Here is a 41,090-nt window from a genome sequence, read left to right as displayed (position 1 = left end):
ATCGTGCCCCCGGTGAGACTCGAACTCACACTGGACGGGTTTTGAATCCGTTGCCTCTGCCAATTGGGCTACAGGGGCGCAAAGCCGTCGATAAGCGAAAATGCTCTATCGAAGCGACTTTGACTAGTTTAGTCCATCGACCCCGAATTAGAAAAACGGCGCTGCGCATAAGCGACGACGCTGACGATTGCGGCGCCGAGAATGAACAGTCCGAGGGCGAGTCCCCAGTCGGAGCCGATGCCCTGGAGCTCGTTGTTTTCGGTCTGCCACGGCCAGAGAGCGCGCAGTGAACCGAGCATGAGGCCGGACATGGCGACCAACGTGAGCGCCTGGTGCGTACTCAGCAGCCATTCGAGGAGGCGGATGAACAGGACGATGCCGATCAGCGCGCCGACGAAGAACGTGCCGATGTAGGCGAAGTCACGGTCGTGAATTGCGCCCATGGTCGGTGCGTAGAGTCCGATGACCAGCAGGAAGAAAGAGCCCGAAACGCCCGGCAGAACCAGTGCGCACACGGCAATCGAGGCGGCGATGAGTACAAGCCAGAGAGGCGGCTGCGTCGGCGCGGCCTGTGGCAGGGAAGTAAGCGCGAACAGGGCGATGCTGAAGAACAGGAAGACGGCGATGGCCTTGCCGCGCATGCCCGGCTGACGCAGAGCACCCGGCTGTAGCTCGTTCAGCGGCATGGTGATCGAGGCGGCGATCATGCCCATGAACAGTGCTCGGGAAGCGACTGGTTGGTTGGTGACGAAGTTCTCCATGACGCCTGCCATGGAGAAGACCACGGCAACCATGCCGATAGCCACCGGGATGAGCAGCCACCAGTCGATTCTGCGAAGGTCCTCCTTGAAGGTGCCCTTCGACATTGCCCGCGGCAGGTCGGTGATGCGCTTTGCCGATTCAATCAGGCGTCCGTAGATGCCCGTGATCAGCGCAAGGGTGCCGCCGGAGACCCCCGGAATCGTCTCGGCGAGACCAATGAGGCCACCGCGAACTGCGTTGGCGATGACACCCAGCGGGGTCGGCTTCGGGATTTCAGAGTAGGGGCTCGTGGTCGGCAGCGTGGTCGACTCTGCGCCAGGAGCGCTCGTATTTTCAGTAGACATCGCAGGCCATTGTATGTCTTCCACCTGAGAAGAAGCGTATTTCCGTGTGTGTATTAGTAGCTTCGGGGTGCGATTAAAGACACAAAACAAAAAAGCAGCGCCTGGGGTGGCGCTGCTGATTCAGTGAGTTACGCAGGAGTAGTCGGTGGCAGTGGGGGCAGTAGGCGGTGGGCAGTGGAGCTGCTTCCTTGGCCGTGCTCAGTTCTTAGCCGTGTTCGATGATTTGCTGCAGGCAGCTGCCCAGGGCCTCCACCGAAATCCTCGGCGCGTTGGCCTCATCAATCAGACCAGTATCAGAAAGAACTAGGTACCCGACGCAGAGGGAAATAGCCATCTGGCTGCGGTGCACAGCAGCATCGTGGCTAACGTCTTCCGGTCCGTCCTCTTCGACGCGGCGAATCAAGTCATCTGCAACAGCTTCATTGAACCGCTCGGCAATGACTTTTGCGGTTTCCTCGGAGTCGAGGGATCCGACAATCAGCGGAATCATGGACTGTCCGGCCATTCCTTGACCAGTCAAAATAGCGCTGGCCATCCGCTGGCCAAGTTCATTGAAGGGAGCTCGGCTGAGTGTGCCTTTGAACTGGCTGAAGTCAATCAGTTCGGCCATGAGACCTTCTTTGGAGCCGAAGTACTTGATGATGAGCGGCGCGCTAACGCCCGCATCGCTGGCAATTTCCTTCAGCGGCACGCTTCGCAAAGGCTTGCGCGCGAAGTGCCGAGCTGCAGCCGCGATGATGCGCTCGCGGGTGGACTGGGCGCTCCGTTGGAAATCGGTCGAATCGAACTCACTCATGCTGAAGAGTCTAAAGCCATGAAAGCGTAACTACGCCAATTGATTTCAGAGGCATGCGCAGGACGTGGTGATATGTTTTCGCGGCCACCTCAAAGAGGGGGTAATTTCTAGGTGCCTCATTTGGGGCAGGTTCCGTGCATGCTGTTGAACAATCGCTGGAAAATATGGAAAAACTCCAGGAAAATAAGGCGAATATTAAAGTTGGATTACAGCATTTCGGAAACTGAAACCAGGTGCCAAGCGACGCTCGAGAGGCTCACTCTTGCGAATCACTGTTCAGGTGGACTAAAGGGCTGCTGAATCCGTTTCAAAATGCAGCCTGATTACCGTAATTATTGTTCACTGAAGCTGACCGGCCAACAGCTCATCCTCCGCAGCTCGCGATTCCTCAGCGCGCATCTCAGTTTTCCTACGCTGTTCAATGTTTTCCTACACTGGGATGTCATGAAGAAGACCCTCATGCTTATCGACGGTCATTCCATGGCCTTCCGCGCGTTCTTTGCCCTTCCGGTGGATAATTTCTCAACCACCGGTGGTCAGACAACGAACGCGGTGTACGGCTTCCTTTCTATGCTGTCCAATATCCTCAGCGAGGAAAAGCCCACGCACGTGGCGGTCGCCTTCGATGTCGCCCGCGAGACCTTCCGCAACGAGATCTTCCCGGAGTATAAGGCTCAGCGTGAGAAGACTCCTGAGGAATTCCGTGGTCAGGTGCCGCTTATTCAGCAGGTGCTGAAAGAGATGGGCATCGTCACGCTGGAAAAGGACAACTACGAGGCCGACGACATTATCGCGACGTTGGCTACCCAAGCCAAGCCTGAGGGCTTCGAAACGCTCATCGTCACTGGTGACCGTGACTCGTTCCAGTTGGTCAACGACACCACGACGGTGCTTTATCCAATGCGCGGCGTCACCACGCTGCATCGCTTCACGCCTGCTGCTATCGAGAAGAAGTACGGTCTGACGCCGACTCAGTACCCGGATTTCGCGGCTCTCCGCGGCGACCCCTCCGACAATCTCCCGGGCATTCCGGGGGTCGGCGAGAAGACCGCGACGAAGTGGATCGTTCAGTTCGGCACGCTGGCAAACCTCATCAACCACGCTGACGAAATCCGCGGCAAAGTCGGCGATAACTTCCGCGAGCGCGTCGCAAACGTCCAGCTGAACCGCGACATCACCGAAATGGTCAAGGACCTGCCCTTGCCGTATGGTCCGAACGAGCTCGAGCTCCGTCCCGCCGACGCCCAGGGCATCATCGACTTCTTCGACCGCCTTGAATTCGGCGACAACCTTCGCGAACGCGTCTTCCGCACCCTTTCCATCGAAGGCGCGGGCGTCACCGCCTCCACCAGCGACAGCGCGACAAAGCTTGAGGCTGTTTCGCTTGACGACGGCGCCCTGGCTGCTTGGCTCGATGATCTGCACGAGCCGGCCGCGTTGCAGGTCGGGGAGCACACTCTGATGATTGGCTCCGCCGATGAGAAAGGCAAGACCTCCGGCCAGGCTGTTTCTCTCGACTTGGGCGGGCTTTCCACTGAAGATGCTGACGCACTGCGCGAGTGGCTCGCTGGCGACCATCCGAAGTTGGTGCATGACTCTAAATCGGCCATGCATGCACTCTGGAATTACGACTTCGAGCTGGCAGGGGTCATCCACGACACCTTCCTGGCTGCGTATCTGCTGCGCCCAAGCCAGCGCAGCTACAGCTTGGACAATGTCGTCCAGCGTCACCTGGGCCAGACTCTTTCGCAGGCCGATGGCCAGATGACCCTGCTCGATGGCCCGGCCGAAGACGCTTCCCATGTCGCCGCCGTCATCGACCTGGCTGAGCGATTGACTGTCGAACTCGACGAGGCCGGGCTCTACAGTGTGTACGCCGACCTGGAAGTCCCGCTCGCTCCAGTGTTGGGCCGGATGGAACGTGCCGGTATCGCTGTCGATGTTGATGCGCTCGAGGAGCTCCGCAAGCAGGCGCAGGCGGCTACCGATGAGGCGGAGAGTGAGGCTCGCAACCTCGTCGATAAGCCTGAGCTGAATCTCGGATCGCCGAAGCAGTTGCAAGAGGTCCTGTTTGACCAGCTGGGAATGCCCAGGACAAAGAAGACGAAGACGGGCTATTCCACGGCGGCGAAGGAGATTGAGGGGCTGGCGAAGGTCAACCCGCATCCGTTCCTGGATTACCTGCTGAAATTCCGCGAGTCGCAGAAGATGAAGTCGACCGTGGAGGGACTGATTAGGGCTGTCGCTGATGATGGCCGTATTCATACGACTTTTAATCAGACGGTTGCGGCGACGGGGCGTCTGTCGTCGACGGAGCCGAATCTGCAGAACATCCCGGTGCGCACGGAGTTCGGGCGACGGATTCGTGAGGCGTTTGTGGTGGGCGATGGCTATGCGAAGCTAATCACCGCGGACTACTCGCAGATTGAGATGCGCGTGATGGCGCACCTGTCGCAGGATCCGGGGTTGATTGAGGCCTACCGCCAGGGCGAGGACCTGCACAATTACGTCGGCTCGAAGGTCTTCGGCGTCGGCATTGATGAGGTCACGCCCGAGCTGCGTCGTCGTGTGAAGGCGATGAGCTACGGACTGGCTTATGGTCTGAGTGCTTTTGGTCTGGCGCAGCAGCTCGACATTCCGCAGCGCGAGGCGAAGAAGCTCATGGAGGACTACTTCGAGCGCTTCGGCGGCGTGCGCGATTATCTGCACAAGGTTGTTGAGCAGGCGCGTAAGGACGGCTTTACGGCCACGATGTTCGATCGTCGTCGCTACCTGCCGGAACTCAACGCCGACAACCGCATCGCTCGCGATAACGCGGAACGTGCGGCTTTGAACTCGCCGATCCAGGGCTCGGCGGCAGACATTATTAAGATTGCGATGCTCCGGGTCGACGATGCTTTACGACGGGGCGGGCTGCGCTCGCGTGTCCTCCTGCAGGTTCATGACGAACTGGTTGTGGAAGTTGCAGATGGGGAAGAGGGAGCCATCAAGGAGCTGTTGCATCGCGAGATGGACTCGGCAGCTGAATTGTTGGTGCCGTTGGATGTTTCGATCGGTGCTGGTGTGAATTGGGATACTGCTGCACATTAGTGGTGCGAAGGTCGGGCCGTAGTGCTGGTAGGTGGACTTGTCGCGGGCTTGCCGTGGATGTGTTGCGGACTTGAATGTCGCAGCTCAAATCGGTATTGTTCGCTAGGTATGCATTAGCGTGCCGACTTTGCAGCCTCGAGCTCCAGGGACATCGGGTTAACTAATTGCCAATGGCGAGATTCGCCGAAAGCGGATTTGGCCCGGTTGTCCAGGTGTTTCTTTGAGGGGCAAGGCCGAAATTGTCCGTTTTTCGATTTCTATCCGCTTCGGAGCACATCTTATATGTCCACTTCTAACGTCCCTCAGGTTGCCATCAACGACATTGGCACCGCTGAGGATTTCCTGGCCGCTGTCGACTCGACGATGAAGTACTTCAACGATGGTGACATCGTTGAAGGCACCGTCGTTAAGGTTGACCGCGACGAGGTTCTTCTCGACATCGGCTACAAGACTGAAGGTGTCATTCCTTCCCGCGAACTGTCCATCAAGCACGATGTCGACCCTGACGAAGTGGTCGAAGTTGGCGATGAGATCGACGCGCTGGTCCTGACCAAGGAAGACAAGGAAGGCCGCCTCATCCTGTCCAAGAAGCGCGCTCAGTACGAGCGTGCTTGGGGCACCATCGAGCAGCTCAAGGAGAACGACGAACCGGTTACCGGTACCGTCATCGAGGTCGTCAAGGGCGGCCTGATCCTCGACATCGGCCTGCGCGGCTTCCTGCCGGCTTCCCTCGTCGAGATGCGTCGTGTCCGCGACCTCCAGCCGTACATCGGCCAGGAGATCGAGGCCAAGATCATCGAGCTCGACAAGAACCGCAACAACGTCGTTCTGTCCCGCCGTGCATGGCTCGAGCAGACCCAGTCTGAGGTCCGCTCTGAGTTCCTGCACCAGCTGCAGAAGGGCCAGGTCCGCAAGGGTGTCGTTTCCTCCATCGTCAACTTCGGCGCATTCGTCGATCTCGGCGGTGTTGACGGCCTGGTTCACGTTTCCGAGCTGTCCTGGAAGCACATCGACCACCCGTCCGAGGTTGTCCAGGTTGGCGACGAGGTCACCGTCGAGGTTCTCGAGGTCGACCTGAACCGCGAGCGCGTTTCCCTGTCCCTGAAGGCTACTCAGGAAGATCCGTGGCGCGTCTTCGCCCGCACTCACGCAATCGGCCAGATTGTTCCGGGCAAGGTCACCAAGCTGGTTCCGTTCGGTGCGTTCGTCCGCGTCGAGGAGGGCATCGAGGGCCTGGTTCACATCTCCGAGCTGGCTTCCCGCCACATCGACGTTCCGGACCAGATTGTCTCCGTCGACGAACAGGTCATGGTCAAGGTCATCGACATCGACCTCGAGCGTCGTCGTATCTCCCTGTCCCTCAAGCAGGCTGACGAGGACTTCACCGAAGAGTTCGACCCGACCAAGTACGGCATGGGCGACTCCTACGACGAGCAGGGCAACTACATCTTCCCGGAGGGCTTCGATCCGGAGACCAACGAGTGGATGGAGGGCTTCGAGACCCAGCGCGCAGAGTGGGAGGCTCGCTACGCAGAGGCAGAGCGTCACCACCAGCTGCACGCTGCCCAGATCGAGCGTCACCGCGCTGCAGCTGCCGAGGCTGCAGAGACCGCTTCGAACTACTCTTCCGAGTCCGGCGAGGCAGCCCCGGCTGCTCCGGCCGCACCGGCTGCAGACAACGCAGGCGGCACCCTGGCTTCCGACGAGCAGCTCGCTGCTCTGCGCGAGAAGCTGGCTGGCAACTAAGCTAGACCGCTAAGGGCTTACACGTCCCTTTGAGAAATTGCCCCGGCGAGGTTTTCCTCGCTGGGGCTTTTTCGTGCCTTCTTTGCTTTACGACGGGCACCTGCTCGGCCTTGTTCTTATAGCGGCGGCTTGGGGGCTTGCTGCATTTTTGGTCCTGGTGTTGGGGCTTTGGGCCATAAAGGTGGCGCCGCTGTTGCCTAAAGCGGGCTTGCGCTTCACCAGAAGTGGCTTGCTGCACAGTAACGGGCTGCTGGCGAAGCGCAAGCCGTCCTATTGGCCCTAAGGGCCCTAATGTCCTGGTGGCCTTGTCGATTTTGGTGGCTCTGGCGGTCTTTACTGCCGTTGACAGCCTATCTTTCTACCCATATGATTGGTGACATGACAACAAAGGACGAAGCCAAGCAGGTAGATAACGCTAACCAGGTAGAGGATTCCTCCCACTCCACCGGTGGTGTGTACTCCCAGGAGGGCAAGGACTTTAACCGCGACACCCGCTATATCAACGACCGCATTGTTAAGAACGGTCGCGAGGTAGGCGACGGAATTAAGACGTGGCCCGTTGAAGCCGGTCGCTACCGCCTTGTTGCAGCTCGCGCCTGCCCGTGGGCGCATCGCACGCTTATCGTTCGCAGGCTGCTCGGCCTGGAAGATGCAATTTCAGTCGGAATTCCAGGGCCAGTTCACGATGCCCGCTCCTGGACATTCGACAAGGGACCAGGTGGCCGTGACGAAGTACTAGGCTACGAGCGCCTGCAGGAGGCATTCCTCAAGCGTTTCCCGGACTACCAGCGTGGCATTACTGTTCCGGCCATCGTCGAGATCGAGTCGGGCGAGGTCGTGACCAATGACTTCCCCTGGATTACCTTGGACTTCATTACCGAGTGGACCGAGTTCCACCGCGAAGGCGCCCCGAATCTTTACCCGGTGGAGATGCGCGAGGAAATGGATGAGCTTATGCAGTTCATCTACACCGAGATCAACAACGGCGTCTACCGCTGTGGTTTCGCAGGCTCGCAGGACTCCTACGACAAGGCTTACGACCGGCTGTTCGATGCCCTAGACAAGGTTTCTGAGCGCTTAGAGACCCGCCGTTACCTCATGGGCGACCACATCACTGAGGCCGACATTCGCCTTTACACGACCCTGATCCGCTTCGATGCCGTCTACCACGGCCACTTCAAGTGCAACCGGAGCAAGATTTCCGAGATGCCGGTTCTATACAACTACCTGCGTGATCTCTTCCAGACTCCGGGCTTCGGCGACACCACTGACCTCGTCGATATCAAGCGCCATTACTACGAGGTCCATCGCGACCTCAATCCTTTAGGGATTGTCCCGAAGGGGCCGGAGCTCTCTGACCTGCTCCAGCCGCACGGCCGTGAGGCCCTTGGTAGCAGCCCATTCGGTAACGGCACCGCCCCGGTCCCAGTCAACCCAGATCCCGTTGAAGAGGGTCACCGCATCGAGGATCTCGTCGTAAAGCACTAACGTGCGGGGGCGTGTCCACGTACCCTTAGAGACATGCTCAAAGTAGGATTAACCGGCGGCATGGGCAGTGGGAAATCTACGGTCGCCCGTAGGTTTGCCGAGCTCGGTGCCGTCATCATCGACGCTGATCAGATCGCTCGCGACGTCGTCGAACCCGGGGAACCGACGCTTGCCGAACTCGCCGAAGCTTTCGGCGAGGGCATTTTGCTTGACGACGGCTCCCTCAACCGCGGCGAGCTTGCGAAGCGCGCCTTCGTATCCGCGGAGAAGACGGAGCTGCTGAACTCCATCACCCATCCGCGTATTGAGCAGCGCACCGAAGAGCAGTTCAACGCGGCAGGTGACGCCATCATTGTTTTTGACTCTCCGCTGTTGATTGAAATGGGGCAGTCGGAAGCACAGGACCTCGTCGTAGTTGTGCATACCCCGGTGGAGGTCCGTCTCGACCGTCTGGTGGAAAGCCGCGGTGTAGACCGAGAGGATGCGAAGCAGCGCATCGCTAAGCAAATCAGCGATGATAAGCGCCTGCAGTTCGCCGACGTAGTTCTGGAAAACTCAGGCACCGAGGAGGACCTCGTGCGCCAGGTCGACCGGATTTGGGAGCGGATTATTCAGCCGCTGAATCAGATTCGTCAGCTGCAGGCCGGGCAGCAAGATAATTCCGCAGCCGGGTGATAGCCTTCTCAATCACCTCGGCGCGCTTGCAGAAAGCGAACCGCACCAGGTAGCGGTACTTTTCTGACTCTGGGTCATCCACAAAAGCGGTGACGGGGATGGCTGCGACGCGGCATTCCTTGACCAGGCGGGTGCAGGTCTCCAGGGCGTCGCCAAGCCCCCAGCTCGAGACATCGGCGACGACAAAATACCCTGCCTGCGGCGTGAAGACGTCAGCGCCCAGGCCTTCCAACCCATCGGCGAGGAGCCGCATGTTGCCCTCGAGCTGACCTGCCAGCTCGTCCACCCATGGGGCACATTCCTGCAGGCCACGGGCGACTGCGGGCTGAAGGGGAGTGGCGCCGACATAGCTCAAGAACTGCTTGGCCTTGACGACACCATCGAGTAGCTCAGTCGGGGCGAGCGCCCAGCCAATCTTCCAGCCAGTGACGTTGAAGGTTTTTGCGGCGCTGGACACGACAATGGTTCGCTCGCGCATGCCGGGCAGAGCGCTGATGGAAGAGTGTGACAATCCGTTGAAGTACAGGCGTTCGTAGACTTCGTCGGCAAGCACGAGTAGATTGTTTGCGATGGCGACATCGGCGATGGCCTGCAAGTCCTCGTCCGTGAGGACGGTGCCGGTGGGGTTGTGCGGAGAATTGATGATAATCATGGCCGTTTTAGCGGTGACGGCATCGGCAAGCGCGCTGCGGTCGAGTGACCAGGAGCGTGCCGTGCCGGAAGCTGCGGGGATGAGCGGCACCGCGGTATATGTGCAGTTAGCCAGTGCGATGGCGGCTTTGTACGAGTCGTAGTACGGCTCGATGATGATGACGTGGCTGCCGGGTTCGAGATGCCCCAAGGTGGTGGCGGCAATCGCCTCCGTGGCACCGACCGTGACGAGGCATTCGGTGTCGGCATCGTAGACCTGCCCCGTGCGGCGGGCGCGATCGGCGACGATAGCCTCGCGGAGCACCTTCATGCCGCGGCCGGGGCCGTACTGGTTGTTTCCTCCAGCTATCTGATGTCGCGCCTCCGCGAGCACCTCCTCCGGCCCATCCCAGTCGGGGAAGCCCTGTCCAAGATTGATCGCCTCGTGCTCGGTAGCGAGGCGGGACATGGTGGCGAAGATGGTCTCGCCGAAGGGGCGCAAGCGGGAAACGGTCATGGTTTCACTGTAGGCGGGAGTTTTGCGGGCTTGTTGCGATTCCCCATCGGCGAATCGCGGCTGGCGGCCAGCAGTTGCACCGACTGCCGACCGCCACCTGGTGCGCTAGTACATGTAAATCTTCGCGTTGTTGCCGCCGGTGCACACGACAACGTCGTCTTGCGTGCTGCAGCTGAGGTCGTAGGTCTTCCCGGTCGCGGGACTCTTGGCCTTGATGTTTGGCTGCAGGTGGTCGCGGATATTGTCCTCCGAGGCGTTAAGCCCCTCGGTCTGCTGGTTGAATACGGCCTTCGCAAAGTCGCAGCTGGTGTTTGGCCCCGCCGCGATGAGGTTGAGGCCGTACCCATCGCCGTAGATGCAGGTGGTTGCCTGTTCGCCGGCCGCCATGAAGGTAGATCCCGGCGAGGGGTTGTTGTAGATCTCAGCGGTCATATCCTGACGAAGCCGGCTCCCGTCGCCGTTGTCATCGCTCTCGCTTGACGACGTCGACGTGCCACCAGTCTCCGCCGTCGTTGTGTCGCCTCCCTGGTCCGGTGCGGAACCGGTTGGGTTAGGCGTGTTGCCCGGACCCTTGTCAGATACGCCATCCTCGGTCTGAGTAACGGTGGTGGTTTCAACCGGAGTAGCAGATTCGGGCGCTGCTTCGGTTTCCTGTGTTGAGCAGGCGGTGAAAGCTAATGCGGTGGTGGCGAGGATACCGGCCACAAGGGCTCGGTGTGAGGTTGCTTTTCGAGTGGTGGAACCTGGGCGAGTCGTAGCGTGCGTGTGGACTGGTGTGCGGCGCGAAGTGTTCATAGGCGCCAGGCTAGTTGCTGTGCGGGCAGTTTTCATTACAAAATAAATAACAATTGGGCAAGTGGATGGCTGTTTATCTCGCGATATCGGCTGTTTATCGCTGCTTATTGGCGTAGCCAACCGTTGGATTCCACTCCCAAACTTTCTGGCAGGCAGGCCATCCTGGTTTATAGTCCACGCGGGGACGGCGCTTTTGTACCCATCGGATTGCCTGCTCGATCTCGTCGAGGACGCTGTCGAGATTCCAATTGATGCATGAGTCCGTGAACCGCAGGACTATCCAGCCGTGCAGCGTGCCGGAGTTGGTCTTCCAGCGATCTGTGATGAACGAGTCCTCGTTGGCGTGGTACTTCTCTGAGTCAACTTCGATGGCTATTTTCCACTGGTCAAGCAGGATGTCGAAGCAGTAGGGGCCGAGGAGTTGGTTCATTCGTATGCGGTACCCACGCTTGATTAGTGGGCGGGCCAGCTTGCGTTCGAGTTCGCTGCATGAGCCAATCGGCGTGGTGGCGATGGTTTCACGCAGCCAGGCGGGAACTTTCCGCATCCGGCTGAGGTCGTGGTTGAGTCGCTTCTCGCCGCCCCGGCCGGCGTAGTGTGTTTCCAGGATTCTGCGTGCGAAGTCTTTTGAAGCTCGTGCTGCCCAGAGTGCTTCGACAACTGGTATGCCATCGATTCTGGTGCAGGCCGGCAGGCGGCTGTGCCTAATGGAGAAGGTCTCGGCCTGAACTGATCCCGCGCCCTCTGCCTGGATAGGAAGTGTCAGGGGAAGTCTCAAGTGGATTTGAGCTGCGCTTTTACCGCTTAGCGCAATGCTTTTGTAATGCCCCGTGATTGCTCGGGCGACTGAGGCGGGAGAGTGGTCGTCAATGTAGAGGCCCCGTACCAATTTAGTTAGCCTGCCTTGTTGTAGGAGGGCTCTGGTCTTTTTCTCTCCGATGCCGAGTGCACGCAACTCGGCCGTGGTGAAACTTCCCATGGTCGGGACTCTAAGCTTTTTCGGCCCAGGGACTTCGCTGCGAGAGAGGCTCCACGTCCAATCTGTGGACAACTTTCAGGGTGTGGATAACCCAGGCCTCCCGCAGCCTTGCAGCCTCGCAGCCTCGCAGCCGCAGCCGCGGACCATCGATAAGACGGCTTGCGCTTCACCAGGAGTCAGTCCATGCGCACTAAGAGCCAGCTGGTGAAGCGGAACCCGCCTTTGCTGGCCTGGCAGCGACTTTATGCCAGCCTTGTCCAAATCTGTACCGATTTTAATGTTGGTCCGGAACTCGACAGCCGCTCCTAGGCTCTGGACCCTAGCCCTGGACAGCCCAAAGCCCCAGGAAGTAACGTAACCAGCCGCTTTCAAGACAGCCTTCGCTACGCTGGGAACTATGGCATTTGCAGCAGAGCAACCCGTCCTCGCACACTCGGAGTTCCGGCCCGTCGGTGAAGTCGAGCGCGCTGAGGGAAACTTCGAGGTCATCAGCGAGTTCGAGCCCTCGGGCGACCAGCCGCAGGCAATCGCGGAACTGTCGGAGCGCCTAGATAGAGGCGAGCGCGAGGTAGTCCTGATGGGTGCCACGGGCACCGGTAAGTCAGCCACCGCAGCGTGGTTGATCGAAAAGGTGCAGCGGCCAACCCTCGTCATGGCACCGAACAAGACGCTTGCGGCCCAGCTGGTCAATGAGCTCCGCAGCCTGCTGCCAAACAACGCGGTCGAGTACTTCGTTTCGTACTACGACTACTACCAACCCGAGGCCTACATCGCGCAGACCGATACCTATATTGAAAAGGATTCCTCCATCAACGAGGACGTGGAGCGCCTGCGCCACTCGGCTACTTCAGCGCTGCTGTCGCGTCGCGACGTAGTCGTCGTCAGCTCTGTTTCTTGCATCTATGGCCTGGGTACCCCGCAGTCATACCTCGACCGTTCGGTGTGGCTGAAGGAGGGCGAGGAAGTCGACCGCGACCAGTTCCTGCGCCTTTTGGTGGACATTCAGTACGCCCGCAATGACATTGCCTTTACCCGCGGCACCTTCCGAGTAAAAGGTGACGTGGTCGACATCATCCCGGCCTACGAAGAAAAGGCCGTGCGGGTGGAGTTCTTCGGCGACGAGATTGATTCGCTGTACTACCTCAATCCAGTCACGGGCGACGTCATCGACCAAGTCCCTGAGCTGCGCATCTTCCCAGCTACGCACTACGTCGCAGGCCCGGAGCGGATGGAACGGGCCGTCGCGGACATCAAGGCCGAACTCGCCGAACGCCTGGCGGATCTGGAAAACCGGGGCAAGTTGCTGGAAGCACAGCGTCTGCGCATGCGCACGGAGTACGACCTCGAAATGATTGAACAGGTCGGCTTCTGCTCCGGCATTGAGAACTACTCGCGCCACATCGATGGTCGCGCGCCGGGCTCGGCCCCCGCGACGCTCATTGACTATTTCCCGGAGGACTTCCTCACCATCATCGATGAGTCGCACGTCACCGTGCCGCAGATTGGCGGCATGTTCGAGGGCGATGCCTCCCGTAAGCGCAACCTCGTCGACTTCGGTTTCCGCCTCCCATCGGCGCTGGATAACCGCCCGCTGACGTTCGACGAATTCGATGCCAGAGTGGGCCAGGTCGTGTTCATGTCCGCAACGCCGGGTGACTATGAGCTCGAAAAGACCGGTGGCGAGTATGTGGAGCAGGTTATTCGTCCGACTGGGCTGGTGGACCCCAAGATCGTCGTTAAGCCTACTGAGGGGCAGATCGATGATTTGATCGGCGAGATCCGAAAGCGCACCGAGCGTGACGAGCGCGTTCTCGTCACAACCCTGACGAAGAAGATGGCGGAGGATCTGACCGACTACCTGCTCGAAAATGGCGTGCAGGTGCGGTACATGCATTCGGATGTGGATACGCTCAAACGCGTTGAGCTGCTGCGGCAGTTGCGTCTCGGCGAGTACGACGTGCTGGTCGGTATTAACCTGCTGCGCGAGGGGCTGGACTTGCCCGAGGTTTCGCTGGTGGCAATCCTCGACGCCGACAAGGAGGGGTTCCTGCGTTCGGAGCGCTCGTTGATTCAGACGATTGGTCGTGCCGCGCGAAACGTCTCCGGCGAGGTGCACATGTACGCCGACAAGATCACCGATTCCATGCGGTTCGCCATCGACGAGACGGAGCGCCGCCGCGAAAAGCAGATTGCTTACAACACTGAGCATGGCATCGATCCGCAGCCGCTGCGCAAGAAGATCGCGGACATTCTGGATCAGGTCTACGACAACGCTGACACCGATTACGAAGGCAAGACCGGTGCGGCCGCTGATGCGCTGCTCTCGCGTGCCGACGGCTCGGGCGCGGCCGATGGTGCTAGCGGTAAGCAGATGCCGAGGGCGGAGCTCGAGGCGCTTATCGCGGACCTGTCGGAGCAGATGGCCGCGGCTGCGCGAGAGTTGAAGTTCGAGCTCGCGGGGCGCTTGCGCGATGAGATTTTCGACCTCAAGAAGGAACTTAAGGGGATGATTGAGGCCGGTGTCGAGTAGTTTTTTGCTACTGTTGTGGGAAGTAAAACAGTGTATTCGCGAAAGTGGCTCTGGCCAGTGGGTTCGGGGCAACGACGGCGTTACGCACGATGAACTGTTTTAATGCAACTTCCACAGTGAGGGATAGTTTTCATGAGTGATTACAAGACCATTGTTGTCGGCACGGATGGTTCTAAGTCGTCGCTGCTCGCAGTAGAGCGCGCTGCCTCGATTGCCGCGGCTTTCGATGCCACCCTGGTTATCGGCTGCGCTTACTACGAGACTGCAGAGGATGCGTCCAAGACCCTGCGCCAGGATTCGGTTCAGGTCCTCGGTGATGACCCGGCTCAGAAGAACCTGGCTGCTGCTAAGGAGGCCGCAGAGGCCGTCGGCGCTACCAAGGTTGAGACCGAGGTTCGTTCCGGCTCCCCGGTTGAGGCTCTGATGTCTCTGGTCACTGACCGTCGCGCTGACCTGCTGGTGGTTGGCAACCGCGGTATTAACTCGCTGACTGGTCGTCTGCTGGGCTCCGTGCCGGCTGATGTTGCTCGTCAGTCGGACTGTGACGTCATGATTGTTCACACTGTGAGCTAACAAAACGGTGAGCTAGTAAGACCGTCAGCTAACAATTTAGCTTTCGTTTTAAACCGGCATCTCTTAGTTGAGGTGCCGGTTTTTCTATTGTCGGCCGGTGATAACCCCTTCTTCAACTACAAAAGGCCAGCTAATTCCGTTTCTGGTTAAGACCTGGTTGCGAAGGGATTCAGGAAGAACTTCGGTACGGCTGCCATAGCCCATGAGGTACTCGTCAAAAGCGGGCAGTCGAAGCGTCAGTGAAAGCGCGGCTTCAAGCTCGGCCTCAGCTACGTTCTGCTGCCATGCCGGCATGAAGTACTCATTTTGTGCGAGTCCTTCGCCGGTGAATTCTGTGTCAGTTGGCGTGTGCGGAGAGGCAGAGGAATCGAGGGAGAAAGGAGCTATTAAGTGGTCGATAAGCTTAAAGGCCTTTTTCGCTTGAGTTTTCGTCAGCCCCAGCCACCACGCGAAGTCAGCTACACAGATAGGTCCGCGGGAATTAACATAGCGCCAGGCAATGTCGGCCAGCGTGGATTCAGCTGAGTGTTCTGTGCTGGAGCCCTCCGTGGTATTTGCTGAGAGGCCGCCTTTGAAAGTTACGTCGGCAAGCAGGACGAAGGTATCTTCGGATCCTTTTCGTGGCCCTTGGACGACAGCGCCTTCGCCGCCGAATGTGCGCAGTAGGTGAGGACCTCTTTGTTCCGTGGGGTCTATTCCATGATCTGCGAAAACCTCATAGGCTTCAGTCCGAGTCAGCGGGTCGGACAGGCCACGTGAGCGCAATTCGGAATGAAATGCTGCCCTTGCGGTCTGCACATCATCTTGAGAAAGCCCGAGTGTCGTACGACGTCTTGCTGCTGCCTTTTCGATGCGCGGATTCGTCAACCTCATAATTGCTCCCGCGTCTTGCGCTGAAACAAAGTGCAGGGTGCCTCGTTGAGACCAACAGCGAACGATGTCGTAAGAAGAAATGGCTGCTAAAACATCGTCGGTGGTGCTGCCACTGCGTAGGGCGATGGCATTAACACCGTTCGAATAATTCTGCCCTTGTAGAGCGACCATGCCATGCGTTGCTGATAATGCAGGCGAGTTGAGGTTTGTATTCCAATCGCTGCGTGCTTGACTTGCAGCTAACCCCTGGGCAATGAGACGGCGTGCGCGAAGTTCAGCTAGCTGAGGTAGATAGTTTTGGGACATAATGTCTCACTCATTCTGTACGGCACTATCCTCGTCATTCTAACCATTGCAGCTCCGGCAAAACGCCCGACTGCTGAGGCGCCACAACAATTAGCCCCTGGGTCGCACGAGTCAGTGCAACGTACAGGTCCTGTAGCCCCTGTGGGGATTGCGCCACAATCTGGTCGGGCGCAACGACGATGACCTCGTCGAATTCCAGGCCTTTTGAGGTCGTGATGTCGTAGACCGCGCAGTTGGTGAGTTTGCTGGGGCGAGTAGCAGGTGCGTCATCGGCGGCACTAGCCCCGCCAGCACCATCAGGGTCACCATCTCCATCAGCTCCACCACCGAGAAAATCCCGCACCTCCGCGCGCGTGGCTTCGAGCAACTCGGCGGGCGCGATTACAGCGACCAGGCGGTCCGGCTGCGCAACCTGCTCCACATGCGTCAGAGCCTCCGCGACGGTGTGGGCCTGAACAGGCTTGCGGCCGGTCGCGCGGATCGACTGCGGCGCCTCCAGCTCCGGGTCAATCTCAGCCAGGACGCTGGCGGCAACCTCCATCACCTCAGCTGGGGTGCGGTAGTTGACGGTTAGCTCGTGGAGATGCCACCTCGATCCGATGATGGGTTCCAGCACATCGTCCCAGGTCGCGGCACCTGCGGGGGAGCCCGTCTGAGCCACATCACCGACGAGAGTCATCCAGCCGTTGGGGCTGCGGCGGCGCAGCATTCGCCAGGCCATCGCGGAGAGTTCCTGAGCCTCGTCGACGATGACATGGCCGTAGGCCCACAGACGATCCGCCGCCGCCCGCTCGGCGGTGGATCGCAGGTCGCGCTCACGGTGGCGTTCGGCCAGTGCCTCGGCATCGATGACGTCATACGCTGACAAAATCTCGGCCTCGAAGCCGTCGTCAAGATCCTGGGATGCAGAACTGGACAGGGTATCCAACGCGCCCTGCGCCTCCTCGACGCGGGCCTGCCAATCCTCTTCATCGGCCTCCGATTCACCAACCGGGCCGAGGAGTTCCGCCAGCTCGTCGAGAAGCGGGGCGTCGGAAGGCATCCAGTCGGTGCCTTCCGGCCGGTAGAGAGCCTCGCGCGTCAGCTCGTCGTAATCGCTGGCGGCGTAGTCGATGGCCTCGCGAGAGCTCAGCAGTTCCGACAGCACCCGCTCGGGCGTAAGCGCAGGCCACAGCTCGTCGAGGATGTCGGCGACTGCTCCCGATTCGTCAATTTCGTCACGTAAGTCGGCAACGTCGGTCACGGACAGCAGGTTCTCGCCGCCCAGCGGGTCGGCGCCGATGACCTCGGCCATCTGCGCGGCCAGGAGCTCCACCACGTGATCGCGGAAAATCGGCCGGGCCAGATTGTGGGGTTTCCGAGTCCGCCGCGCACGCGTGCGTGCAGTTTTCACCATGTCAGGTGTGATCGTCAGGGTGATGTTGTCGTTCCGGACTTCAAGAGGTTCCGCGGGGAGCTCCTGGTAGGCCCGCACGGCTTCGCGCAGGATAGTGAGCATCTCAATCGAGCCCTTAACTTCCTGCGCAACCAGGGGTTCGGGGTTGTGTCCGTCGATAAGCGCGTTGGAACCGCGCACGCCGGGGTAGAGATCGGCAATGGTGGTCAGTACCACGCCCGTTTCGCCGAGGCTCGGCAGCACGCGCGAGATGTAGTCGAGGAAGGTTGTGTTCGGGCCGATGATGAGGACACCGGTTTTCGCCAGTTGATCGCGGTAGGTATAGAGAAGCCATGCGACGCGATGCAGCGCCACTGCCGTCTTGCCTGTGCCGGGACCGCCCTGGACGACCAGGGTGCCGCGGGTGGAGTCGCGGATGATGAGGTCCTGCTCGCGCTGAATGGTCTCCACAATGCCGCGCATATGGCCGGTGCGCGCTTGATTCATGACCTCCCGCAGGACCGATTCGCCACCGACGCCCGCTTCAACTTCGGTCTCGTGTGCGCTGTCGGCTTCCTCGCCGGAGAGCCATTCGTCGTCAATGCTGCGGACCTTCCGGCCGTGAGTGCGCAGGTGTCGGCGCAGACTGACTCCCTCGGGATGCGCGGTCGTGGCCAGGTAAAACGGGCGCGCACCGTCGGCACGCCAATCCATGATGACCGTGCGGTAGTCGTCGTTTTCATCGGACAGGCCGATTCGCCCGATGTATCGCTTATCGACGGTCGCCCCCGGCCCTTCCTCTGCCAAAGGATTGTCGGGGTCTGTGTCATCGATATCGATTCGACCAAAGACCAGGCCAATCTCGGCTGAGCGGTAGCGGTCCAGATTAGCCTGTAGTCGGTGGTATTCCACCTCGCGTTCAACGCGGGCTTGCGGGTCTGGGTCGTCGATGAGCATGACCTGGCGCAGGTACTCTTGGTCGCGCTCGCGTGCCCGGTCGAGGAAGCTGAACGCACGATCGACGTAGGCCTGTTCGGCAGCGAGGGTACTCTCTTCTTCTCGCTGTGGTGCTGAACTTGCCTGGTCCGGCAGACCTGCCTGGCCAGTGCGGCCAATGCGGCCTGTCTGGTCCTGCCCGGGCTCGGATGCGCGCGACGCCAACCTGGTCTCCTCAACGAATCGCAAAATTAGTGCTAACTGATGTGCTGAATGAATATAAAAATATGAAAACGCTCCCGCACGCGTAGTGGCGTGGGGAGCGTTTAAGTATACCGCTTTAACTGCGGCAGCAAACTTACTGCAGGCGCTTCTGCGCCTTCTTTGCGGACTTCTTGGCCTCCTTGGAAGCCTTGGCTGCGCGCTTGCGCAGTTCCTTGCGCTGCTTGCGAGTGTCCTTCTTGAGATCCTTGCCCAGGTCCTCGGCATAGTCGCGCGCGTCCTCAGCGAGCTCGGTGGCCTTGGCAATCCAGTCGTCCTTGTTGTCCTCGACGTAGCTCTTAGCGGTGTCGAAGGCGTCGGTGAGCTGCTCGCGCCAGCCGTCCTTGTTGTCCTCGACGTATTCACGAGCGCCATCGGTGGCCTCAGAAGCGCGGTCGCGGAGCAGGCCGGCCTTTTCGCGGACGTTCTCGCCGGCGGAAGCGAAGGCTGCGCTGATTTCCTCAGTGCGCTGCTCGGTTTCAGACTTGGTCGGCAGGGCAGCCTGAACCTTCTTGTTCAGCTGCTTGCCTGCCTTCTCAGCGCGCCAAGCGACACCCGGCTTGCCGTCGGTGTCAGCAGTAGCCAGGAAGAGGCCGCCCAGCAAACCGATGTCGGTCAGGAAACCAGTGCGGCGAGCCGCCTTCTCCTTCGAATCCTGGGTTTCCCAGAATGCGTGGCGAGCGAGCATCGTCGGAACTTGTGCAGCGACCAGAGCGGTGGCGGACAGGCGTGGGGCCTTACCCAGAGCGTAGAGGGAACCCGCAGCAACCTTGGTGCCAGCGACGACCTGGACAACCAGCTTCTCGCTATTTGGCACGTACTTGTTGTACTGGTTCGGGGTTACGGAGCGGACGCGGGCAATCAGGTCGCGTGCGCCCTCTTCATGATCCTTCTGGTTCATCAGCGTGTCGACACCGTCGGCAACGAAAACCGAGGCCAGCATTGGTCGGGCAAACTTGCGAATCATCTAAATTCCATCTCCTTTGTCGTCCAGGTGAAACCGTGTTTTTGGCCATCTGGTCGCTGTAATTCACTATTAATCCTACGCAGCCCGGCCTATTTATGTCGCGGGAATGACAAGTTTTTCAGAAGCTGCGGCACCATCCAGCACTACCGACCACGCTCATCCAGCGCTACCAACCACGCTGGCGCCAGTTCTCGACCTCGGGGCTCTCGACACCAACTGTGGTGTCTTTGCCGTGGCCGGGGTGAATCACCGAGTCGGCGGGGTAGACGCGGAAGACACGGCTCTCGACATCGTCGATAAGCTGCGTGAAATCCTCGGGCGAGTACGTTTTGCCGACACCGCCTGGGAAGATGCTGTCACCGACGAAGAGGTGGTGTGACGGGGTGTCGTCGGAAAGCGCGCCGGCTTCCTTGGCGGACAGGTCGAGGCAGAGGCCGCCCTTGGTGTGTCCGCGAAGGATGAACGTGGGCAGCGTGATGTCCTCGCCGAACGTGATGGTCTCGCCGCCGTCGAGCTGCTGGTCGGCGGGCTCGGGAATGTCGGCAGCGTCGAGGCTGGACGTGATGTGGCGGGCCGGGAATGACTGCAGGAGCTCGCCGAGCGCCTGAACGTGATCGCCGTGGGAGTGCGTGGTGACAATCGTGCGGACCTGCGCGCCGACGTGCTCAACCAGGCGGATTAGATGGTCGGCGTCGGTGGCGGCGTCGATAAGTAGGGAATTGTCGGGCTCGCGGGAGTCGACCAAAAGGTAGACGTTGTTGTCCATCGATCCGACGGAGGTCTTATAAATAGTGACATTGCCGTAGTCAATGCGCTCAACGCCGCGCGTTCTCGGCGAGTTGGAGTAAGGGCTGATTGTAATGTCGTCGTTCATGCGCCCCAGGGTAATGAGGTGTCTGTCGGCGCGCTAGGAGCGCAACGTAACCACGAGTCTCTGAACACATGTGCGAAAAATTGGTTATGGACTGTAGACTAGTCGGCAGTGAATCGTCGACGAATTGAGGTTTCCCACTGTGGCTGAACGTCTAGTGGTCAGAGGCGCCCGCGAGCATAACCTGCAGGGTGTTGACATCGATTTGCCCAGAGACAAGATGGTGGTTTTCACAGGTCTGTCGGGGTCGGGTAAATCGTCACTGGCATTTGACACAATTTTCGCCGAGGGCCAGCGCCGTTACGTGGAGTCGCTGAGCTCCTATGCGCGCATGTTCCTGGGGCAGATGGAAAAGCCCGATGTAGAGATGATTGAGGGGCTCTCGCCGGCGGTGTCGATCGACCAGAAGTCGACGAACCGCAACCCGCGCTCGACCGTCGGAACCATCACTGAAGTGTATGACTACCTGCGTCTTCTCTACGCGCGCACCGGTACTCCGCACTGTCCGACCTGTGGGGAAGTAATCTCCTCACAGACTCCACAGCAGATCGTCGATCAGGTCATGGAAATGCCGGAGGGCACCAAATTCCAGGTCCTCGCACCCGTCGTGCGCACGCGCAAGGGTGAATTCGTCGACCTGTTTGAACGCCTCGCATCCGAGGGCTACGCGCGTGTCATCGTCGATGGTGAAATGCACCGTCTAACGGATCCGCCGAAGCTGAAGAAGCAGGTCAAGCATGACATTGACGTGGTCATTGACCGTCTCCAGGTGAAGGAGTCGCAGCAGCGCAGGCTCACCGATTCCGTCGAAACGGCGCTTCTGCTTGCCGACGGCGTCGTGGTCATCGACGCCGTCGGGCTAGAGGCGGACGACCCGCGTCGAACCCAGCGGTTCTCGGAGAAGATGGCCTGCCCGAATGGGCACCGTATTGCTATCGATGAGTTGGAGCCACGGTCGTTTTCCTTTAACTCGCCGTATGGTGCGTGCCCGGAGTGTGACGGTATCGGTACCAAGCTGGAGGTGGACACGGACCTGGTGATTCCAGATCCGTCGCTGCCGACGATTGAGGCGATTGCGCCGTGGCGGCAGACGCTGAACAAGAAGTACTTTGAAAAGCTGGTTGAAGGCCTCGCCACCGAGATGAGCTTCGACCCGACCACGCCTTTCGAAGACCTCACAGCGCCGCAGCGCAAGGCCCTGCTGCATGGTTCCAGCCACAAGGTCACGGTGCGTTACCGCAATCGCTACGGCCGTACTCGCCAGTACACCGCACCTTTCGAAGGCGTGATGCCGTACCTGCACCGCAAGCTGTCACAGGCGGAGAGCGACTCTCAGAAGGAGCGTTTCCAGGGGTACATGCGTGAGGTGCCGTGCCCGGCATGTAGCGGTACTCGTTTGCGTCCGGAGATTCTTTCGGTGACGTTGGATTCGGCGGAGTTCGGGCAGAAGAATATTGCCGAGCTGACAGAGCTATCGGTTCACGATGGCTCGGCATTCCTGAATTCGCTGACTCTGGGCAAGCGCGAGGAAATGATTGCCGGGCGTGTTCTGCGTGAGGTGCAGGCTCGTCTGAAATTCCTGCTTGACGTTGGCCTGGATTATCTGTCCCTGTCTCGTTCGGCAGGCACGCTGTCCGGTGGTGAAGCGCAGCGAATTCGTCTGGCCACACAGATTGGTTCGGGGCTCGCTGGCGTGCTCTACGTCTTGGATGAGCCCTCGATTGGTCTTCACCAGCGTGATAACAACCGTCTAATCAAGACTCTGAAAAACCTGCGCGACCTGGGCAATACCCTGATTGTGGTCGAGCATGATGAGGACACGATTCGCGAGGCCGATTGGCTGGTCGACATTGGGCCAAAGGCCGGTGAATACGGTGGACAAATCGTCTACCAGGGTGAACCGTCTGGCATCGTTGACTGCGAGGAATCACTGACAGGTGCGTATCTCTCGGGTCGTCGGGTATTGGCGGTGCCGGAGAACCGTCGTGCGATTGATAAGTCGCGCATGGTGACGGTCAAGGGCGCTCGCGAAAACAACCTGAAGAAGATTGACGTGAAGTTCCCCCTCGGCGTGTTGACCTGCGTTACGGGTGTTTCCGGGTCCGGCAAGTCCACCTTGGTCAACGAAATCCTGGCCAAGGTGATGAGCAACGAGCTCAACGGTGCTCGTCAGGTGCCGGGTCGACACAGCCGCGTGGAGGGGTTGGATCAGCTGGACAAGCTGGTGCAAGTTGATCAGTCGCCGATTGGTCGCACCCCGCGTTCCAACCCAGCGACGTACACCGGTGTGTTCGACAAGATCCGCAACCTCTTCGCCGAGACGCAAGAGGCCAAGGTTCGTGGCTATAAGCCCGGTCGATTCAGCTTCAACGTCAAGGGCGGCCGCTGTGAGGCGTGTAAGGGCGACGGCACCATCAAGATTGAGATGAACTTCCTGCCGGACGTCTATGTGCCTTGCGAGGTTTGCCACGGCGCGCGCTACAACCGCGAAACGCTGGAGGTTCGTTACAAGGGCAAGACCATCGCTGAGGTTCTGGACATGCCCATCTCCGAGGCAGCGGAGTTCTTCGAGCCGATTCAGTCGATTGCGCGTTATCTCAATACGCTTGTCGACGTCGGCCTGGGCTATGTCCGTCTCGGGCAGGCGGCAACCACGCTCTCGGGTGGTGAGGCTCAGCGCGTGAAGTTGGCCAGTGAGCTGCAGAAGCGCTCCAATGGCCGGACGGTCTACATCTTGGATGAGCCGACCACGGGGCTGCATTTTGAGGACATCCGCAAGCTCATGTTGGTGTTGCAGGGCCTGGTGGACAAGGGCAACACCGTCATTGTCATTGAGCACAATTTGGATGTCATCAAGTCTGCGGATTGGATCATCGACATGGGGCCGGAAGGCGGCTCCGGCGGTGGCACCGTGGTTGTAGAGGGCACGCCGGAGGATGTCGCGAACTGTTCCGGCTCCCACACCGGGCAGTACCTGAAGCCGCTGCTTAAGTAGCTTAGGTAGTCGGCTCGTTTCCGTCGGAAATTCCAGGACCGTCGGTGCGGGTGATGCCTTCCATTCTGTCAGCAGCGGGGTCGGCATCTGCTGCGCCGCTCGCACCGGCAGCGTCAGTATCGCTGGCGGTGCCGTCACAGTCCGGTGCCGCCGGCTCCTCGGCACTCTTCTGCTTCGCCCCGGAGACCGCCATGGCCAGCAGAATCAGACCACAGCCGAGGAACGCCAAGGCGCGGATAACGCCATCGAGCGTTGCCATGTCGTAGAAGATCAGCTTGACGATAGACAGCGCCGCAATCGTCAAACCCGCTGCCAGTCGCGCCGGAATGTGGTGGAACCTCTTCGATAGCACCAGCATGCCGGCAATCGTGGCCCAGAAAATACTCAGCAACATGTGTGCGGCGTTGAAGCTCACGCCAATAGTCGTGAGCAGCACGATAAATGGCATACCCAGTGCAGCCAGGCCAATCAGTGCAAAAGCTGGCGGTAGCTGCGACCTCGCTGCCGTCACGGCCAGGCCGACATCGGCGCACAGCAGGAACAACAGCGAAAGCGTTTCTGCCCACGTTGCCGAGTAATCAGCTGCGGCACCGGCATTCAACGCTGCGGGCAGGATGTAGAGGTGTACTACCGTTGCGCCGAGCAGCCAGGTCAGTGCCGCAATCTTTGTATATGGTGCCACGGCATCCTGGGTTGGTTCAGGAGCCTGTAGTCGTGCGCCAATCGCGCCGTGCTTCGGTGCTGTGGCCAGCGCCCAGACAAAGAGCGCGGCACCGATGGAGATTGGGATGAGACCCCAAGTGTGGGTTCCAGTATCGGCTCCTGAGCTCCTTTCCGGGCCTGCCACCGCGAGCGCTAGCCAGGGCAGAATTGCCGTGGCCAAGGCCATTGGGGCGAGATAGCGGAAGATGGCACGGTTCCAAAGGAATACTGCAGCAATTGCGATGAACAGCACGAATCCGCCGTAGAACAGCAGCCAGAGGCTGGAGGCGGACTGTGTGGCGTTGACCATTGGGACTGCAGCTACAACCGGAGTCGAGAAGGCAACTACTGACGTGATGGTGACCAGATCGTCTTCCCAGGTGCTGGTTTCCGAAGGCTCGTCGTCAAGCTCGGGAGTGAGTTGGCGAGCCATCGCCAGCGGGCCGAACTGGGCAAACACGAAAAGGGCAATGGTGAGTGCGGCGATTGCGGGCATCACCAGTGCATTGTTGGTCGTGATTACGCCGATGAGAACGTTTGCGCCGAGCAGGAATGCGACTACGTACTTCCGGAAGGGGACGTTCAGGAGGCAGACGATAGCGGCGATGACCATCAGTTGAAGGGTGATTTGCGCGAGCGAGGAGCTCCGCGGGCGGGCGTGGAAGTCGAGGCCGATCGTCGCCCACAGCATTAATCCGGTGTTGATTGTGATTGTCCACGCCGCGGTTGCACTCGACTTCGTCCACCGCGCGCCGTATAGACCGACTGCAGCGAAAGGCAACATGATGACCAGCGTCGCCGCCACCGGAATCCAGTCGAGGAGGTAGGACATCGACATCGTTGTCAGGTGCGCAGCGGCTAGTGATGTCGCAATCAACGCCGTCACGCCAGCAGGCGGTGCTTGACGACGGTGCGCTCGCACAGCTGCGACCGCGAGCACGGCGGCCAACAAGTAAGCCAGGACCACACGACCGGCCGGTCCGATCAGGCCGGATTGGATTGCAACCGCGACGAAGAACGCGATACCGGCAGCGGTAATGAGACCACCGAAGATGGCAATAATCTTGATGATCGCCTTCTCGTTGCGCCACCAGGGTTCGCGGGGCTCGCGAGGTTCACGCGGTGCCTCCGGCAGCTTCGGCGGCGGGGCCGAGCCGGTTGGGGAAGACTGTGGCGAGGGGGAAGACTGCGGCAAGGGAGAAGACTGCGGCGACTTCGAATCCCGCCGCCACTGGTGGGCAGAGGGGAAGCCGAACATCGGCTGCGCAGTTGCGCCGCTCTGTGGCAGGGGAGCTGGTTGATTCCGCCAGTCCGCTTGTGTTGGCGGTGGCTGCGGATTGTGTTGAGGTGCCCCTTGGGGTGCAACATGGGGCGGCGCTTGAGGTGTCCGCTCAGGCGCCGATTTAGGTACCGCTTTAGGTACCGACGCAAACTCCGTTCCCGTAGTTTGAGGCGCGCTCGGTGCAGTCGGCGCTTGCCCGCTTGCCTGCGAAAGGCGCACCTGCCAGGTACGGGTGAGCTGAGCCAGTCGAAGCGAGCTGGCCTCCAAATCTGCCAGAGCATGGGAAAGCTCTGAGACGGAGTCGCCGGTCAGGACAAAATCGCCGGTCGGAGGCTTGTCGTATCGGGCGGAGTGCTGATTAGGATTGGTGTTCTCGGCTTTAGGGCCAAAGCCGTTGGAGCCAGTATTCATGGTGACGACTTTAATCGTGTTTGGCCTAAAAACTATGGAGAGAATCTACCAATCTGATTACAATTCGGATTGCAATTTTTTTGACGCTTGGTATCGCGTCGGGTGCCGATGGTGAATAACCCGGAGTGAGAGCCGGTTTTGGTATGCGAGAACAGCTGTGTTAACATCTCGTCTACGACCGCCAGAATGCGATGCTTGCTGCCTTCGGGGAGCATTTAGTTGCATTCGGCAGCGAAGAGGATTTAAGTCCCACCCTAGGTGCGCCAAAGAATTACGGTAGCGCCGGGGTCCACCCTAATCGGTGATGTCACATCGCACGATTGGAAGGCGTCCTTATACAGTGTGTAGTAATCCGCTGTAGACGCGTGGCTTTTCTTCCTTTCCCGCTTGCTATCGCGGTTTGAAACGAAGATTGTTCAGGTTCAACCTAGGAGGCCACATCAGCGCTGAAGCTCGTATTAACGAGGATATTCGAGTACCGGAAGTCCGCCTTGTAGGACCGAATGGTGAGCAGGTGGGCGTTGTCCGCACCGGTGACGCACTCAAGCTCGCTTACGAAGCAGACCTTGACCTGGTTGAGGTTGCTCCGCGAGCAAAGCCGCCGGTCGCCAAGATTATGGACTACGGCAAGTTCAAGTACGAACAAGCCCAGAAGGCACGCGAGGCTCGAAAGAACCAGCAGCAGACTGTGGTCAAGGAGCAGAAGTTCCGTCCGAAGATTGATGACCACGACTACGAAACCAAGAAGAACAACGTTGTTCGTTTCTTGGAGAAGGGTTCGAAGGTCAAGGTCACGATTATGTTCCGTGGCCGTGAACAGTCTCGTCCAGAACTGGGATTCCGCCTGTTGGAGCGTCTGGCCGCCGATGTCGAAGAGTACGGCACCGTCGAGTCTCGCCCGAAGCAGGACGGTCGCAACATGACTATGGTCCTGGGGCCGGTTCGGAATAAGGGTAAGAAGTAACCGACCTGACCAGAAATGGTTGTAAACGAGATTTTTGCGCCACGAGCGTCAAAGATCGGTAGGGGAGAGTTTTAACATGAAGCAGAAGACCCACAAGGGCACCGCAAAGCGCATCAAGGTTACCGGTTCCGGCAAGCTGCGCCGCGAGCAGGCTAATCGCCGCCACCTCCTGGAGGGCAAGCCGTCCACTCGTACCCGTCGCCTGAAGGGCACCACGGACGTTGCTAAGTCGGACGTCAAGCGCGTCAAGCGTCTGCTGGGCAAGGCTTAGTTTTTCAAGCCTCGTCCCAGGGCAATCGCCCTCTTAATTTCACTAGTTCTTAAAGACAACGAAAAGGAAGTATCACCGTGGCACGTGTGAAGCGGTCTGTTAACGCTAAGAAGAAGCGTCGCGAAGTTCTCGATTCCGCAAAGGGCTACCGTGGTCAGCGCTCCCGCCTGTACCGCAAGGCCAAGGAGCAGATGCTCCACTCCAAGACCTACGAGTTCCGCGATCGCCGCCACCGTAAGGGTCAGTTCCGTCGTCTGTGGATTCAGCGTATCAACGCTGCTGCCCGCGCTAACGACATCACCTACAACCGCTTCGTCCAGGGCCTGAACCTGGCTGGCGTTGAGGTTGACCGTAAGAACCTGGCTGAGATGGCTGTCAACGACCCACAGGCATTCGCTGCTCTGGTCAAGGTCGCTAAGGATGCTCTGCCGGAGGACGTCAACGCTCCTGCTGCTAAGTAAAGCAGCTACGAGGTAACTCGTACGTAGCGTCGGCAAGCGCCTGCGACCGGCAGTGCGCCTGCCAACATCTTTGAAAAACCACCGTCGATTGGGTTAACGAATAACCTCGACGGTGGTTTTTCGTATCCGCACTGGCCTGCTGGCGGTTATGAATCCCGAGCCGCATCACTAGGATTAATCACTATGAACTCTGCGCTGTACTTCAACGACGAGCCGTTTACTCCTCGCACCCCGCGAGTCTCGGCGGCTATTCAGCTCCACCGTGCGGCCAAGCGGAAGAAGGCCGGGCGCTTCCTCATCGAGGGCTTCAATTCCGTCGATGCGGCTATCCGCGCAGAGGCTGTCGTAGAAATTTTCGTCACCGCTGCCGCCGCCGAGCAGTTCCGCGAGCTGCTCACGGGGTATCTCGAATCGGGGACGCAGCGTAAGTCTGTTTCGCTTATCGACGCCGCCGCCGCCCGCTCTTTAAGTGAAACTGTCACCACCACCGGACTCTTCGCTGTCTGCGACACAGGTGCGGTGTCCATTTCGTTGGAAGAGGCCATTGAGGTTGGAAAGCAGTCCGGCTGTCTGGTGATTCCGGTGGAGTGCAATGACCCGGGTAATGTCGGCACGATTGTGCGTATGACTGATGCTCTCGGAGCTGGTGCGGTTATCCTTGCTGGCGATTCGGTTGACCCGTTGAATTCTAAGGCCGTGCGTTCGTCGGCAGGTTCTGTTTTTCATACCCCTGTCGCACGCGAGCGCGATATTGATGTCGTTATGGAGAAAGTCAGGGAAGCGGGCTTTACCACCCTCGCCACGGCGATGGATGGCGCTCTCACGCTCGGCGTTGATGCGCTTCCCGACGGTCCCGTCGCCTGGCTTTTCGGCAACGAAGCCCATGGCCTGTCGGAGGAGATTACGGCCTCGGCGGGGGCAAGTGTGTCCATCCCGATTAAGGGCGAGGCAGAGTCGTTGAACCTCGCCACCGCAGCGGCCATGTGCCTGTGGGAGACGGTTCGGGGTAAGTAGGAAACCTCGATGGTGAGGTGCATGCACGTGTGCAGTTATCCTCGACTATGATTGTTCCATCACAAGAACTGATAGTCCTATATAGAAGTGGTTGACACGTGAGCGATTCGCCAAATCCTATCGATCTTTCCGAGGAAGCCCTCCAGGCGGCTGCGCAGAAGGCCACGGGTGCCTTTGATGCTGCCGGCAACCTGGATGAGCTTTCTGCCGCCCGCCGTGAGCACTTGGGGGATGAAGGCTACATTCCGCAGGCTCGCCGCGCGCTGGGCTCCATTCCGAAGGCTGAGCGCAAGGATGCTGGTCGTCGCGTAAATGTTGTTCGCGGAGCCGTCGAAAAGCACTATGCTGAGCGTCTTGCAGTGCTGGAGGAAGAGGAAAACGCGCGTCGCCTGGTCGCGGAGCGTATCGACGTGTCGGTGGACACCACGCAGAGTCAGCGTGGCGGTATGCACCCAATTACCATCCTGTCCGAGCAGATTGGTGACATCTTCGTGGGCATGGGCTGGGAAATCGCCGAGGGCCCAGAGGTCGAAGCCGAGTACTTCAACTTTGACGCGCTGAACTTCCTGCCGGATCACCCGGCTCGTACTCTGCAGGATACTTTCCACATTGCGCCGGAAGGATCCAAGCAGGTGCTGCGTACGCACACCTCGCCGGTCCAGGTTCGCACTCTGCAGTCACGTGACCTGCCGATTTACGTTATCTGCCCGGGCCGTACCTTCCGCACCGATGAGCTCGACGCCACCCACACCCCGGTCTTCCACCAGGTGGAGGGACTCGCTGTGGACAAGGGGCTGACCATGGGGCACCTGCGCGGCACGCTGGATCACATGGCAAAGGCGCTGTTCGGTCCGGAGACCAAGACCCGCATGCGCACCAACTACTTCCCGTTCACTGAGCCGTCCGCTGAGGTTGACGTCTGGTTCCCGAATAAGAAGGGCGGCGCAGGCTGGATCGAGTGGGGTGGCTGCGGCATGGTCAACCCGAACGTGCTGCGTGCCTCCGGTATTGACCCGGAGGTGTACTCGGGCTTCGCGTTCGGCATGGGCCTGGAGCGCACCCTGCAGTTCCGCAACGGCCTGACCGACATGCGCGACATGGTCGAAGGCGACGTCCGCTTCACGCAGCCGTTCGGTATCCGCGGCTAATTCACTGACCTACAGATAGGAGTTTTACTTACATGTTCATTCCACAGTCGTGGGTCACTGAAATCGTTCGCGGCCCAGAGAACACCATCAACCCGGACTGGTCCGTTACCCCGGACGAGTTGGATGAGGGCTTTGTCCGCGTTGGTTTTGAAACCGAGGGGCACGAGCCGCTGGAGAAGGTCGAGGGGCCGCTGGTTTTCGGTCGCGTCGACCACATTGAGGAGCTCGAGGGCTTTAAGAAGCCAATTCGCTTCTGTCAGGTCAATGTCGGTGATGTCAATGGCACCGGCGAGCTGCAGGAGATCATCTGTGGTGCCCGCAACTTTGAAGAGGGCTCCATTGTTATCGTCGCACTGCCGGGCTGCGTGCTGCCGGGTGGGTTCGAGATTTCCGCACGGAAGACTTACGGCAAGATTTCCAACGGCATGCTCTGCTCCGAAGCTGAGCTGGGTATGACCGATTCCTCCGCCGGTATTCTGACGCTGCCGTCGGCCCCAGCTGAGCTGGGTTCGTGCGCCAAGGAATTCATCGGTCTCGATGACGAGAAGTTCGAGGTCAACATCACCCCGGACCGCGGTTACGCGCTGTCGGCCCGCGGTCTGGGCCGCGAGATCTGCTCCGCCTTCAACCTCGACTTCGCCGATCCAGCCAAGGTCAACGAGCTGCCGGTCGAAGGTGAGGTCCTGAACGTCACTATCGACGAGGACACCGACACCCGCCGCTTTGGTCTGCGCCGAGTCACCGGCATCGACCCGAACGCCGAGACCCCGTGGTGGATGCGTCGCCGCCTGCTGCTGGCTGGTCAGCGTCCGGTCAACGTGGCCACGGACGTCACCAACTATGTGATGCTACTGCTCGGTCAGCCGATGCACGCTTTCGACGGTTCCAAGATCGCTGGTGGCCTGCACATCCGCAACGCTAAGGCCGGCGAGACTCTGACCACCCTCGACCACGTGGACCGCAAGCTCGACCCGGCAGACGTTGTCATCTGCGACGACAATGGTATTCAGTCGCTGGCCGGCATCATGGGTGGTCTCACCTCCGAGATCGCCGACGACACCACCGATGTGGTCTTCGAGGCCGCCAACTGGTCGCCGCTGCATGTCTTCCGCAGTGGTCGCCGCCACAAGCTGAGCTCCGAGGCTTCACGACGTTTCGAGCGCGGCGTGGACACCGCTCTGGTCGAGCCGGCTCTGGATCTGGCCTGCCAGCTGCTCGCTGACATCGCCGGCGGCACTATCGACACTGGTCGCACCCTGCTCGGTGAGGTTGCCACCATGCCGACTATTGACTTTGCTGTCAACCGCGCCAGCGAAGTTGCGGGCGTTGATTACCCGCGTGAGACCGTCATTGGACGCCTGCGCGAGGTCGGTTGCGAGGTCGTCGACAACGGTGACCGCCTGGCTGTCACTCCGCCAACCTGGCGCTCGGACCTGACCATGTCCGCTGACCTGGTTGAGGAGATCCTACGTCTGGAGGGCCTGGAAGACATTCCGGTTATCCTCCCAATCGCCCCGGCCGGTCGCGGTCTGACCGAGCGTCAGCTGCGTCGCCGCTTCGTCGGCCACGCGCTGGCTCACAATGGCTACCTGGAGATTCTGCCGACACCGTTCATTGCCAACGATGTCTTCGACGTCTGGGGCCTGGACGCTGATGACCCGCGTCGTAACACCGTCAAGGTCATCAACCCGTTGGAGTCCGACCACGCTCAGCTGGGCACGACTCTGCTGCCGTCCATGCTTGAATCGCTGAAGCGCAATGTTGCTCGCGGCCAGGTCGACCTGTCGCTCTACGGTGTGGAGCAGGTATCCATCGAGCGCGGTAACGGTGTCTCGCCGATGCCGTCTACCGCGGGTCTGCCGAGCGAGGCCGAGCGCGCCGAGCTGCTGGAGTCGCTGCCGGAGCAGCCGCTGCACGTCGCCACTGTCGCCTGCGGTCGTATCCGCCTGGATAGCCCGTGGGGTGACGAGGCCGCGTACACCGTCGCCGACGCCATCGAAGCCGCGCGCATTGTTGCCCGCGCTGCCAACGTCGAGCTGGAGATCCGTAACGCTGAGGTGCTGCCGTGGCACCCGGGCCGCTGCGCTGAGCTGCTTGTCGACGGCGAGGTCGTCGGCCACGCCGGTGAGCTGCACCCGAAGGTGTGCAAGGACGCTGGTCTGCCGGAGCGCACCTGCGCGATGGAGATTAATCTCGATGCACTGCCAGTGACGGAGCACCTGCCGGCGCCGGTACTCAGCCCGTTCCCGGCTGTCCACCAGGACGTCGCGCTTGTTGTCAGCGATGAGGTCTCCGCCGCAGAGGTGGAGAAGACTCTGGTGGAGGGTGCTGGTGAGCTCCTCGAATCCATTCGTATCTTCGATGTTTACCGTTCCGAGCAGATGGGCGAAGGCGTTCGTTCACTGGCGTACTCCCTGCGTTTCCGCGCACCGGACCGTACGCTGAAGGAAGAGGAAGCTTCCGCGGCTCGCGAGGCGGCCATTGAGCTGGCCACTACCCGTCACGGCGCTCAGCTGCGTGGCTAAAAGGGGAGACCACAGGGAGAGATACCCATGATTGGCATCTTGCGGCACCGCGGCAACAGGCTGAATAGCGCAGAGGCACGAGAGCAGCGCGTTGGAGTGCGCGCGGTGAGCAGCGCGAAGCCTGCGGCGACTGTGGCTGCAGCTGCTGTCACGGCAGGTCTGTTGCTCACCGGCGCGCCGAGTGCGGCTGCGCTGGTTGGCGGGGAGGCTGCTGCGCCTAGTGTGGCGGCGGACTCCGTGGTGTCAATCATGGTCCAGACCAGTCCCCATACCGGAAACTTTTGCACGGGAACTGCAATCGCCCCGCAGTGGGTAATGACCGCCGCCCACTGCGTGCGTGATGTCCCGCAGCAGGCTGGGGAAGTAGAGGTCGGTTTCGGTCAGGATTCCCACCGTGTTCCTATCGATAGCTGGGAAATTGCGCCCACCGGTGACGTAGCGCTTGTTCACCTTGCGGGCGACGCAGCTCTTCCGGGGTATCCCGCAATGGAACGTCGTCAAGCGTTTTCGGAGCAAGAAACGGCAGGCACGGTCTATGGGCGATCGCTGCTCGGCGATGTTGCGGATGGCACGCTGCCGTCGGCGACCGTCACCGCTTCGATGTGTCCGGTGAAGTATCAACAGTGCGTGCGGGAAGACTCGGTGTTGGCGCGCATGGAGCGCCCCGCGGCGTTGCAGGTAGGCGATTCGGGCGGACCGCTTTTTATCGACGGCCAGCTAGCGGCGGTGTTCTCGGGCGCGGTGGCTTTTGATGGCAGCGTCGCACCGGAGGAGTCAGGTTACTATCTCTACACCACGACGTCATCGGTGGCGCAGTGGGCAGATGGCGTGATGAGTCAGGAGCCAAGCGTCGCGTTCGTTGAGTAATCTGCCGTGCTCGGCGAACGCGATGTATGTACCGATGACGGCGTTATATTCATAATTCACTCCAGTCACATCGGTAGAATTCCAGCGCTTTGGTAACGAATTCTATGAATATCTTGCAACGCAGTGAATAAAAGTGTTGAATGTTTGGCATGAGTATTTCCGTTGCCATTGCCGGTGCGACCGGTTACGCAGGAGGAGAGATCCTCCGCCTCCTGTTGTCGCACCCGGCGTATCTTTCCGGCGAACTGACCATCGGCGCACTAACGGGAGCATCCAACGCGGGTGCCCGTGTGGGCGACATTATGCCTCATGTGGCACCTTTGGCTGACCGTCGTATTGAGCCGACTAATGGTGACACACTCGCCGGGCATGACGTGGTGTTCCTCGGTCTGCCCCACGGTCATTCGGCTGCGATTGCAGAGCAGTTGGGCGATGACACGGTGATTATTGACTGCGGCGCGGATTTCCGCCTGCAGGATGCCGCTGAGTGGGAGCACTACTACGGCTCGGAGCACGCCGGTACCTGGACTTACGGTATTCCAGAGCTGCCGGGCAACAGGGAAGTAGTCGCTGCTTCCAAGCGCATTGCTGTGCCGGGTTGTTTCCCCACTGGCGGTACCATTACGGCACTGCCGGCAGTTGCAAAGTGCCTGGTCAAGCCGGATCTGTCCGTTGTTTCTATCACCGGTACCTCTGGTGCGGGCAAGAAGGCAGCTGTGCCCCTGCTCGGGTCCGAGGTCATGGGCAATCTCCGCGCCTACAACACTGCGGGCAAGCACCGCCACACCGCAGAATTCCTGCAAAACCTCAAGCCGTACGCAGAGGATCTCACCGTCAGCTTCACACCGGTGCTCGCCCCAACGTCACGCGGCATTCTCACCACCATCACCGCTCCGCTTGTCGACGGGGTGACGGAGGCAGTCACACGGGAGGCCTACCTCGAGTTCTACAAGGATGAGCCGTTTGTGCAGGTGTTGGCCGAAGGGCTGCAGCCTCAGACGCAGTCGATAATTGGCTCTAACTTGGTTCAGATTCAGGTTGAGGTAGATGAACGCGCCAAGCGTCTGGTGCTGACCTCGGCGATCGACAATCTGACAAAGGGCACCGGTGGTGCCGCAGTTCAGTGCATGAATTTGGTTACTGGACAGAATGAAACTGCAGGACTTCCCCTGGTAGGAGTTGCCCCATGATGAAGGAAGAAAAAGAAGGTCTCGTCAACGTCGCTGGTGACGAAGGCGGCGTATGTGCACCTCAGGGGTTCGCGGCCAGTGGTGTCATTGCAGGCATCAAGGTCAGCGGAAACCCGGACATGGCGCTCATCGTAAACCAGGGGCCGGAGAAGACTGCCGCGGCTGTCTTTACTACCAACCGTGTCCAGGCTGCGCCGGTGACGGTATCCAAGAAGCACATCGCTGACGGCAAGCTGTCCGCTGTGGTGCTGAACTCGGGCAACGCCAATGCCTGCAATGGTCAGCCGGGTATTGCCGACGCCCTCGAAGTCTGCCAGAAGGTCGCAGATGAGCTCGGCGTCGATGTTACCGAGATTGGTACCTGCTCCACCGGCTTGATTGGTGACCGGCTGCCGATGGACATTGTTCTGGCAGGTGTGCCGAAGCTTTGTGAGAATCTGGGCAGCGATGCCGCCGCAGGTACGGCTGCAGCAGAAGCCATCTTGACCACTGACTTGGTGGCAAAGCAGGCCGTTGCGCATGGTGACGGATTCACTGTCGGCGCTATGGGCAAGGGTGTTGGCATGATTAGCCCGTCGATGGCCACGATGCTCGGTGTGATTACGACGGATGCGTCGGTAAGCGCAGAAATGGCGCACGAGGCAATTGCCAAGGCGAGCGAGGTTACGTTTAACCGCCTAGATATTGATGGCTCCACATCCACCAATGACACCGTCATCATTTTGGCCAACGGTGCCTCTGGCGTGAAGCCCTCGCAGGAGGAGCTCGACCAGGCAGTGCTCAGCGTGTGTGATTCCATTGCACGCCAGATGCAGTCGGACGCCGAAGGCGTGACCAAGCGTGTGTCCGTGACCGTGCGTGGCACCGGTGGCGCGGAAGATGCTCTGGTAGCTGCTCGAATTATCGGCCGCGACAACCTCTTCAAGTGTGCGATGTTCGGTTCGGACCCGAACTGGGGTCGTGTGCTGGCGGCTGTCGGCACTGCACCGGTGGATATGGATCCGGAGCACATCACTGTTTCCTTCAACGGTCATGTAGTCTGTCGCGATACCGGTGGCACGCCAGATGCCCGTGAAGTGGATCTCTCCGGCAAGGACATCGCCGTTGAGGTTGACCTCGGTACTGGTAATCCGGAAGAGGCCACGATTCGTACGACTGACCTTTCCCACGACTACGTTCACATCAACTCGGCATATTCGTCGTAAAGGTTTTGAGGAGACTCTGCAATGGTTCACCAGTTGACCGAAGGGCTGTCCTTCGAACAGCGGGCACATGTGCTGGCGGAAGCACTGCCGTGGCTGCAGCACCACCGCGACAAGATTGTGGTGGTCAAGTACGGCGGTAACGCGATGACCGACCTGAAACTGAAGAAAGCCTTCGCGCAGGACATGGTTTTCCTGCGCACCGTGGGTGTGAAGCCGGTGGTTGTCCACGGTGGAGGCCCCCAGATTTCGTCGATGCTCAAGCGCCTGGGGCTGGAAGGAGAGTTCCGAGGCGGTTTCCGTGTCACGACTCCGGAGGTCATGGAAATTGTCCGCATGGTGCTCTTCGGGCAGGTCGGCCGCGAACTGGTGAACCTCATCAACGCCTACGGCCCCTATGCAGTGGGTACCTCTGGTGAGGATGGCGGCCTGTTCACTGGTACCCGACGCACGGTAAATGTCGGTGGCAAGGAGACAGATATCGGGCTGGTTGGCAATATCACCGAGGTGCACTCGGAAACGCTATTGGACCTGATTGATGCCGGACGTATTCCGGTGGTTTCCACGATCGCGCCGTCCGCTGATGGCAAAGAGGTCTACAACATCAACGCCGACACGGCAGCAGGCGCACTGGCATCGGCAATTAACGCGAACCGTTTGGTGATTCTGACTAATGTCGAGGGTCTCTACACGGATTGGCCGAACCGCGATTCGCTGGTGTCGAAGATTTCCACTTCGCATCTGCGAGAAATCCTTCCGACGCTGGATTCCGGAATGATTCCGAAGATGGAGTCCTGCTTGAACGCAGTAGATCGGGGAGTGCCTGCAGCCCACGTTATCGACGGCCGCCAGCCACACTCGGTGCTGCTGGAGCTGATGACTTCCGGCGGTATCGGCACAATGGTAGAGCCCGGATAACGCAGAAAAGACTGACAAGAATTTAGCTACACACGTTAGGCAGGTCGAAAGACGACATGAGCGACTTCAAGCAGCAGTGGCAACACACGATGATGAACAATTACGGCACGCCGCGCATTGAGCTTGTGCAGGGTAAGGGCGCTATTGTCACGGATTCCGAGGGCAAGGAATACCTGGACCTGCTCGCCGGTATTGCAGTCAACGCGTTGGGTCACGCACATCCGGCCATCGTGGAAGCTGTGTCCAAGCAGATTTCCACGATGGGGCACGTGTCCAACATCTTCGCCTCTGAGCCACCGTTGGCACTGGGCGAGAAGCTCATTGAGCTCACTGGCTGGGACACTGATGACACCCGGATTATGTTCTGCAATTCCGGCACCGAGGCCAATGAGGCCGCGTTCAAGCTGGCGCGGTTGACGGGGCGCAATCGCATTATCGCTACCCACCACGGGTTCCACGGCCGTACCATGGGCGCACTTGCCATGCCCGGTCAGCCGGACAAGCGCACCCCGTTCGAACCGATGCCGGGTGGAGTCGAGTTCGTGCCCTACGGTGACATTGACTTCCTCACCAAGACCATCGAATCCGATCCGTTGGGTGTCGCTGCGGTGATTCTGGAACCAATTCAGGGTGAGACCGGCGTGGTCGCACCGCCAGAGGGGTACCTCGCTGCCGTCCGCGAACTGACCAAGCGATTCGACGTCCTCATGATTGTCGACGAAGTACAGACCGGCATTGGCCGTACCGGCCAGTGGTTTGCCCACCAGCACGATGGCATTGTGCCGGACGTTATGACCCTGGCGAAGGGGCTCGGCGGCGGCCTGCCGCTGGGTGCTGTCATCGCTAACGGCCGCGCAGCGGAACTGTTCACTCCTGGTGCGCACGGCACCACCTTTGGTGGCAATCCGGTCTGTGCCGCTGCCGGCCTGGCCGTCATCGAGACGCTGGAAGAGGAAAAGCTGCTCAACCGAGTCACTGAGAAGGGCAAGGTCCTGGCTCGCAAGCTTGCGTCGTTAAGCCATGTCGATCACGTGCGTGGTCGCGGTTTCATGCTTGGACTGGTGCTGTGCGAGAACCTGGCGAAGGAAGCGGTTAACGCAGGTTATGAGCGTGGTGTCATTCTGAACGCTCCGCAGGCGAATGTGCTGCGTATCGTGCCGCCGCTGAACCTCAGTGATGAGGAAGTCAACCGTGCCGTCGAGTTGATTGATGCCTGCCTGAACGACGCCGCTGAGGCTGTCGCCAACAAAGGAAGGAATTAGAAACTGATGCTCCGTCATTTTCTCGCCGATGATGACCTGACTCCACAGGAGCAGGCTGAGGTGCTTCAGTTGGCTGCAGAGCTGAAGGCAGCGCCGTACTCCCGACGGCCGTTTGAGGGGCCACAGTCGGTTGCGGTGCTGTTCGACAAGACGTCGACTCGTACCCGTTTCTCCTTCGACGCTGGTATCGCAGCTCTGGGCGGCAACGCGATTGTGGTCGAAACCGGTAACTCGCAGATGGGCAAGGGCGAAACCTACCAGGACACCGCTGCTGTGCTCAGCCGCTTTGTCTCGGCAATCGTCTGGCGTACCTACGCACAGTCAGGGCTGGAGGCCATGTCTGAGACCGCGACGGTGCCGATTGTCAACGCGCTTTCCGACGAGTTCCACCCGTGCCAGATTCTCGCTGACCTGCAGACCATCATCGAGCACAAATGCCCGGAAGAAGGCCAGGCGGGACTGCGTGGCAAGAAGGCTGTCTACTTTGGCGATGGTGCCAACAACATGGCCAACTCCTACCTAGTAGGCTTCGCCACCGCAGGGCTGGACGTCACCATCTGTGCACCGGAGAACTTCCAGCCGGAGCAGGTCTACGTCGACCGCGCCAAGAAGGTCGCGGAGCAGACCGGTGCGGCCGTGGCCGTAACCGCAGACGTCGATGAGGCCATTGCCGGTGCCGACGTTGTCATCACCGATACCTGGGTCAGCATGGGGCAGGAGAACGACGGCCTGGATCGTCGCACTCCGTTTCTGCCGTACCAGGTCAACGCTGAGCTGATGGCGAAGGCAAATGAGGATGCCATCTTCCTGCACTGCCTGCCGGCATACCGCGGCAACGAAGTTACTGCCGAGGTCATCGATGGCCCGCAGTCGGTAGTCTTTGACGAGGCGGAAAACCGCATGCACGCTCAGAAGGCGTTGCTGACCTGGCTGGTGGAGAGGCAGTAAGGTCATGACCGCAGCACAACCAGGTTCTCGCACAGCTCGGCAGACGCGCATCGCTGACCTGTTGGCGCAGCATCACGTGTCCAGTCAGGTTCAGCTCGTCGAGCTGCTTGCCGACGAAGGCATTGAGATTGCGCAGGCGACGTTGTCCAGAGACCTCGATGAGCTGGGCGCCCGAAAGATTCGCGACGGAGTCAACGGTTCGCGTTATTCCATCGTCGAAGATGCACTCGTTGTCTCCAGCGGGGCAGTGGCCAGGATGCGGCGCGTTTTAGACGAGCTGCTGGTCTCCATTGATCATTCGGGCACCATCGCGGTTGTGCGTACACCACCGGGAGCCGCACAGTATCTAGCCAGTGTGATTGACCGTGCGGGACTCAAAGAAATCGTTGGCACAATTGCGGGAGATGACACCGTAATGTGCCTGGCTAGAGAACCACTTTCCGGCGCTGACCTAGCCCAGCGTCTAGCCGCCGGAACGAACCAGTAAACTATTTCACGAAATGCTTTAAAGCACCGATTAAAGGAGCGCTTACCCTATGACCAACCGGGTTATTCTTGCTTACTCTGGTGGCCTCGATACCACCGTTGCTATTCCGTACCTCAAGGAAATGACGGACGGCGAGGTCGTCGCAGTTTCTATCGATGTCGGACAGGGCGGCGAGGACATGGAGTCCGTGCGTCAGCGCGCTCTGGACGCCGGCGCTGTCGAAGCTGTCGTTGTCGACGCCAAGGACGAGTTCGCCGAGGAGTACTGCCTGCCGACCATTAAGGCCAATGGTCTCTACATGAAGCAGTACCCGCTGGTTTCTGCACTGTCGCGCCCGCTGATTGTTAAGCACATGGCGAAGGCGGCAGAGGAGTTCGGTGGCACCCACGTTGCTCACGGTTGCACCGGTAAGGGCAATGACCAGGTCCGTTTCGAGGTCGGTTTCGCCAACACCGCACCGGATCTGAAGATCATCGCTCCGGCTCGTGACTTCGCGTGGACCCGCGATAAGGCCATCGCCTTCGCTGAGGAAAAGGGTCTGCCAATTGAGCAGTCCAAGTCCTCTCCGTTCTCCATTGACCAGAACCTCTTCGGTCGTGCCATTGAGACCGGCTACCTGGAGGACCTGTGGAACGCACCAACCAAGGATGTCTACGCGTACACCGAGGATCCGACCCTGAACTTCAGCTCCCCGGACGAGGTCATCATCTCCTTCGAGGACGGTAAGCCGACTGCCATCGACGGCAAGAAGGTTTCCGTGCTTGAGGCCATCGAAGAGATGAACCGCCGCGCTGGTGCTCAGGGCATCGGTCGTCTGGACATGGTTGAAGACCGCCTGGTCGGCATTAAGTCCCGCGAGATTTACGAGGCTCCGGGCGCAATTGCCATCATGACCGCACACGCAGCGCTCGAGGACGTCACCGTTGAGCGTGAGCTGGCTCGTTACAAGCGCCAGGTCGAGGGCGAGTGGGCCAACCTGGTCTACGACGGCCTGTGGTTCTCGCCGCTGAAGCGCGCGCTGGATGCCTTCATCGAGGAGTCCCAGAAGGGCGTTTCCGGTGACATCCGCATGGTCATGCACGCAGGTCACTGCAACGTCAACGGTCGTCGTTCGAACACCTCGCTGTACGACTTCAACCTGGCTACCTACGACGAGGGCGACACCTTCGACCAGACCCTGGCTCGCGGTTTTGTCGAGCTGCACGGCCTGTCCTCGAAGATGGCCGCAAAGCGCGACTTCAAACTGTAAAGATTCTCCAGAGCGACTAGAGCGAAAGGCCTATTGGAAAAGACAATGGTCGAAAAGCACGGTACCAACGAAGGCTCCCTGTGGGGCGGCCGCTTTGCCGGTGGCCCGTCCGAGGCGATGGCCGCATTGAGCAAGTCCACCCATTTTGACTGGGTGCTCGCGCCTTACGACGTTCTTGCGTCCAAGGCCCACGCCCGAGTGCTGCATGCCCGTGGGCTGCTCAGCGATGCCGACTTTGACACCATGATCGAAGGCCTTGATCAGCTCGGTCGCGACGTTGCCTCCGGCGAATTTGGTCCGGAGCCGACAGATGAGGACGTCCACGGTGCCATGGAGCGCGGTCTGATTGATCGCGTCGGCCCGGAGGTCGGCGGTCGCCTGCGCGCTGGTCGTTCCCGCAATGACCAGGTGGCAACTCTGTTCCGCATGTGGCTGCGCGATGCCGTGCGCGGCGTTGCACTGGATGTCACTGACCTGGTTGCCGCCCTGGTGGCTCAGTCCAAGGCACATCCGGATGCCATCATGCCGGGCAAGACCCACTCCCAGGCAGCGCAGCCGGTATTGCTGGCCCACCAGTTGCTGGCTCACGCGCATCCGCTGCTGCGCGATCTGGACCGCATCCGCGATCTCGACCGTCGACTGGCTGTGTCCCCGTACGGTTCTGGTGCGCTCGCAGGGTC

The 41,090-nt window shown here is 59.8% G+C and carries 33 protein-coding genes and 1 tRNA gene (1 of these 34 only partly in view); 23 read left to right on the top strand and 11 right to left on the bottom strand.

Translation table 11 applies throughout. The features are described from left to right. Window positions 1-4 precede the first annotated feature (4 nt). From HMPREF3135_RS02020 to HMPREF3135_RS02010, 3 genes are all read right to left on the bottom strand, one after another. Window positions 5-78, bottom strand: a tRNA-Leu gene (locus HMPREF3135_RS02020). Between the two features lie 50 nt (window positions 79-128). Further along, window positions 129-1,106, bottom strand: a complete 978-nt coding sequence (locus tag HMPREF3135_RS02015) for a DUF368 domain-containing protein (protein WP_070437653.1) — start codon at window positions 1,104-1,106, stop codon at window positions 129-131. Window positions 1,107-1,311: 205 nt separating this feature from the next. Then, complete coding sequence (locus tag HMPREF3135_RS02010; protein ID WP_049193961.1) at window positions 1,312-1,902, bottom strand: TetR/AcrR family transcriptional regulator; 591 nt, start codon at window positions 1,900-1,902, stop codon at window positions 1,312-1,314. 444 nt (window positions 1,903-2,346) lie between these two features. On the opposite strand from HMPREF3135_RS02010, the gene polA reads away from it, so the two are divergent. The 5 genes from polA to coaE all read left to right on the top strand — a co-directional run bounded on the left by polA (window position 2,347) and on the right by coaE (window position 8,901). Further along, the gene (gene polA, locus HMPREF3135_RS02005) at window positions 2,347-4,992 is read left to right on the top strand and encodes a DNA polymerase I (protein WP_070437774.1); all 2,646 of its coding nucleotides are present in this window, start codon (window positions 2,347-2,349) and stop codon (window positions 4,990-4,992) included. Between the two features lie 282 nt (window positions 4,993-5,274). Beyond that, the gene (rpsA, locus tag HMPREF3135_RS02000; RefSeq protein WP_005510285.1) at window positions 5,275-6,738 is read left to right on the top strand and encodes a 30S ribosomal protein S1; all 1,464 of its coding nucleotides are present in this window, start codon (window positions 5,275-5,277) and stop codon (window positions 6,736-6,738) included. Between the two features lie 73 nt (window positions 6,739-6,811). Beyond that, window positions 6,812-7,021, top strand: a complete 210-nt coding sequence (locus HMPREF3135_RS01995) for a hypothetical protein (RefSeq protein WP_070429619.1) — start codon at window positions 6,812-6,814, stop codon at window positions 7,019-7,021. A gap of 83 nt (window positions 7,022-7,104) precedes the next feature. Then, a complete protein-coding gene (locus tag HMPREF3135_RS01990) occupies window positions 7,105-8,226 on the top strand; it encodes a glutathione S-transferase family protein (RefSeq protein WP_070437650.1) in 1,122 nt (373 codons plus the stop codon). A 33-nt stretch (window positions 8,227-8,259) separates the two neighbouring features. After that, window positions 8,260-8,901: a dephospho-CoA kinase gene (coaE, locus tag HMPREF3135_RS01985; protein WP_070437647.1), complete on the top strand. Its 642-nt coding sequence runs from the start codon at window positions 8,260-8,262 to the stop codon at window positions 8,899-8,901. Here coaE and HMPREF3135_RS01980 read toward each other — a convergent pair. The 3 genes from HMPREF3135_RS01980 to HMPREF3135_RS01970 all read right to left on the bottom strand — a co-directional run bounded on the left by HMPREF3135_RS01980 (window position 8,834) and on the right by HMPREF3135_RS01970 (window position 11,822). Beyond that, window positions 8,834-10,048, bottom strand: a complete 1,215-nt coding sequence (locus HMPREF3135_RS01980; protein ID WP_070437644.1) for an aminotransferase class I/II-fold pyridoxal phosphate-dependent enzyme — start codon at window positions 10,046-10,048, stop codon at window positions 8,834-8,836. The two genes, coaE and HMPREF3135_RS01980, sit on opposite strands and share 68 nt — an antisense overlap. Window positions 10,049-10,153: 105 nt before the next feature. Then, window positions 10,154-10,843, bottom strand: coding sequence for a hypothetical protein (locus HMPREF3135_RS01975; protein WP_246818293.1), 690 nt, complete (start codon window positions 10,841-10,843; stop codon window positions 10,154-10,156). A gap of 94 nt (window positions 10,844-10,937) precedes the next feature. Further along, window positions 10,938-11,822: a type IV toxin-antitoxin system AbiEi family antitoxin domain-containing protein gene (locus tag HMPREF3135_RS01970; protein WP_070437638.1), complete on the bottom strand. Its 885-nt coding sequence runs from the start codon at window positions 11,820-11,822 to the stop codon at window positions 10,938-10,940. A 397-nt stretch (window positions 11,823-12,219) separates the two neighbouring features. Here HMPREF3135_RS01970 and uvrB point away from each other — a divergent pair, with 397 nt between their 5' ends. Together uvrB and HMPREF3135_RS01960 are read left to right on the top strand one after the other, a co-directional pair. Further along, a complete protein-coding gene (uvrB, locus tag HMPREF3135_RS01965; protein ID WP_070437635.1) occupies window positions 12,220-14,352 on the top strand; it encodes an excinuclease ABC subunit UvrB in 2,133 nt (710 codons plus the stop codon). A 132-nt stretch (window positions 14,353-14,484) separates the two neighbouring features. Beyond that, the gene (locus HMPREF3135_RS01960) at window positions 14,485-14,925 is read left to right on the top strand and encodes a universal stress protein (RefSeq protein WP_005511992.1); all 441 of its coding nucleotides are present in this window, start codon (window positions 14,485-14,487) and stop codon (window positions 14,923-14,925) included. Between the two features lie 84 nt (window positions 14,926-15,009). On the opposite strand, the gene HMPREF3135_RS01955 is transcribed toward HMPREF3135_RS01960, so the two are convergent. The 4 genes from HMPREF3135_RS01955 to HMPREF3135_RS01940 all read right to left on the bottom strand — a co-directional run bounded on the left by HMPREF3135_RS01955 (window position 15,010) and on the right by HMPREF3135_RS01940 (window position 20,517). Beyond that, window positions 15,010-16,104: a DNA glycosylase AlkZ-like family protein gene (locus HMPREF3135_RS01955; RefSeq protein ID WP_065421639.1), complete on the bottom strand. Its 1,095-nt coding sequence runs from the start codon at window positions 16,102-16,104 to the stop codon at window positions 15,010-15,012. A gap of 34 nt (window positions 16,105-16,138) precedes the next feature. After that, window positions 16,139-18,640: a HelD family protein gene (locus tag HMPREF3135_RS01950; protein ID WP_070437632.1), complete on the bottom strand. Its 2,502-nt coding sequence runs from the start codon at window positions 18,638-18,640 to the stop codon at window positions 16,139-16,141. A 133-nt stretch (window positions 18,641-18,773) separates the two neighbouring features. Then, entirely contained in the window at window positions 18,774-19,643 is an 870-nt protein-coding gene (locus HMPREF3135_RS01945) for a DoxX family protein (RefSeq protein ID WP_016422909.1), read from the bottom strand. A 166-nt stretch (window positions 19,644-19,809) separates the two neighbouring features. Then, window positions 19,810-20,517: an MBL fold metallo-hydrolase gene (locus HMPREF3135_RS01940; RefSeq protein WP_070437629.1), complete on the bottom strand. Its 708-nt coding sequence runs from the start codon at window positions 20,515-20,517 to the stop codon at window positions 19,810-19,812. A gap of 139 nt (window positions 20,518-20,656) precedes the next feature. On the opposite strand from HMPREF3135_RS01940, the gene uvrA reads away from it, so the two are divergent. Next, complete coding sequence (gene uvrA / locus HMPREF3135_RS01935; protein WP_070437626.1) at window positions 20,657-23,509, top strand: excinuclease ABC subunit UvrA; 2,853 nt, start codon at window positions 20,657-20,659, stop codon at window positions 23,507-23,509. Between the two features lies 1 nt (window position 23,510). On the opposite strand, the gene HMPREF3135_RS01930 is transcribed toward uvrA, so the two are convergent. Next, window positions 23,511-25,904 carry a DUF2339 domain-containing protein gene (locus HMPREF3135_RS01930; RefSeq protein WP_070437623.1) on the bottom strand — a complete coding sequence of 798 codons (2,394 nt, stop codon included), beginning with the start codon at window positions 25,902-25,904 and terminating at the stop codon, window positions 23,511-23,513. Between the two features lie 412 nt (window positions 25,905-26,316). On the opposite strand from HMPREF3135_RS01930, the gene infC reads away from it, so the two are divergent. From infC to argH, 15 genes are all read left to right on the top strand, one after another. Next, entirely contained in the window at window positions 26,317-26,868 is a 552-nt protein-coding gene (gene infC / locus HMPREF3135_RS01925) for a translation initiation factor IF-3 (RefSeq protein ID WP_005511730.1), read from the top strand. Between the two features lie 76 nt (window positions 26,869-26,944). Further along, complete coding sequence (rpmI, locus tag HMPREF3135_RS01920; protein WP_005511726.1) at window positions 26,945-27,139, top strand: 50S ribosomal protein L35; 195 nt, start codon at window positions 26,945-26,947, stop codon at window positions 27,137-27,139. A 77-nt stretch (window positions 27,140-27,216) separates the two neighbouring features. After that, window positions 27,217-27,600 carry a 50S ribosomal protein L20 gene (gene rplT / locus HMPREF3135_RS01915; RefSeq protein WP_016422904.1) on the top strand — a complete coding sequence of 128 codons (384 nt, stop codon included), beginning with the start codon at window positions 27,217-27,219 and terminating at the stop codon, window positions 27,598-27,600. Window positions 27,601-27,783: 183 nt separating this feature from the next. Further along, window positions 27,784-28,614 (top strand): TrmH family RNA methyltransferase, encoded by an 831-nt coding sequence (locus tag HMPREF3135_RS01910; RefSeq protein ID WP_016422903.1) that lies wholly within the window; start codon window positions 27,784-27,786, stop codon window positions 28,612-28,614. Between the two features lie 98 nt (window positions 28,615-28,712). Beyond that, window positions 28,713-29,762 carry a phenylalanine--tRNA ligase subunit alpha gene (pheS, locus tag HMPREF3135_RS01905; protein ID WP_049170371.1) on the top strand — a complete coding sequence of 350 codons (1,050 nt, stop codon included), beginning with the start codon at window positions 28,713-28,715 and terminating at the stop codon, window positions 29,760-29,762. Window positions 29,763-29,794: 32 nt separating this feature from the next. Next, window positions 29,795-32,287, top strand: coding sequence for a phenylalanine--tRNA ligase subunit beta (gene pheT / locus HMPREF3135_RS01900; RefSeq protein ID WP_070437620.1), 2,493 nt, complete (start codon window positions 29,795-29,797; stop codon window positions 32,285-32,287). Window positions 32,288-32,314: 27 nt separating this feature from the next. Continuing rightward, on the top strand, window positions 32,315-33,154 hold the full coding sequence (locus HMPREF3135_RS01895) for a trypsin-like serine protease (RefSeq protein ID WP_070437617.1): 840 nt from the start codon (window positions 32,315-32,317) through the stop codon (window positions 33,152-33,154). A gap of 149 nt (window positions 33,155-33,303) precedes the next feature. Continuing rightward, on the top strand, window positions 33,304-34,344 hold the full coding sequence (gene argC / locus HMPREF3135_RS01890; protein WP_070437771.1) for an N-acetyl-gamma-glutamyl-phosphate reductase: 1,041 nt from the start codon (window positions 33,304-33,306) through the stop codon (window positions 34,342-34,344). Then, window positions 34,341-35,549, top strand: a complete 1,209-nt coding sequence (gene argJ, locus HMPREF3135_RS01885) for a bifunctional glutamate N-acetyltransferase/amino-acid acetyltransferase ArgJ (protein ID WP_005511724.1) — start codon at window positions 34,341-34,343, stop codon at window positions 35,547-35,549. Before argC ends, argJ begins: the two co-directional genes overlap by 4 nt. A gap of 21 nt (window positions 35,550-35,570) precedes the next feature. Beyond that, window positions 35,571-36,464: an acetylglutamate kinase gene (gene argB, locus HMPREF3135_RS01880; RefSeq protein ID WP_049193940.1), complete on the top strand. Its 894-nt coding sequence runs from the start codon at window positions 35,571-35,573 to the stop codon at window positions 36,462-36,464. Window positions 36,465-36,520: 56 nt separating this feature from the next. Beyond that, on the top strand, window positions 36,521-37,726 hold the full coding sequence (locus HMPREF3135_RS11260) for an acetylornithine transaminase (RefSeq protein ID WP_070437616.1): 1,206 nt from the start codon (window positions 36,521-36,523) through the stop codon (window positions 37,724-37,726). A gap of 6 nt (window positions 37,727-37,732) precedes the next feature. Further along, window positions 37,733-38,674, top strand: coding sequence for an ornithine carbamoyltransferase (gene argF / locus HMPREF3135_RS11255; protein WP_038625624.1), 942 nt, complete (start codon window positions 37,733-37,735; stop codon window positions 38,672-38,674). A 4-nt stretch (window positions 38,675-38,678) separates the two neighbouring features. After that, a complete protein-coding gene (locus HMPREF3135_RS01865) occupies window positions 38,679-39,161 on the top strand; it encodes an arginine repressor (RefSeq protein WP_070437612.1) in 483 nt (160 codons plus the stop codon). A 49-nt stretch (window positions 39,162-39,210) separates the two neighbouring features. Beyond that, window positions 39,211-40,410 (top strand): argininosuccinate synthase, encoded by a 1,200-nt coding sequence (locus HMPREF3135_RS01860; protein WP_016422894.1) that lies wholly within the window; start codon window positions 39,211-39,213, stop codon window positions 40,408-40,410. 45 nt (window positions 40,411-40,455) lie between these two features. Beyond that, window positions 40,456-41,090, top strand: partial view of an argininosuccinate lyase gene (argH, locus tag HMPREF3135_RS01855; RefSeq protein ID WP_070437609.1) — the start only. It continues 805 nt past the right edge of the window; the window shows 635 of its 1,440 coding nt (coding positions 1-635); its start codon is at window positions 40,456-40,458; its stop codon lies beyond the right edge, outside the window.

The organism is Corynebacterium sp. HMSC14H10 (genome assembly GCF_001807105.1).
Lineage (GTDB): Bacteria > Actinomycetota > Actinomycetes > Mycobacteriales > Mycobacteriaceae > Corynebacterium > Corynebacterium jeikeium_D.
The sequence above is the reverse complement of the archived record's forward strand: the minus strand, read 5'-3'. Positions and strand labels throughout refer to the sequence as shown.

Excerpts from the sequence above, each read along its gene's own strand:
- polA (WP_070437774.1), top strand. The coding sequence starts at position 2,347 with ATGAAGAAGACCCTCATGCTTATCGACGGTCATTCCATGGCCTTCCGC.
- uvrB (WP_070437635.1), top strand. The coding sequence starts at position 12,220 with ATGGCATTTGCAGCAGAGCAACCCGTCCTCGCACACTCGGAGTTCCGG.
- rpmI (WP_005511726.1), top strand. The coding sequence starts at position 26,945 with ATGAAGCAGAAGACCCACAAGGGCACCGCAAAGCGCATCAAGGTTACC.
- HMPREF3135_RS01895 (WP_070437617.1), top strand. The coding sequence starts at position 32,315 with ATGATTGGCATCTTGCGGCACCGCGGCAACAGGCTGAATAGCGCAGAG.
- HMPREF3135_RS01970 (WP_070437638.1), bottom strand. The coding sequence starts at position 11,822 with ATGGGAAGTTTCACCACGGCCGAGTTGCGTGCACTCGGCATCGGAGAG.
- HMPREF3135_RS01930 (WP_070437623.1), bottom strand. The coding sequence starts at position 25,904 with ATGAATACTGGCTCCAACGGCTTTGGCCCTAAAGCCGAGAACACCAAT.
- HMPREF3135_RS01910 (WP_016422903.1), top strand. The coding sequence starts at position 27,784 with ATGAACTCTGCGCTGTACTTCAACGACGAGCCGTTTACTCCTCGCACC.
- argC (WP_070437771.1), top strand. The coding sequence starts at position 33,304 with ATGAGTATTTCCGTTGCCATTGCCGGTGCGACCGGTTACGCAGGAGGA.
- HMPREF3135_RS01955 (WP_065421639.1), bottom strand. The coding sequence starts at position 16,104 with ATGTCCCAAAACTATCTACCTCAGCTAGCTGAACTTCGCGCACGCCGT.
- HMPREF3135_RS01975 (WP_246818293.1), bottom strand. The coding sequence starts at position 10,843 with ATGAACACTTCGCGCCGCACACCAGTCCACACGCACGCTACGACTCGC.
- HMPREF3135_RS01960 (WP_005511992.1), top strand. The coding sequence starts at position 14,485 with ATGAGTGATTACAAGACCATTGTTGTCGGCACGGATGGTTCTAAGTCG.
- argF (WP_038625624.1), top strand. The coding sequence starts at position 37,733 with ATGCTCCGTCATTTTCTCGCCGATGATGACCTGACTCCACAGGAGCAG.
- HMPREF3135_RS01980 (WP_070437644.1), bottom strand. The coding sequence starts at position 10,048 with ATGACCGTTTCCCGCTTGCGCCCCTTCGGCGAGACCATCTTCGCCACC.
- coaE (WP_070437647.1), top strand. The coding sequence starts at position 8,260 with ATGCTCAAAGTAGGATTAACCGGCGGCATGGGCAGTGGGAAATCTACG.
- argB (WP_049193940.1), top strand. The coding sequence starts at position 35,571 with ATGGTTCACCAGTTGACCGAAGGGCTGTCCTTCGAACAGCGGGCACAT.
- HMPREF3135_RS01940 (WP_070437629.1), bottom strand. The coding sequence starts at position 20,517 with ATGAACGACGACATTACAATCAGCCCTTACTCCAACTCGCCGAGAACG.
- HMPREF3135_RS01990 (WP_070437650.1), top strand. The coding sequence starts at position 7,105 with ATGATTGGTGACATGACAACAAAGGACGAAGCCAAGCAGGTAGATAAC.
- HMPREF3135_RS01860 (WP_016422894.1), top strand. The coding sequence starts at position 39,211 with ATGACCAACCGGGTTATTCTTGCTTACTCTGGTGGCCTCGATACCACC.
- pheT (WP_070437620.1), top strand. The coding sequence starts at position 29,795 with ATGTTCATTCCACAGTCGTGGGTCACTGAAATCGTTCGCGGCCCAGAG.
- argJ (WP_005511724.1), top strand. The coding sequence starts at position 34,341 with ATGATGAAGGAAGAAAAAGAAGGTCTCGTCAACGTCGCTGGTGACGAA.
- HMPREF3135_RS01865 (WP_070437612.1), top strand. The coding sequence starts at position 38,679 with ATGACCGCAGCACAACCAGGTTCTCGCACAGCTCGGCAGACGCGCATC.
- HMPREF3135_RS02010 (WP_049193961.1), bottom strand. The coding sequence starts at position 1,902 with ATGAGTGAGTTCGATTCGACCGATTTCCAACGGAGCGCCCAGTCCACC.
- HMPREF3135_RS02015 (WP_070437653.1), bottom strand. The coding sequence starts at position 1,106 with ATGTCTACTGAAAATACGAGCGCTCCTGGCGCAGAGTCGACCACGCTG.
- rpsA (WP_005510285.1), top strand. The coding sequence starts at position 5,275 with ATGTCCACTTCTAACGTCCCTCAGGTTGCCATCAACGACATTGGCACC.
- HMPREF3135_RS11260 (WP_070437616.1), top strand. The coding sequence starts at position 36,521 with ATGAGCGACTTCAAGCAGCAGTGGCAACACACGATGATGAACAATTAC.
- HMPREF3135_RS01945 (WP_016422909.1), bottom strand. The coding sequence starts at position 19,643 with ATGATTCGCAAGTTTGCCCGACCAATGCTGGCCTCGGTTTTCGTTGCC.